The organism is Faecalibacterium sp. 9 (genome assembly GCF_048320955.1).
Classification (GTDB): Bacteria; Bacillota; Clostridia; order Oscillospirales; family Ruminococcaceae; genus Faecalibacterium; species Faecalibacterium wellingii.
In genome coordinates this window covers 281,600-339,270 of record NZ_JBLWGB010000001.1, presented here as the reverse complement: position 1 = coordinate 339,270, position 57,671 = coordinate 281,600, and the positions used below count along the sequence as shown (strand labels likewise).

Genomic DNA, 57,671 nt, shown 5'->3' with positions numbered 1-57,671 from the left:
GACTCGTGTCCCTTACAGGCAGAGCCTGCCTGTTTTTATATAAGATAGAACCGTAGATAGAAAAGCTTGCAGCCTGTTCGTGCGGCATTTGCCGTGCGTGTGGTCTTGTTGCCACTTTTTGCATTGAAAGCTCACTTATAAAAAATGTTTGCAGCCTACACCTGCCCTACAGCGTCTCCTGCTTATGATTCAGAATTTTGAATTTTAACAAAGGAGAGTGAAATGCGATGTCCACGATCATCTGGATCGTGATCTTGATCGTCGCGCTTGCTGCGGGCATCGGTGCAGGCTATTTTATTGGTTACAACAACCGTAAAAAGACCGCCGAAGCCCAGATCGGCAGCGCGGAAGCCGAGGCCACCCGTCTGGTGAACGAAGCGATCAAGACCGCAGAACAGAAGCGCAAGGAAGCGGTTCTGGAAGCAAAGGACGAGGCCTTCAAACTGAAGGCCGAGGTGGATGCCCAGAAGGCAGAAGCCGATAAGGAAATCAAGCAGCGCCGTGCGGAGATCAGCCGTCAGGAGAACCGCATCGACCAGAAGGAGACCGCCCTCGACCGCAAGACCGAGGCGCTGGAACGCAAGGAAGAAGAGCTGAAAAAGCGTTCTGCTGAGGCCGAAGAGCGTCTGGCGGAGATCGACGCCCTGCGTGCCAAGGAGATGGAGCGGCTGGAAACGCTGGCCGGTCTGAGCCAGGAGGATGCCCGCGAAGTGCTGCTGCACAAGGTGGACGAGGAACTGACCCACGAAAAGGCAGTGCGCGTTGCCGCCTATGAGACCGACCTGAAGGAGAACTGCGACAACATTGCACGCAATCTGATCGGTCAGGCCGTCAGCCGCTGCGCTGCCGACCACTGCAGCGAGACCACCGTCAGCGTGGTGCCGCTGCCCAGCGACGAAATGAAGGGCCGCATCATCGGCCGCGAGGGCCGCAACATCCGTGCGCTGGAAACGGCTACCGGTGTGGACCTGATCATCGACGATACCCCGGAGGCCATCACCCTGTCCTCCTTCGACCAGACCCGCCGCGAGGTCGCCCGCATGACGCTGGAACGACTGATCGGCGATGGCCGCATCCACCCCGCCCGCATCGAGGAGACGGTGGAAAAGTGCCGCCACGATCTGGAGCTGCAGATGAAGCGCGAGGGCGAGCGTGCCGTGATGGAGTTGGGCATCCATGGCCTGCACCCCGACCTTATCAAGCTGATCGGCCGACTGAAGTACCGCACCAGCTTTGGCCAGAACGCCCTGACCCACAGCATGGAGGTGGCATGGGTGGCCGGTCTGCTGGCAGGCGAAATGGGCGTGAACGTGACCATGGCACGCCGTGCCGGTCTGCTGCATGATATCGGCAAGGCACTGGACCACGAGATCGAGGGCAGCCATGTGCAGATCGGTGTGGATATCTGCCGCAAGTACAAGGAAAATACCCAGATCATCCATGCCATTGAGGCCCACCACGGCGACGTGGAGCCCAAGACCCCGCTGGCCTTCATCATTCAGGCTGCCGACGCCATCAGCGCTGCACGCCCGGGTGCCCGCCGCGAGAATGTGGAAAGCTACGTCAAGCGTCTGGAAAATCTGGAGGAGATCTCGTCCAGCTTTGAGGGCGTGGAGCAGGCCTTTGCCGTGCAGGCAGGCCGCGAAGTGCGCATCATGGTAAAGCCTGACGTCATCAGCGACGATCAGGTGATCCTGCTGGCACGCTCCATTGCCAAGAAGATCGAGGATACGCTGGATTACCCCGGCCAGATCAAGGTCAACGTCATCCGCGAGAGCCGCGCTGTGGAATACGCAAAATAAAGATTTGGGATCAGAGGGCCGCTGTACGATTGGGTGCAGCGGCCCTTTTTGCTGCCATGGAAATCAACTTTTGCAGCTTGACCCGGAGCGAAAGCCTTCACCCCTTGGGGACAGATTTCCCCCGCGCCGGGGGAAAATGTCGCGCAGCGACAAAAGGGGGAACAGGTGGTGCGTAGCGCCGGATGAGGGGTATTTGGGGTAAAATGTTGCTGTCCTGCGCCCTCATCAGTCACCTGCGGTGACAGCTTCCCCCGACCGGGGGAAGCCTTCATGCGGAAAATTGATTTCCATGTTTTGCTGCGGAAAGCACTTGCGATCCGGCTGCAAAAAGGGTATCATGGAGAAAAACAGCTCGAAAGGGGAGACCACCGCATGAAACACACAAGGATGATCCTGACGGCACTTATGGCGGCGGCACTGGCGCTGGCTGTGCTGGCCGGGTGCAGCAGCGTGCTGGCCGGTACGGTGCACGAGGATACGGAGCAGGCTGCGGCCCTGATGAAGGAGATCGACACCGGTCTGGCCTACAGCACAGAGCTGGAAGCTGCGGCCAGCCGTCTGGCAGAATGGCTGGTGGAAGAACCCGGACAGCTGGGCACCCAGTCCGGGCTGCTTGCCCGCAAGGTGGAACTGACAGCGGACTCCGGCAACATGACGGATAAGAACCTGAATGAGTTTATCGATCATTCCAGCATATCCTCCAATATCTGGGTCAATATCCCCATCAGCGTGACCATCGGCCTTGTGCTGGATAACCAGAGCCGGGCCTTTACCGGCTACCTGTATGCACCGGCTGCCGGTCAGGCTGCCCGGAGCCTGAGCCGCTGCGCGGCAGGCTGCAGCCGGATGGGCGCCGTGTTCATCCAGTACGGCGGCGAGACCTATGTGGTGGCGCTGTTTGAGTAAAGAATAAAAGCTGCTTTCCCTGCCGGAACCATGGGCCCCGGCAGGGATTTTTTGTGCTCTATATGCGGACAGGAAAAACCGCAGAAGGCTGTTTTGTGCTCAGAAAACACGAATAAACAGATGAAAATTCTTCATTTGTTTGTCTGAAAAACACAAAAAACTCATGTTTTCATGAAACTGTATTTTCTGGGAATACACCACATCTTCAAATCTGCACAAAAATAAAAACATATTTTTCACTGACCATTGGTCAAAGCACAGAAAAACAGCCGGAAGCCTTTCTTTTTTAGGCGGAACAGCGTATAATGCGGATATCGCACAAAGGTGTGCAAGGCTCCGGAGGAGGAGTATAAAAACCTTTGTGCATTTTTTAGAACTTACTGCTTTACCACAATAAAGCAATGAGGCATGAGAGAGAGGGAAAAGATATGAAATTCGATCGTCGTATTTCCCGCCGCAGCTTCCTGGCTGCTGCAGGCGTATCGGCTGCTGCACTGGCTCTGACTGCCTGCGGCGGCTCTTCCAGCACCGCTGCTTCCGGCTCCACCGCTGCTTCCGGTGCAGCCGCCTCTGCTGAGGGCGGTGTGCTGAACGTCATGCTGGAGACCGAAGTCCAGTCTCTGGACCCCCAGCTGGCTACCGACGGCACCTCCTTTGAGGTCATCGCCAACTACACCGACGGCCTGATGCAGATGGATGCGAACGGTGCAGCCGTGGAGGCTCTGGCAGAGAGCTATGAGCTGAGCGAGGACGGCAAGACCTACACCTTCCACCTGAAGGATGCAAAGTGGTCCAATGGCGATGCCGTTACCGCAGCAGACTTCGTGTTTGGCTGGCAGCGTGCTGTTGACCCCGCAAACGCATCCGAGTATGCCTACATGCTGAGCGATATCGGTCAGGTGGTCAACGCCGCCGACATCATTGCAGGCAGCAAGCCCGTCACCGATCTGGGCATCACCGCTGTGGATGACAAGACCCTGAAGGTGGAGCTGAACGTTCCGGTCAGCTACTTCCTGAGCCTGATGTACTTCCCCACCTTCTACCCCATGAACCAGAAGTTCTTTGAGAGCTGCGGCGATACCTACGGCACCAGCGCAGACACCGTGCTGTCCAATGGTGCATTCGTGCTGACCAGCTATGAGCCGGCCGCCACCGCTTTTGAGCTGGTGAAGAACGCCGACTACTACGATGCTGACCGCATTGCTCTGGACGGCCTGAACTATCAGGTCATCAAGGACAGCCAGCAGGCTCTGATGAGCTATCAGAACGGCGATCTGGATATCACCCTGCTGAACGGCGAGCAGGTCGAGCAGGTCAAGGACGACCCCGAGTTCACCAGCGTGGGCGCCGGCTACCTGTGGTACATCAGCCCCAACATGGACGCTGTGCCGGAGCTGGCAAACCTGAACCTGCGCCGTGCCATCACCTTTGCACTGGATCGTGATTCCATCACCAATGACGTGCTGAAGGACGGCTCTTCTCCCGCCTACACCGCAGTGCCCGCACAGTTCGCCACCGGCCCGGACGGCAGCGATTTCAGTGCCGACCAGACCAAGTTTGCAGAGTTCTGCGCATACGATCCCGACAAGGCTGCAGAGTACTACGAGCAGGCCAAGGCTGAGCTGGGCAAGGATTCCTTCTCCTTCACCATGGTCGTCGATGCCGACGATGCTCCCCAGAAGGTCGCTCAGGTCGTTCAGGAGCAGCTGCAGACCACTCTGCCCGGCTTCACTCTGGAGCTGAAGGTAGAGCCCAAGAAGCAGCGCGTGCAGGATCTGCAGGACGGCAACTTTGAGATCGGCCTGACCCGCTGGGGTCCCGACTACGCCGATCCCATGACTTATCTGGGCATGTGGGTCACCGGCAACTCCAACAACTACGGTCTGTGGAGCGACGCTGACTACGATGCCATCATCGCAGAGTGCACCACCGGTGATCTGTGCACCGATCCCGAGGGCCGCTGGGAAGCCATGTATGAAGCTGAGTCCATCGTGCTGGAGCAGGCCGCCATCTTCCCGCTGTATGGTCAGTGCAACGCCGAGATGATCTCTTCTGCCGTGACCGGCGTGGACTTCCACCCGGTTGCTCTGAACCGCGTCTACAAGGACGCAAAGAAGAGCGTCTGATCCTGATCGAGAACTGAAATGCCGCACAGTGGCAGCGAAAATGCCGCTGTGCGACTTTTTGGCTTTTGCACTGTCCGCGTGCGGTGCACGGCTGACCGCGGCAGGCGGGAGCCGTTCTGCCCCGTGCGGGGCGGAGAAGAAACTTTAAGGGGGTCTACCCAACGTGAAAAAATACACGCTCAAGCGTATCATCACTTCGTTGTTTACGCTGCTGGCCATCCTGCTGGTGTTGTTCATCCTCATGCAGCTGATGCCCGGTTCGCCCTTCAACGATGAAAAGCTGACACCGGAAATGCGCGCATCCCTGTACGCAAAGTACGGTCTGGATCAGCCCATCTATGTACAGTTCTTCCGCTATGTGACCAACATGCTGCGCGGTGACTTCGGCGTCAGCTACAATATCTCCAAGAACACGCCCATCTCCCAGCTGATCCAGTCCCGTCTGCCCATTTCCATCCGTGTGGGCGGCATGGCTGTTACACTGGGTGCCATCGTGGGCCTTGTGCTCGGCATCATTGCAGCCCTCAAGCGGGACACCATCTTCGACACTCTGGCCACCATCATCTCGGTCATCGGCGTGTCGGTGCCGTCTTACGTGATCGCACTGGCCCTGAGCTATACCTTTGGCTTCAAGCTCAAGTGGTTCCCCATGCTGTTCTCCGCAAAGGATGTGTTCGGCTCCAGTGTGCTGCCCAGCATCTCGCTGTCCATGTTCACCATGGCTTCCATTGCCCGCTTTACCCGCAGTGAAATGATCGAAGTTCTGGACTCCGATTATATGCTGCTGGCCGAGAGCAAGGGCATTTCCGGCCCGGCGCTGATCTTCCGCCACGCGCTGCGTAACGCGCTGATCCCCATTATCACCGTGCTGGCCCCGCTGATCGTGGACCTGATGACCGGCTCGCTGGTGGTGGAGAAGATCTTCGCCATTCCCGGTGTGGGCAGCCTGCTGGTGACGGCCATCCAGTCCAACGACTACAATGTGGTCATCAGCCTGAGCTTCATCTACAGTGCCATGTACATTGGCATCATGCTGGTCGTTGACCTGCTGTACGGCATCATCGACCCGCGCATCCGCTTGGCAAAGGGGGACGACTGATATGGCAGAAAAAGCGATTCACCTGGGCGGCGAAGCCACGGCTGATGCCATCGTCAGCGCAGTGGATACCATGTATTCCGAGCACACCTTCAACGAGAAGGACTTTGCGCTCAAGCATAACGACGCAGAGATCGCAATGGACTCGAACTTTGCCGCACAGAGCTTCTGGAAGGATGTGCGGGTGCGCTTCTTCCGCAAAAAGAGCGCGGTGCTCGGCCTGATCCTCGTTGTCTTTATCGTGCTGCTGGCGGCATTTGGCCCCGGCATGAACGAGTATACCTACTCCGGTCAGGAGCTGAGCCAGAAAAACTTTGCGCCCCGCGTGCAGGTGCTGGAGAACTTCGGCATCTTCAACGGTGACGAGAAAATGAGCACCACCACCGGTTCCAAGACAGTGAATGCCTATGTGGAAAAGGGCAAGGAGGATGTCTACTACTGGTTCGGCAGCGACACCTATGGCCGCGATATCTGGACCCGTACCTGGGAGGGTGCCCGCGTGTCCCTGATCATCGCGGTTGCCGCCGCCATCATCGATATGGTCATCGGCATGAGCTACGGCCTGATCTCCGGCTACTTTGGCGGCAAGGTGGATATGATGATGCAGCGTTTCCTGGAAGTTGCCAACGGCATCCCCCGTCTGGTGATCGTCACGCTGCTTCTGCTGGTGCTCAAGCCCGGCATGATCACCATTATCTTTGCCCTGATGCTCACCGAGTGGGTGGGCATGAGCCGCATTGCCCGCGCTGAGATGCTCAAGCTGAAGGATCAGGAGTTCGTGCTGGCCTCCCGCACGCTGGGCGCAGGCAGCTTCTTCATCATCTTCAAGGAAGTGCTGCCCAACATCATCGGACCCATCATCACGCAGGTCATGTTCAGCATCCCCACCGCAATTTTCACCGAGGCATTCCTGTCCTTTGTGGGTCTGGGCATCCCGGTGCCGCAGTGCTCGCTGGGTTCTCTGATCAGCGAGCTGTACAACAGCTTCACCACCCATCCTTATCAGATCATCCCGCCGATGGTGGTCATGAGCCTGCTGATGATGAGCTTCAACCTCGTGGCCGACGGCCTGCGCGAGGCTCTGGACCCCAAGATGAAGAGTATGTAAGGAGGAACACCCCATGCCTGAAAACAAAAAAGAACAGGTCTTGTCGGTGCGAGACCTTGATATCACCTTTAAGACCACCGCAGGCCCGGTGCACGCCATCCGCGGCGTGAACATCGACCTGTACAAGGGCGAAACGGTGGCGCTGGTGGGCGAATCCGGCTCCGGCAAGTCCGTTACCATGAAGGCCGCCATGGGCATTCTGGCACAGAACGCCATTGTGAACAGCGGCTCCATCCAGTTCAGCTACCATCACGCCGACGGCAGCCCCGAGACGGTGGACCTGCTGCAGAAGGACAAAAAGTGGATCCGCCGCCACATCAACGGCAAGCGCATCGCCATGGTGTTTCAGGACCCCATGACCAGCCTTGACCCCACCATGCCCATCGGCAAGCAGATCATGGAGGGCATGCTGTGGCACTACAAGATGCCCAAGGATGCCGCCTACAAAAAGGCTGTGCAGCTGCTGGAAGAGGTGGGCATCACCGATGCCGAAAAGCGCATGAAGAGCTACCCGCACCAGCTGTCCGGCGGTATGCGCCAGCGCGTGGTCATTGCCATTGCACTGGCCTGCGACCCCGACCTGCTGATCTGTGACGAGCCCACCACGGCACTGGATGTGACCATTCAGGCCAAGATCCTGGAGCTGATCCGCAGCATCCAGCGTGAGCGCGGCATCTCTGTCATTTACATCACCCACGATCTGGGCGTTGTGGCAAAGGTGGCCGATTATGTGGACGTGATGTACGCAGGCAAGATCGTGGAGACCGGCACCATCGATGAGATCTTCTACGAGCCGCGCCACCCCTACACATGGGGCCTGCTTTCCGCCATGCCCGATCTGGACACCGCAGACGACCGTCTGTACACCATTCCGGGTTCGCCGCCGAACCTGCTGCATGAGAAGCAGGGCGATGCCTTTGCGCCGCGCAACCATTTTGCCCTGAACATCGACGACGAAGTGGACCCGCCCATGTTCAAGATCAGCGACACCCACTATGCAGCTACATGGCTGCTGGACCCCCGCGCACCCAAGGTGGACATGCCGCCTGAGCTTGCTCAGCGCATTGCCCGCATGCGTGCCGAGGCAGAAAAGATCAAGGAGGCGGAATAAATGGCAGGACAGAATGCTGCTCCGCTGCTGAAGGTCGAGGGCCTGAAGCAGTATTTCCGCGTGAGCAAGAGCTATACCGTCAAGGCTGTGGACAATGTCAGCTTTGAGATCTATCCCGGCGAGACCTATGGTCTGGTGGGCGAGTCCGGTTCCGGCAAGTCCACCATCGGCCGCAGCGTCATCCGCCTGTATGACCCCACTGCCGGCAAGATCACCTTTGAGGGGCAGGATATCAGCGGCAGGCTGAACCACAGCCAGAACAACACCCTGCGCACCCAGATGCAGATGATCTTTCAGGACCCCATGGCGTCCCTGAACCCCCGCAAAAAGGTGGAGGATATCATCGGCGAGGGTCTGGACATCCACCACATGTACAAGACCCGCGAAGAGCGCCGCGAAAAGGTGGAGAAAATTCTGGCCAAGGTGGGCCTTGCGCCTGAACATGCCGAGCGCTATCCCCACCAGTTCTCCGGCGGCCAGCGCCAGCGCGTGGGCATTGCCCGCGCCCTCATCATGAACCCCAAGCTCATCATCGCAGATGAGTGTATTTCGGCGCTGGACGTGTCCATTCAGGCACAGGTGGTCAACCTGATGAAGGATATCCAGCAGGAGACCGGCACGGCCTACCTGTTCATTGCGCATGACCTTTCCATGGTCAAGTACATTTCGGACCGCATCGGCGTGCTGCATCTGGGCCACCTGCTGGAGACGGGTACCACCGAAGAAATCTTCGAGAACCCCATCCATCCCTACACCCGCAGCCTGCTGTCGGCCATCCCGCTGCCGAATCCGGTGGTGGAAAAACGCCGTGTGGCTGAGACCTACGACTACGCATCTTCCGGCATCGACTACAATAAGGGCACCGATCACCTTGTGAGCGGCAGCCATTATGTCAAGTGCACCGACGAAGAGTTTGCAAAGTGGTGCAGATAAGAACAAAATGAGAAAGGCATCTGCAGCACTGTTTCGTTGACCGAAACCGCTGCAGATGCCTTTTGTTTGTCATGAACGGCATCCGACACTTTTTGACATTCCTATGCGCTGGAAGCCGCGACCAAGCGGTTATGAGAACGTCGCTAATTTTGAAATCCCATTTTTCTTGCGGGATCTTGTGACTATCTCATAATTCCGAGGAAGTGAATGGGTTTCATCTCTAGGTGCCCACCGATTCATCTTGTTTGGCGTTTTGCATCCACCGCACCAGCGCTTCGGCGTCCTGTTTGCCTTTGGCGTACATTTTTTCAAGGCCGGCGCGGTTCTTGGTCAGGGTGGACATTCCCTCGGTGCTGTCCGGGGCGATGATGCAGACAAGGCCCTGTCGCTCCAGCTCCCGCGCCCGCTGGACAGCCGTGTTGTACCGCCATGCCCGGCGGCGCAGCCCCTCGGCTGCAGCGGGGTAATGCGACTGCAGCAGGTGTGCCAGATGCTCGTCCCGGGCATTACTACTCACCAGCCCGATGGGCTTGGTCAGGATGAGAGCCACCCGGTCGCAGCCGTGGGCAAAGGCCCATTCCAGCGGGACGGGGTCGGCCAGGCCGCCATCAAAATAAGGCACGCCGTCGATGACGCAGGGCTGGTCGATGACCGGGATGCAGCAGGACGCCATGAGGATGCGGTAGTCGTCCGGGTGGAGGTCTGCCTTGGTGAAATACTGCGCCTCGCCGTTCTGTGCATTAGCGGCCACCACGCAGAGCTCTGCCGGGCTGCGGGCAAGCGCCGCGTAATCCAGCGGATTCTCGCCGCCTGCATTGCTGAGGGTGCCGTAGACATAGCCCAGATCGAGATAGGAATGCTTGCGGATGAGGTTGTGCACGCTCATGTACTCCCTGCGGAAGGAGTATTCATCGTAAAAGGGCTTGTTCCGCCCATGCTGGCCTGCCAGATAGGACGTCATATTGGCGCTGCCCGCCGAAACGCCGATGCAGAGATCGAAGCGGAGGTCCTCCTCCAGGCAGCGGTCCAGCACGCCAGCGCCGTAAATGCCCCGCAGGCCGCCACCCACATCGATGACACCGTATTTCATGGTCTGTTCCTCCATCGTTTAATTCCATTTCCCTCCCAGTATAACGGGACGGCGGGAAATACTCATTGAGCAAACGGCGGGATCTGATGCAATTTGCGGCAGAAAGCAGGATCTGCCGCAATGGGGGCAAACAAAAACGGCCAGCGTATCATGTGCTCTGTGATATGTACCCCTAATCGAGAAAATCCATCCGCATATATTCTGGCACACCTTCGTGAGCATCCTGCTGTCCAATCCCAATATCGGTGTGGCAACGGTGGCCGCAGAAGCCGGACACGCACAGCCCAGTACGACCCTTGCAATTTACACGCAGGTTTATGACACGCGGCGCAAAGAGATTCGCAAACAGATGAGCAAAGAATTGTACAAGTAAAGCGCCTATTCATGCAAAAAGAAAAGCACGAGAGCAAAATCTCGTGCTTTTTTGTTATGGGCCAGCCAGGACTTGAACCCGGGACCAAGCGGTTATGAGCCGCCAGCTCTGACCAACTGAGCTACTAGCCCGCATATTCTGCGCTGCGGCATATACCAGTATACCAAATTCAGCGCAAAATGAAAAGCGTTTTGCCGCAAAAGTTTATTTTGTGCGGTGGGCTGCCAGCTTTTGCTGCATGAATTTGTCCAGCATTTCCTGCGGGAACAGCGGTTCCTTGTAGCCAAAGGCCTCGCGGATGAAGATCAGGGTCACAACAGTCTGACGGCCCGGGTCCAGCCGCAGGGAGTACAGGGTGTCCAGCGGCTGCTGGGTGGGCTGGTGCAATGTCAGGTGCAAAAGGAACCCGCCGTCCTTTTCCCGGCGGCACTCATACAAAAACTCGTCCGTGTCCGGATGCTCGTCCAGACGGTCAAAGCATTCGTCAAGGGGCAGGTCAGTGCGGAACTCCGACAGACCGGAGGGCCCATACTGGCTGCGGCGGCCGTTCTCGCGCCGGGAGAGCAGAAAAACGATCACGCCCAGCACGGCGGCAAGCAGGACGATGGAAACAGCAGTGTTCATGAAGATCCTCCCAAAGAGTTTTTCTTATTGTAACACAACCCGCATCCATTTGTGCTATAATATTTTTAATTCTTTGAAAATTTTGTCAGGAGCCTGCACTCTGCTGCGGGCGGGAGGAACGCAATGAAGCTCAAATTCACACGCAAGACCTGGTACTTTTTCCTGCTGGCGGCAGCGGCAGTGTCCATGCTGGGCGGCTTTGCCGTGCTGAGCGGTATGGATTTTTCGGGGCTGGAACTGATCGTGTTCTGCATCACCGGTATCGCAGTACTGTTTCTGGCGGCGCAGAAGGGAGCACCGGCCAAGGATAAGCGCAATTACACGCTGGTGTTCGTGCTGCTGATGCTCAGCAAGCTGGCGGCAGGCGGCTGGGCGGGCGACCTGTGCTCGGCGCTGGTGTGGCCCGGCCTCCTTGCCATTGAGTACAGCCACGGAAAGCCCATCCAGCGCCCGCTGCAGCTGGTATGCATTTCGGAGGCGCTGCGGCTTTTGTTCTGGCTGCTGACCCGCTATGCGGGCATGAGCGGCCTTGCCTTCTGGACGAACATCATGTTCGTGCTGCTGGCCTGTGCCCGGGGCTGGGCGGCGCTGACCCTGTATAAGACTCAGGAGGAGACCCTGTGACCCAGCGGCGCAGGTCGAAAAAAACGGAAGTGGAGCCGCGCCGCTTTGGCCGACGCAGCTTTTTGCTGGGGGCCGGTGCCGCCGCCTGCGTGGGCGCGGGGCTGTGGCTGCGCCGCAAAGAGCTTTCCGGACGGGATAAAACAGGGAAACAACAACAAAACGTTGACAACCCGGCCCTGCCTGCAGGCGAGTGGCGGGCTGTGTGGATCAGCTATCTGGAATGGGCGCTGCTGGATTTTTCCACGGCAGACACCTTCCGCGCCGGGTGCGCACAGATGCTGGACGATTGTGCGGGTCTTGGGCTGAACACGGTGCTGGCGCAGGTGCGGCCCTTCGGGGACGCGCTGTACCGCAGCAGCCTGTTCCCATGGAGCCACCTGTGCACCGGGGTGCAGGGGGCAGACCCCGGCTTTGACCCGCTGGACATCCTCCTGCAGGAGGCCCACGGGCGGGGACTCTCGGTGGAAGCGTGGCTGAACCCCTACCGGCTGCGGTCCTCTGCCGCCATGCCGCCCAGCCTTGCGGAGAATAACCTTGCCAACACCCATCCGGAGTGGGTGTGTGCGGTGGGCGATGGGCTGTACCTGAACCCGGCAGAGCCTGCCGCTGCGGATTATGTGGTGCAGGGCGTGGCAGAGCTTTTGCAGAACTATGCGGTGGATGGCATCCACTTTGACGATTACTTTTACCCCACCACCGAGGAAAGCATCGACGCGGTGCAGTTTGCGGCCAGCGGTGCGGTGGACCTTGCCGCGTGGCGGCAGCAGAATGTGACCGCACTGGTAAAGGCGGTGCACGACACGGTAAAAGCCGCAGACCCGACTTTGCGGTTCGGCATCAGTCCGCAGGGGAATCCGGACAACGATCTCAACAGCCAGTACAGCGCTGTGACCGCGTGGCTGGCCGCAGGCGGCGAAGAGCAGGTGGTAGACTACCTCTGTCCGCAGGTCTACTGGGGCTATGGCTACACGCTGCAGAGCGGCAGCACCCGCTTTGCCTTTGAGAACATCGTACCCGCGTGGCTGGCGTACCCGCGTGCAGAGGGCGTGGCGCTCTATTTTGGCTTGGGCGCGTACCGCATCGGCGTAGGTGACGGCGGCGCGAACCCGGACAGCGTGAGCGGCTGGAGCACCGGCGATGCGCTGGCCCGGCAGGTGCAGGACCTGCGCGGTCAGAACGCGGGCGGCTGGGCGCTGTACCGGTATGGCAGTCTGTTTGGTGCGGGCGCACCGGAGCAGGCTGCTGCCGAATGCGCTGCGCTGCGGGCGCTGACCGGCAAAGAAGGGTAAAATCGGGCGGCAAACCGCACAAAACAAAGCCGTCTGTCTTGTGCAGTGCGGCGAAATGCGGTATACTATAATTGTATCTGCCCGAAAAATGGGCAGAAGGATGAATAGCAAAGAGAAGCGCGTTGCTTCGTGAGGAAACGTATGAAGATGAAAAAAAGGATCATTGCGCTGCTGCTGGCGGTCCTGCTGGCAGTGGGGCTGACCAGCTGCAAGGATGTCCTGAAGGGCATCGTGCACAAGGTGACGGGCACCTCGGACGAGGTGCAGGAGGAGGACACCACCCGCTGGGCAGATGCGACCGCCGACCCGCTGATCATTCAGGGGATCGCAGACTCCTCTGCCAAGTTTGCCACGGCCACGGCAGACGGCTGCCTGTACGCCGTGTTCAACGGCATCTGGAGCCGCAGCACCGGCTATTTCACTGCGCCCACCGGCAGCCTGAATATCATGGCCTGCGGCACCGCCGAGGGTACCCAGAAATTCAAGGTGGCACTGTGGAAAAAAGTGGATGGCGGCGCAGAGTATGTGCCGGACAGCACCTATTATATCCATACCGACGGCACCAACTACCGCTGCACCGTTTCCGGGCTGGACCCGGCGGCACAGTACCGTGTGACCATCTCCTATGATTCCAGCCGCTACTACCTGTACGGCCTGCTGAAGGTGGAGGGCGTCGGCTGATGAATACACAGACTAAAAACTCTCTGCTCCTGCTGCTGTGCTCCCTTATCTGGGGCACGGCCTTTGTAGCCCAGAGCGCAGGCTCCGGGATGGGCGCCTACAGTTTTCTGGCGGGGCGCAGCTGGCTGGCTGTGCTGGTGCTGATCCCCACGGTGCTGGTATTTGACGCCATCCGCCGCAAAAACGGCACGGATGCAAAGCCAAAGACCGCCGCCGAAAAGAAAAAGCTGCTGGCGGCAGGCTTTGTGTGCGGCACCCTTCTGTTTGCTGCATCCGCTGCACAGCAGATTGGCATTACCATCAATCCGTCCACGGCAAAGGCTGGCTTCCTGACCGCCATGTATGTGGTGCTGGTGCCGGTGTTCGGCCTGTTTCTGGGCCGGAAGGGCAGTGCGCAGCTGTGGATCAGCATGGTGGTGGCCGTGCTGGGCCTGTATCTGCTGTGCATGAAAAACGGCTTTGGCAGCATCGAATCCAGCGACTGGCTCCTGCTGAGCTGTGCAGTGCTGTTCAGCTTTCAGATCATTGCGGTGGACCACTTTTCCCCGCAGGTGGACGGCGTGCGGCTGAGCCTTGCCGAATTTCTGGTGGTGTCGGTGGAAAGCACCGCTGCGGCTCTGCTGTTCGAGACACCTTCCGCGGCGCAGTTCGCGGAGAATGCGCTGCCGATCCTCTACTGCGGCATCATGTCCAGCGGCGTGGCCTACACCCTGCAGATCCTGGGTCAGCGGGACCTGAACCCCGCCATTGCCAGCCTGATCATGTGTCTGGAAAGCGTGTTCAGTGCGCTGGGCGGCTGGATGCTGCTGCACCAGAACCTTTCTGCCCGGGAAGTCTTTGGCTGCGTGCTGATCTTTGCTGCCGTGGTGCTGGCCCAGCTGCCGCTGGAAATGCTGCACCGGGTCAAAAAGGCGTCCTGACCCATGGCAGAAAAACAGCCGGGGCCGCAGCTGCGCACGGCAGGCGGCATCCGGTACGAGCTGACCCGCAAAAAGGTGAAGAACCTGAACATCCGTGTGCGGGAGGACGGCACCGTGGCGGTGAGCGTGCCGCTGCGCACGAGCGCGGAAGCGGCAGACCGCTTTGTGGCCGAGCGTGCCCAATGGGTGCAGGAGGCCCGGGAACGTGCCCGGCGGCGTGCCGCCCGGGACGCACAGCCCCTGCCGGACAGGGAGACCGCGCTGGCGTACTTTACGGCTATGAGCGATAAGGTCTACCCGGCCTTTGCCGAAGTGCTGGGCGGGCACAAGCCCGTCATCAAGGTGCGCAGCATGACCAGCCGGTGGGGCGTGTGCTTTATGGCAAAGCGGCAGATCACCTTTGCTTTGCAGCTGTATCATATGCCCCCGGCGGCGCAGATCTATGTGGTAGTGCATGAGTACTGCCACTTTTTGCAGCCCAACCACAGCCCGGCCTTCTGGGCCGAGGTGGCAAAGCTGCTGCCGGACTGGAAAGCCCGGCGGGCGCTTTTAAAGTGACAAAATAGTGGGAAAGCAGATGCGGGCGGTCACAGACCGGCCCGCATCCGAATTGTAAAACAGGAGGGGAGTACCCTTGGAAAACGAAAAAAAGTCCGGCGATAAATATTCAAAGCTTGCCGGCAACACATTGATCTTTGCCATTTCCAGCTTTTCGTCAAAGCTGCTCACCCTGATCGTTCAGCCGTTCCTGACCTATGCAATGGCGGAAATTTCCGATCTGGGCCTTTCCAAGATCCTGAGCCAGTACGCGAACCTGCTCATCCCGTTCGTGTCCATGGGCATGTCCAACGCCATCATCCGCTTTGGTCTGGACAAGGGCAACAGCGAAAAACAGGTGTTCACCAACGGCCTGCTGACCATTCTGGGCGGCTTTGGCCTTCTGGTGCTGTGCTGGCCCATTGCGCAGTTTCTGCCCGATATGGCACAGTACGGCCTGCTCATCTACATCTACGTGCTCATGAGCTGCCTGCGCACCCTGTGCACCCAGTTCGTGCGCAGCCGCCAGTGGAACAAGCTGGTGGCCGTGGACGGCGTGCTGTGCACCGTGGCCACCATGGCTTTCTACGTGCTGTATCTGGTGGGCTTCAAGTGGGGTGCCAACGGCTACCTGCTGGCCATCATCAGCGGCGACCTTGTCAGCGTGCTGTTCCTCTCCGTTACCGGAAAGCTGTGGAACTATGTGGAGCTGAAGGGCGTCAACAAAAACCTCTGGAAGCAGATGCTGCGCTTCTCGCTGCCCATGATCCCGGCACAGATCAGCTTCTGGATCATCAACGCATCCGACCTGTTCTTTGTGCGCGAAATGTGCAGCGGTCTGGACGGCCACAGCGGCGACGCATGGAGCGGCCTGCTTTCCACCGGCTACTTCCTGCCCACCATCCTGACCACGCTGGGCCTGATCTTCTACGATGCATGGCAGCTTTCCGCTGTGACCGAGGAGGAGGGGCGCGCAAAGTTCTTTACCCAGATCTTCCGCACCTATTCCAGCGTGCTGTTCTGCTGTGCCGCCGGTATCATCTGGCTGTGCCGTCCGGTGATGCACGTGATGAAGGCCAACTACTACTATGCATGGCACTTTGTGCCCTTTCTTGTCATGGCGTCCACCTGCAGCTGCTTCAACCAGTTCATGAACAGCGTGTACGTGGTGAATAAAAAATCCACCCGCAGCATGATCACCATGATGGCGGGCGCTGTGAGCAACTGCATCATGAACTACTTCTTCATCAAGTGGTGGGGCCCGGTGGGTGCGACCTATGCCTCCTTCCTTGGCCTTGCGCTGGTGTTCACCCTGCGTGCCATCGATGCCCACAGGATGATCGGGATGCAGGTGCATCCGGGCCGCGTGCTGGTAAATGCGGCCGCACTGGTGGCAGAAGCCTTTGTGCTGCTGGCTGAGACGCCGCTCTACGGCCTGTGGACCGGCCTGATCACGGCGGCTGTTATTCTGTACAACTTTGCAGGCGTGTGGGCCATGGCCCGCATCCTGCTGCCCCGCCTGCTGGGCCGCCGCGGCAAGGCGCTGGTGTCGGCTGTGGATGGCTGGCTGAAACGGTAAAATGTGCAAACGAAAGGCCCCGGGACGCAATGTCCCGGGGCCTTTCGCCTTTTATAAATGTGCGATACGGATGAAGCGGATAGCGGTATCACAAGGAGCCGAAGGCTCAGTGTCTGCTATTCTTGCCCAGCAGGCTTGCCCATGCACCGGCGAGCGTCAGTGCAAAGCCGCTGAGAGCCATTGCCAGCGCAGCAAACAGGCTGGTGCCGGTCTGCGGCAGGGCGTGAGCGTCCTGCACAGCGGGGTTAGTGGAGCTCGCGGGCAGAACAGGGGAGTCCGGCGTATCGGCCCGTGCGTCCTGTACAGGAGGCAGCTGCGGGTCTTCCGGGGTGATGGAGGTATCCGGGCCGGGCTTCGGTTCCGGCTTCGGGTTGGGGTTCGGGGTGGGAGTGTCGGGACCATCCGGGTCGGGTTTCGGCTCCGGCGGCGCGTCATGGGCGGCCTTGAGGGCAAGAGCATTGCTGCCGATGGTGATGATATAGCAGCCGTCTTCGCCCTTTTCGATCTCGTAGTCCGTGCCTTCCAGCAGGGCGTCCAGATTGGTGACGAACTTCTTTTGGCTGTCCGCATCCCAGCGGGCATCCTTGCCGTCAAGGTACCAGCCATCAATGGGGTGGCCGCAGTCGTCCAGGATCCAGTCATCGCCGACCGGGCGCAGGATCAGGGTCGTGTTGGTTTTTTCCTTCAGGTAGATGTCGTCACCGGCAGTGCCTGCGTGGTTATTGTACAGGGCACCGGCAATGAGCTCGATGGTGGACTTTACGCCACCATAAATGCCGCCGCCTTCCAATTCGGCCTTGTTGCAGGACACCAGCGTTCCGCTGCCAAGCACCAGTTTGCCTTTGGAATCCCACAGGAAAATACCGCCGCCGCGTTTAGCAGCCGTGTTGCCCTGAATCTTCACATCGTTCAGGGTGACCGTCTTGCCATAGATGGCGTGGTAAATACCGCCGCCGTTCCGGGCATTGTTCGTGGAGACCGAGCCGCCGTTCATGGTCAGGTCGGCACTTGCAAAGTAGATGCCACCACCGTAGACGCCGCCATCGTTGTTTTCGATGATGTCGCCGTCCAGCGTGACATGCTGATTTCGGTTGGCAAAGGCCAGACCGCCGCCGTTGCTGACTGCGGTGTTGTTGGTGATGGTGTTGCCTTTCAGCGCAATGGTATTGCTGCCGATGTTGTTGGTATCACCGTAGGTGTACATACCGCCGCCGACACCGGAGACCTTGTTGTTGTCAATGGTGTTGCGGGTAAGTTCGGCGTTGGTGGAATCCAGATACAGGCCGCCGCCAGTCTGACTGCTGTTGTTGTTGATGGTATTGTCTCTGGCGGTCAGCGTGCTTGTGGTCAGGTAGAAGCCGCCGCCTTGAGTTTTAGCGGTGTTGTCGCTGATGTCGCTGCCGGTTGCAGTCACAGTGCCGCCCTCAGCATAGATGCCGCCGCCGTTTCCGTTTGTGGCGGTATTGCCGATTACCTTGCCGCCATCGATAGTGACCTTGCCGCCCTTAGTCTTAACGCTCTTAGTATATACGCCGCCGCCATTTTTGGCGGTGTTGCCGCTGATGGTTACACCCTTGCCCAGTTTGAGGGTGCCGATGTTGTAGATGCCGCCGCCATTTTCGGCACCGATGCCCTTCTCATTCACAGAGCCGGAGCCGTTGTTGGTGATGGTGGCGGAGCCAATGGTCAGGTCACAGACCGTTTGTCCTGTATAGATACCGGAACCGGCGTTGTCCTTGATGGTAACTTTAGCGCCCTCTTCAATGGTGCTCTTGATTTTGCCGTTGCCCTGGAAGTAGATACCGGGGTTGTTGGTGTTACTGGTGGCTTTTTTGCCGTTGCTCTCAACATCCAGTGTGCAGGTCTTGTCCACATTGAGCACACGGGTCCAGATGCCGCCATAGCCGTTATTGGTAGCTGTCAGGGTAGAGTCACCGCTCATGTCGATGCGCCATGCCGAAATGCCCCAAGTACCGTTGTTGTCAAACAGGACATCAGACCCATTTTTGATCGTGAAGTAAGAGCCGTTAGAGCCGTTGCCGCGGTTGTTGGTCACGTTCAGGGTACTGTTGTCGTCCACGGTGACCTGGAAATTGCCTGCAATGCCGGAACGGTTGCTGTCCAAATTAACGGTAGAATCCTCAATGTTGAGGTTGTAACCGCTGCCGCCGTCCCATGTCAAAGCGTTCTGCCAATAGTTTTTAATGGTCAGGGTGGAGCCTTCTTTGACGTTCAGCTGGTTCTCGCCGGTAAAGTAGATGGCGTACTGTCCATTAAATGTTTTGTCTGGATGGTTTTTGTCTGGATGGGCGGTTTTATCGTTACGATTGTCCATGATCAGATCCGTATTGTCCAACTCAAGGACGGAGTTGTTATTGGCGCCAATGGTCATCCAGTCCCATTCAGCGGTATACGGTGTGCTGTTGATACCATCCATCTCAACCTGCATATCCTTGAAGGTCAGTTTTGTGCCCCACAGAGCGATGCCCTCCTTTTTAAAGGTGAGCTTGGGCTTGACGGTGGTCTCTTCTACAGTGCCGTCATCGTTTTTTTGGGTGGCCTTTTTGGCACCCTGAATGGTCAGTTTTTTATTCTCTATGAACATTCCAGTGGTCTCGGCATCTTCGACCACTTCAATGATGTCGTTGTCCTGGGCTGCTTCGACGGCTTTATCAAAGCTCGTATACTCGAAGGTAGTGCCGTTCTTGGTAATAGTGGCAACCGTGACTTCCTCCGCAGGAGCAGTGGGAGCAGTGGGTGCAGCCGGAGCTGCTGCCAGCGAGGTAGTCATCAGAGCCGGGGCCTTTGCTACAGGAGCCGCTGCGGCAGGGTTGTTGTTCTCAACGGCAGCATCCTGCTTAGCCTTGTCAGTAGCTTCCTGCTTGGTCTCGTCAGCGGAATCCGGCTTGGTCTCTTCGCTGGTAGAACCCGGCTTGGTCTCTTCGCTGGTAGAACCCGGCTTGGTCTCTTCGCTGGTAGAACCCGGCTTGGTCTCTCCGCTGGTAGAACCCGGCTTGGTCTCTTCGCTGGTAGACCCCGGCTTGGTCTCTTCGCTGGTAGAACCCGGCTTGGTCTCTTCGCTGGTAGACCCCGGCTTGGTCTCTTCGCTGGTAGAACCCGGCTTGGTCTCTTCGCTGGTAGAACCCGGCTTGGTCTCTTCGCTGGTAGACCCCGGCTTGGTCTCTTCGCTGGTAGAACCCGGCTTGGTCTCTTCGCTGGTAGACCCCGGCTTGGTCTCTTCGCTGGTAGACCCCGGTTTGGTCTCTTCGCTGGTAGAACCCGGCTTGGTCTCTTCGCTGGTAGAACCCGGCTTGGTCTCTTCGCTGGTAGAACCCGGCTTGGTCTCTTCGCTGGTAGAACCCGGCTTGGTCTCTTCGCTGGTAGAACCCGGTTTGGTCTCTTCGCTGGTAGACCCCGGCTTGGTCTCTTCGCTGGTAGAACCCGGTTTGGTCTCGTTGGTGGTAGGAGTGTTCTCACCGGGAACCTCAGCCGTAGGGGCAGGAGTTTCCACCGCAGGAGCAGGGCTCTTTGCCTCAGTGCCCGCAGATTCTGCATTTGCTGCCAGAGGGCTTGCCGCAACACAGGCGGTCAAAGCCAGAGACATTGCCGCAAGCTTGAATTTTTTGTTGGTCATGATCACTCTCTCCTTCCAGATCTTCACATGTTATAAAAGGGACATAAACCGTACCGACCCCCATTGGCCGATCCCGGAGTTTATGCTTGTGATTTGGGTATATCACACTTTTGGAAGCCTGTCAACAAGAGGGAGAGCGCTTGAAAAAACGCTGAAAATTAGACGGAATGCCTAAAAGCTACAGGTATAATCCTAACAAATAGCACAAAAAGACAGGAAGATGGTAGAATATGGAAATTTGAGCGGAGCGGTTTGAAACGCTTTTGAAACGGTAATGAAACAGTGCTGAGACGGTACTGTGATGCTGCTGTGACGGCTTGAGATGGTGTTGTTGCAGAACCGCCGGAAGAACAAAATGTGAAAAATTTGTGAAAGACGCAGCGCGCCCGGAAACCGGCGAAAAAAGAAACCGCCGCACAAAATGCTGTGCAGCGGTTTCGGGATGCGGTTCAGGTCAGCTGCCGGTCCAGCCAGTTACCGATGTCCGCAAACACTTCCTGCTTGTTCGTTTCCACCAGCAGCTCGTGCCGGGCACCGGGGTACAGCTTGCATTCAATGTTCTGCACACCGGCGTCTTTCAGGCTCTGGATGGCACGGCGCACGCCCTTGCCCTGTTCGCCCACCGGGTCGGCGTCACCGGCAAGGAAGAGCAGCGGCAGGTCTTTGGGCATCTTTGCAAGGAAGGCCGGGTCGTGCAGGCGCAGGATGCCGCTGAACATGCTGTAGTAGGCGTTCAGCGTGAAGGTAAAGGTGCAGCGCTCGTCCGCCAGATATTTGTCCACCTCGGCGTGGTCGCGGTTGAGCCAGTCGTGGGTGGTGCGGCCCTCCAGCCCCTTATTGTAGCCCAGAAATGAGGTGTGCGCCACAAAATTGCTGCGGTAGTGCCAGCCATGAAAGACCGCCAGCACCCGGCAGAGGGTCTTGGCAAACTGCACCAGCGCTTTGGGCTGGAAGCCGGTGCCCATGATGATGGCTCCATCCAGCTCATGGCCGTATTCGCACAAATACTGCCGGGCATAAAAGGAACCCATGCTGTGGCCCAGCAGGAAATAGGGCACTCCCGGGTAAAGTTCTTTGGTGCGCACCGTCATGGCGTGCAGGTCGGCCAGCACCGCGCGGTTGCCGTCCGGCTCGGCAAAATAGCCGTAATCGTCCCGGGTGCGGATGGAGCCGCCATGACCCAGATGGTCGTGGCCGGTGACCAGAATGCCCCGCCCGGCAAGATATTCTGCCAGCGGCTTATACCGGTCGATGAACTCCACCATGCCGTGGGACAGCTGCAGAATGGCTTTCACCTCGCCGTCCGGCACGCAGCGGAAGGCGTGCAGCGACCGCCCCGGCACGGTGGACGGGACGGTGAAATCGATCATCTGGCTCATGGCAGAGCCTCCTTTTTGCGTTTTTTACAGTGCGCTGATCTTGCGGCGGCAGGCCGGGCAGATGCAGTAGCCTGCAAACTGCACCGAGGCTTCGTCCACCTCGCCGCAGAAGTCGCAGCTGCCGGCGGGACGGTGCTTTTTGAGCACGATGGAATCACCATCCACAAAGATCTCGAGCTTGGTGTCGGTGTCCAGATGCATACTGGTGCGCAGCTCCTTGGGCAGAACGATGCGGCCCAGCGCATCGATGCCGCGGACAATTCCGGTACTTTTCATAGTATTCTGTTCTCCTTTATCCTTTTCCTTTTCCTGTGATAGCCAATCTGTGACACAATAGGAAAATTGTTCCAGTGGCGCTATGCTCAGTATACAAAAAAGAACAGCGTTCGTCAATGATTCCGTGCTATTTCGACAAAAAGAAACTTTTTACGCGGAAAAGTAGAGAAAATAAGGCCGGGCAGACAAAAAGAAACTCCTTCCGTCATCGCTGCGCGATGCCACTGCTCCCCTTTTTGTCACTTGCGTGACATCTTCCCCCGGCCGGGGGAAGTCTTTCTCATGGAGGGAGGCTCTGGCGAGAAGGAGAAGTGTTCCATTCTGCCAAAGGCTCCCTCTTTGAGGGAGCTGGCACGGCGTAAGCCGTGACTGAAGGAGTAAATTTCAAAGAATCAGTTGAATTTGAAGATCTTGCGCAGCTGGCGGTAGACGCCCAGCGTGAGCTTGTCGCCGCCGGGGAACTTCAGGTCGGTCAGACCGCCCAGATTGTAGCGCACGGCGCGGTAAACGCCGGTGCTTACGTGGTCCTTGAGGTACTGCCACAGCCCGGTGCGCTTGGCCTTTGCCTCGTCGCTGCCGTCCAGCAGCAGGAAGATGTCGCTCACGGCCATCATCACGGACAGATAGTGTACCATGTAGGCATGCAGACGTCTCTGATCCTTCAGTTCATCCAGATCCTGACAGTCGATCATATGCTTGGTGACCCGCAGCTGCTGATCCACCCGCTTGACCATGATGCTCTCGTTCACGCTCTGGTCGGCACGGCCGATGAAGTAGCGGTACAGATCCAGATCCATGTAGTACATGCTCTTGACATAGGGCAGGGGCTGGTAGACAAAGATGTTGTCCACATAGAAGGTGTGCTTGGGCAGCACCATGCCGCACTTGCGCAGCACCTCGGTGCGGTACATCACCGAGTGCATCAGGATGTTCTGGTCCGGGCGGAAGTGGCCCACATGGGTCCAGTTGAACAGGCGGTTCTGGGGGAACACATTGGTGTAGCGCACGGTCAGGGTGGTGTTGTCCTCCACATGCTCGTACACGTAGTTGCAGATCATCATGTCCGGCGCGGTGCCGCGGGCCACCAGAGTGGTCAGGCGGGCCAGAACCTTTTTCAGGGCGTCGGTGTCCAGCCAGTCGTCGCTGTCCACTACCTTATAGTACAGGCCGGTGGCGTTGCGGATGCCCTGATTGACGCCCTCACCGTGGCCGCCATTTTCCTGATGGATGGCCTTGACGATGGTGGGATATTTGGCGGCGTACTCGTCGCAGATGGCGGGAGTATCGTCCTTCACGGAACCGTCGTCCACAAGGATGATCTCGGCCTGCTCTCCGGCAGAAAGCAGGGTCTCGATGCAATGGCGCATATATGCCGCCGAGTTGTAGCACGGAACGGCAAAGGTGATGAGTTTCTGCTGCATAAGATGATTGCTCCTTTTTCTATCAACAGTCGGCGCACAAAAAACCGCCGGACATGGAGTTATGTGCTCCTATTATATCATTTTCGCGCCTGAAAAGCTATCATTTGCAAAAAAATTACTTTTGACATTTCGTGCTTTTTGCCGAAAAACAGGCTCTGTGCCCGCGCAAAAGCCCGGCTTTTATGGTATACTGATAGGGCTTTGAGGACACGGCGCAGAGAACTGCCCATCAGATACAACGGAGGAACCCATGGAAAACCCGCACAGCATCCTGAAAAAAGTTTTTGGCTACGACAGCTTCCGCCCCGGGCAGGAGGAGATCGTCAGCCGCCTGCTTGCCGGGCAGGATGTACTGGCGGTGATGCCCACCGGTGCGGGCAAATCCATCTGCTATCAGGTGCCGGCGTTGCTTTTGCCGGGCATCACCATCGTGGTGTCGCCGCTGGTCAGCCTGATGAAGGATCAGGTGGGGGCACTGGTGCAGGCGGGCGTGGCGGCGGCGTTTCTGAACAACAGCCTCACCGACAACCAGAAGGCCCTGATGCTACACCGCGCCCGGGAGGGCTGGTACAAGATCATCTATGTGGCACCGGAGCGGCTGGAAATGCCGGGTTTCCAGCGGTTTGCGCAGGAACGGCCCATCAGTATGGTGACGGTGGACGAGGCCCATTGCATCAGCCAGTGGGGACAGGACTTCCGGCCCAGCTACCTGCGCATCAAGGCCTTTGTGGACAGCCTGCCCAGCCGTCCGGTGGTGGGCGCGTTCACAGCCACGGCTACTGCCCATGTGCGGGACGACATCCGGGAACAGCTGGCCTTGCAGAAACCCTATGAGGTGACCACCAGCTTTGACCGTCCGAACCTCTATTTTGAGACCCGGCGGGCCCTGCCCAGCCAGAAGCCGAAGGAGCTGCTGGATCTTGTGCTGAAAGAGGGCAGCAACGCGGGCATCGTCTACTGCAGCACCACCCGGCAGGTGGATGGGACCGCTCGCCTTCTGCAGAGCAGGGGCATCCGGGCTGCGGCCTACCACGCCAAGCTGGACGCGGATACCAGGCGGCAGAATCAGGACGATTTCCTCTACGACCGGGTGCAGGTCATGGTGGCGACCAATGCCTTCGGTATGGGCATCGACAAGCCCAACGTGCGGTTTGTGATCCACTATAATATGCCCAAGGATCTGGAAAGCTATTATCAGGAGGCAGGCCGTGCAGGCCGCGATGGACAGCCCGCCCGGTGCACGCTGCTCTATTCCGGCACCGATGTGCGCACCATCCGGTTCTTCATCGAGAAGGAGATGGAGGCAGACAACGGCCTGCCCGCCGATGTAAAAGCCGAAGCGGCCCGCAAGGCGGAAGAGCGGCTCAAGTATATGACCTTCTATTCCACCACGCAGGACTGCCTGCGTGGCTTTCTGCTGCACTATTTCGGCGAAGCGGCACCCAAAAAATGTGGCAACTGCTCCTGCTGTCTGGCTGCAGAGCAGGAAGCCCAGCTGCAGGTGGAGTATTCCCGCCGCCGTGCGGCAGACAATGCAAGACGGCTGAGCGAGAAGCCGCGCCGCACAAAGGCGGTGGCAGGCGAGCTGAGCGAGTTCGACCAGAAGCTATTGAACGCCCTCTATGCTCAGCGCAAGCGGCTGGCCGGAAAGCAGAATATCCCGGCCTTTATGGTGTTCAGCGATGCCACCCTGCGGGAAATGGTGGAGAAGAAGCCGCTGAGCACCGATGAACTGCTGAATATCAGCGGTGTGGGCGAGAAGAAAGCCGCCCGCTACGGCAATGCCTTCCTGCGCATCATCGAGGATGCCGTGGGCAGCAGAGAGTAAAACAAAAAAGAAAGCGTCCAGTTTTCCACACGTTCCGTTCAGGAAGTGGAAAACCGGACGCTCTTTTCTGTTGTGTTTATTTTTCCATGGTATGGGTGGCGAATACCTTTTCGTCCTCCCACCACACGGGCTGACCGGCGGTTAGGGTCTTTTTCACATCCAGAAGACGCTGGTTGCTGCTGCCGCGGAACCGCAGGGAGATATCGTGCTTTGCCTGCACGAACTCGCCGTCCACCAGCACATCCAGCAGGCTCAGCAGCTCGTCGGTGGCTTCACACCGGGCAAGACTTGGCTCTTTGCCGGTCAGCTGTTCCCAGGTGTAGCCGGAATAGCACCATACCGTTTTGTTCGGGTACAAGGCCTTGAAGTTGCGCACGAAGGGCAGCAGCTCCCGCTGATTTTCCGGTTCCATGGGTTCGCCGCCCAGCAGCGATAGGCCCGCGATATAGTCCGGCTGGCAGGATGCAAACACTTCGTTGCGGGTGGCTTTATCGAAGGGCTGGCCGTAATGGAAATCCCACGCCACGGCGTTGAAGCACCCCGGGCAGTGGTGGCGGCATCCGGACACGAATACGCTGGTGCGCACCCCCGGGCCGTTGGCAATGTCATAGTATTTGATGGTTGCGTAGTTCATAATATGATTCCTGTACTTTACAAAGAAATGGAAGCCTGCCGCTGTGGCCCTTCCGGTGAAAATACGTTTGGAGCGGCCCGCAGGCCGCTCCAAACGTGAAATAGAAAAAATTTTCCGCTGTTATGCCCAGAGCGAAGCGGAGGGCATTTGAATCGTAATTACAGATGCAGCACGCGGTCCTTGATCTCCTGCGTGCGGCCCTGATTCCAGAACTGGGTGCCGATATAGCCACAGGTGCGGCGGGCAACGTTCAGCTTGTTCTGGTCGCGGTTGCCGCACTTGGGGCACTCCCACACCAGCTTGCCGTCATCCTCCACGATCTTGATCTCGCCGTCATAGCCGCACACCTGACAGTAATCCGACTTAGTGTTCAACTCCGCATACATGATGTTGTCGTAGATGAACTGCAGCACGCTCATGACGGCTTCCAGATTGTCCTGCATGTTGGGCACTTCCACATAGCTGATGGCACCGCCCGGGGACAGGCGCTGGAAGTCGGATTCAAACTTCAGCTTGGTGAAGGCATCGATCTGTTCCGACACATGCACATGGTAGCTGTTGGTGATATAGTTCTTGTCGGTAATGCCAGGCACGATGCCAAAGCGCTTCTGCAGGCACTTGGCGAACTTGTAGGTGGTGGATTCCAGCGGGGTGCCATAGAGGGAGTAGTCGATGTTCTCGGCCTTTTTCCAGGCGTTGCACTTGTCGTTCATGTGCTGCATCACGCTCAGAGCAAAGGGCTTTGCACCGGCATCGGTGTGGCTCTTGCCGGTCATATACTTCACGCACTCATACAGACCGGCATAGCCCAGACTGATGGTGGAGTAGCCGCCGAACAGCAGCTTGTCGATCTTTTCGCCCTTCTTCAGTCGGGCCAGTGCGCCGTACTGCCACAGGATGGGTGCGGCATCGCTGGGGGTGCCCAGCAGCCGCTTGTGCCGTGCCTGCAGTGCGCGGTGGCACAGGGCCAGACGCTCGTCGAAGATCTTCCAGAACTTCTCAAAGTTGCCCTTGGAGGAGAGTGCCACATCCACCAGATTGATGGTGACAACGCCCTGATTGAACCGACCGTAGTATTTGGGCTTGCCGGTCTCGGGGTCCACATAGGGGGTCAGGAAGCTGCGGCAACCCATGCAGGTGTAGCAGTGGCCTTCGCCGTTTTTGTCCACCTTGAGCTCCAGCATCTTCTTCTCGGAGATATAGTCGGGCACCATGCGCTTTGCAGTGCACTTTGCGGCCAGCTCGGTCAGATAATAGTAGGGAGTGCCGGGGCGGATGTTGTCCTCTTCCAGCACATAGATCAGCTTGGGGAAGGCGGGGGTGATCCACACACCGGCCTCGTTCTTCACGCCCTGATAGCGCTGGCGGATGGTCTCCTCAATGATGATGGCAAGGTCTGCCTTCTCCTGCGGATTGCGCGCCTCGCCCAGATACATGAACACGGTGATAAAGGGGGCCTGACCATTGGTGGTCATCAGCGTGACCACCTGATACTGGATGGTCTGCACACCGCGGTTGATCTCGCTGCGCAGGCGGCGCTCTACGATCTCCTTCTTGCGCTCGGCAGAAACGTCCAGACCGGCCATTTCCACTTCTACCTCAGCGGCGATCTTCTTGCGGGAGACATCCACAAAGGGGGCGAGGTGGGTCAGGCTGATGCTCTGACCGCCGTACTGGTTGGATGCCACCTGTGCAATGATCTGGGTGGCGATGTTGCAGGCGGTGGAGAAGCTGTGAGGCTTTTCAATATAGGTGCCGGAAATGACGGTGCCGTTCTGCAGCATGTCCTCCAGATTCACCAGATCGCAGTTGTGCATGTGCTGGGCAAAGTAGTCGGAATCGTGGAAGTGGATCAGACCCTCCTGATGGGCCTTGACGATCTCCGGGTCCAGCAGCAGACGGGCGGTCAGATCTTTGGAGATCTCACCGGCCATATAGTCGCGCTGTACGCTGTTCACGGTGGGGTTCTTGTTGGCGTTCTCCTGCTTGACCTCTTCGTTCTGGCACTCGATCAGGCTCAGGATGCGCTCATCGGTGGTGTTGGTCTGGCGCTTCAGGCTCTGCACATAGCGGTAGGTGATGTAGTGCCGGGCCACATCATGTGCCTTGATGTCCATGAGCTGGTTCTCCACCATATCCTGCACTTCTTCCACGCTGACGGCGCGGTTCAGCGCCTGACACTGGTCGGTAACAGCAGCGGCGATCTGGGTGATCTGGTCCTTTGTCAGACGGCTCTGGCCGCTCACAGAATCGCTGGCCTTAGTAACAGCGGTGATGATCTTGGTGATATCAAAGGGGACCTCTGCACCGTTGCGTTTGATGATCTTCATCGGCTCTCCTCCTTAACAAATAAAGCACAGTGTGAACGGGTATCTCTTACAATAAGAGATACCCGTTTTGCGCACACGATATCCAACAAACTGAATGTAGCTCTATTCTATCACTATCTAGTGGCAAGTCAAGAAAAATACCACTACATTTTGCGTTTTGGAGTTTTAGCCAAAATTCATGGATAATTTTCAGGATAAAATCTGAGCCAAGACCTCTTGACAACGCACACCCGTTTCCGAGGTGTAATATCGCAAAATATTATACGGCGAAAGCTTTATAATACATTATATAAGCAAAGAGAAAAGGCATTTGTGCCAAGCTGCACCAAAGCAGCTGCGGCGCATATACCTCACGGTCAGATGCCGTTTTCGGTCGTGCGCAAAAAAGAATGGAAAAAATCTGTCAAAAAGTGTTGACAAGAAGGCGGGGGTATGGTATTATACTTGAGCGCCAAGCGCTGAGGCAAAAGAATGACTTCCGAAGCCACAGCAGGAAGCCTTTGAAAAGAACCAATAGACGTCAAGAAGGACTGGTTTGTTCCGAGAAACTTCAAGACATCCAAGTTCAGAAAGTTCAAAAGCTTCTAAAAAATAAGGCTTGACAAAAAACCACTTCGGTGGTAAAATAAACAGGTCGTCAGCCGAAAGGCTGAGGCGCTACAGGACCTTGAAAATTGAACAATATCGAAAAACTTGTAAGGAACCTTTAAGTGTTTGGAAAAACACTAAAAACAATTCCAAAAGTAATTCACACAGGACGCAAGCGATTGCGTGCTGAGCGAACAAGATTTAACACTTTTAAGTGATAAATATCATTTATAAAGAGTTTGATCCTGGCTCAGGACGAACGCTGGCGGCGCGCCTAACACATGCAAGTCGAACGAGCGAGAGAGAGCTTGCTTTCTCGAGCGAGTGGCGAACGGGTGAGTAACGCGTGAGGAACCTGCCTCAAAGAGGGGGACAACAGTTGGAAACGACTGCTAATACCGCATAAGCCCACGGGTCGGCATCGACCAGGGGGAAAAGGAGCAATCCGCTTTGAGATGGCCTCGCGTCCGATTAGCTAGTTGGTGAGGTAACGGCCCACCAAGGCAACGATCGGTAGCCGGACTGAGAGGTTGAACGGCCACATTGGGACTGAGACACGGCCCAGACTCCTACGGGAGGCAGCAGTGGGGAATATTGCACAATGGGGGAAACCCTGATGCAGCGACGCCGCGTGGAGGAAGAAGGTCTTCGGATTGTAAACTCCTGTTGTTGGGGAAGATAATGACGGTACCCAACAAGGAAGTGACGGCTAACTACGTGCCAGCAGCCGCGGTAAAACGTAGGTCACAAGCGTTGTCCGGAATTACTGGGTGTAAAGGGAGCGCAGGCGGGAAGACAAGTTGGAAGTGAAATCTATGGGCTCAACCCATAAACTGCTTTCAAAACTGTTTTTCTTGAGTAGTGCAGAGGTAGGCGGAATTCCCGGTGTAGCGGTGGAATGCGTAGATATCGGGAGGAACACCAGTGGCGAAGGCGGCCTACTGGGCACCAACTGACGCTGAGGCTCGAAAGTGTGGGTAGCAAACAGGATTAGATACCCTGGTAGTCCACACCGTAAACGATGATTACTAGGTGTTGGAGGATTGACCCCTTCAGTGCCGCAGTTAACACAATAAGTAATCCACCTGGGGAGTACGACCGCAAGGTTGAAACTCAAAGGAATTGACGGGGGCCCGCACAAGCAGTGGAGTATGTGGTTTAATTCGACGCAACGCGAAGAACCTTACCAAGTCTTGACATCCCTTGACAGACATAGAAATATGTATTCTCTTCGGAGCAAGGAGACAGGTGGTGCATGGTTGTCGTCAGCTCGTGTCGTGAGATGTTGGGTTAAGTCCCGCAACGAGCGCAACCCTTATGGTCAGTTACTACGCAAGAGGACTCTGGCCAGACTGCCGTTGACAAAACGGAGGAAGGTGGGGATGACGTCAAATCATCATGCCCTTTATGACTTGGGCTACACACGTACTACAATGGCGTTAAACAAAGAGAAGCAAGACCGCGAGGTGGAGCAAAACTCAGAAACAACGTCCCAGTTCGGACTGCAGGCTGCAACTCGCCTGCACGAAGTCGGAATTGCTAGTAATCGTGGATCAGCATGCCACGGTGAATACGTTCCCGGGCCTTGTACACACCGCCCGTCACACCATGAGAGCCGGGGGGACCCGAAGTCGGTAGTCTAACCGCAAGGAGGACGCCGCCGAAGGTAAAACTGGTGATTGGGGTGAAGTCGTAACAAGGTAGCCGTAGGAGAACCTGCGGCTGGATCACCTCCTTTCTAAGGAGTCAGGCAAGGACAGGACATCAAAAGATGGACAGTCCTTGGACAGGTAACAAACAGGCAGAGTAGATATTGTTCGATTTTGAGGGCCCTGAAGAGCGAAAGCTTGGAAGAACCTTCAAAGACGTACCTTGAAAACTGAATAATAACTGCGAAACAAAGATTATAGTAAGTTCTTTTTTAAGAAATATTACAATTTCAAAAGGAAGGGTAACAATAATCTTCGTTGGCAAGAGAGAATCAAGAGGATACCAAATGTTCCAAGAGAACGTTTGAAAGGTCAAGCGAACAAGGGCGCAGGGCGAATGCCTTGGCACTGGGAGCCGATGAAAGACGTGATAAGCTGCGATAAGCTTCGGGGAGCTGCAAATAAGCATTGATCCGGAGATCTCTGAATGAGGAAACTCACCTGGGTTCATACTCAGGTACGTTATACTGAACTTCAAAATAGGTATATCGAGGGAACCGCCTGAACTGAAACATCTAAGTAGGGCGAGGAAGAGACATCAAACGAGATTCCGTAAGTAGTGGCGAGCGAACGCGGAAGAGGGCAAACCGAGAGTAGAAATACTTTCGGGGTACGGACTGCTTTTAGGACTTAATCTGTTAACCGAACGGCATGGGAAGGCCGGTCAGAGAGTGTGAGAACCACGTAGGTGAAAACGGAGAGAGCTGCGCAGGATCCAGAGTACGGCCAGACACGTGAAACCTGGTCGGAATACGGGGGGACCACCCTCCAACCCTAAATACTACCCAGTGACCGATAGCGTATAGTACTGTGAAGGAAAGGTGAAAAGCACCCCGGGAGGGGAGTGAAAAAGAACCTGAAACCCTGTGCCTACAAGCACCTAGAGCACGTCAATGTGTGATAGGGTACTTTTTGTAGAACGGTCCGGCGAGCGATTGTATGCAGCAAGGTTAAGGACTTAAGGTCTGGAGCCGAAGCGAAAGCGAGTTTGAAAAGGGCGTTAAGTTGCATATAATGGGCCCGAAACCGGGTGACCTACCCATGGTCAGGTTGAAGTGGAAGTAAAATTCCATGGAGGACCGAACCGACCTCCGTTGAAAAGGCGGCGGATGAACTGTGGGTAGCGGAGAAATTCCAATCGAACCCGGAGATAGCTGGTTCTCCCCGAAATAGTTTTAGGACTAGCCTCAAGTTAGATACCTGGAGGTAAAGCACTGAATAGCCTAGCGGCCGAGAGGTTAGCGAAGCTTATCAAACTCAGAATGCCAGAGTATTGATGCTTGGGAGTCAGACAGTGTCAGATAAATGTCATTGTCAAAAGGGAAACAGCCCAGATCTACAGCTAAGGTCCCAAAGTCAGGTTAAGTGGAAAACGATGTGAAGATACGCAGACAACCAGGATGTTGGCTCAGAAGCAGCCACTCATTCAAAGAGTGCGTAATAGCTCACTGGTCGAGCGTCTTTGCGCGGAGAATTTAACGGGGCTAAACCTGACACCGAAGCTTAGGCAATACAGCAATGTATTGGGTAGGGGAGCGTTGTATACGCGGTGAAACAGTAGCGCAAGCGGCTGTGGAGTGTATAGAAGTGAGAATGCCGGAATGAGTAGCGCGAATGCAGTGAGAATCTGCATGGCCGAAAGCCTCAGGTTTCTGGAGGAAGGTTCGTCCGCTCCAGGTCAGTCGGGAGCTAAGGTGAGGCCTAACGGCGTAGCCGATGCATAGACGGTAGAGATTCCGTCACCACCAAAAGAGTTAAACACAGGGACACATATGAAGTCTCGGAGCCGGGTGTTGGTTCCGGTAGCGATCGAGGGAAGTTAGTACCGAAGTCTGAGATGGAAGATGGCGAGAAAAGCTGTGTGGATTTCTGCGGTGCCCGTACCGCAAACCGACACAGGTAGGTAGGAAGAAGATTCTAAGGCCAACGGGAGAAGGGTTGTTAAGGAACTCGGCAAATTGACCCCGTAACTTCGGGAGAAGGGGTGCTGCAGCAATGCAGCCGCAGAGAATCGGCCCAAGCAACTGTTTACCAAAAACACAGGTTTGTGCTAAATCGAAAGATGACGTATACGAGCTGACGCCTGCCCGGTGCTGGAAGGTTAAGAGGAGATGTGCAAGCATTGAATCGAAGCCCCAGTGAACGGCGGCCGTAACTATAACGGTCCTAAGGTAGCGAAATTCCTTGTCAGGTAAGTTCTGACCCGCATGAAAGGCGTAATGATTTGGGCACTGTCTCAACAGCCCGCCCGGCGAAATTGTAGTACCGGTGAAGATGCCGGTTACCCGCGACAAGACGGAAAGACCCCATGGAGCTTTACTGTAGCCTAATATTGGGTTTCGATGTTGCATGCACAGGATAGATGGGACACTGGGAAGCAGGTGCTTTGGCGCTTGTGGAGTGGCCGTTGGGATACCATCCTTGCGATATTGGAATTCTAACCTGCGCCTTTGAATCAAGGCGGGGGACATTGTTAGGTGGGCAGTTTGACTGGGGCGGTCGCCTCCTAAAGAGTAACGGAGGCGTTCAAAGGTTCGCTCAGCTTGAACGGAAATCAAGCAAAAGAGTGCAAACGCAGAAGCGAGCCTAACTGCGAGACTGACGGGTCGAGCAGTAACGAAAGTTGGAGTTAGTGATCCGGTGGTATGTGAGTGGAAATGCCATCGCTCAACGGATAAAAGTTACCCTGGGGATAACAGGCTGATCTCCCCCAAGAGTCCACATCGACGGGGAGGTTTGGCACCTCGATGTCGGCTCATCGCATCCTGGGGCTGTATTCGGTCCCAAGGGTTTGGCTGTTCGCCAATTAAAGCGGTACGCGAGCTGGGTTCAGAACGTCGTGAGACAGTTCGGTCCCTATCTGTCGTGGGCGCAGGATATTTGATGGGAGCTGTTCCTAGTACGAGAGGACCGGAGCGGACGTACCTCTGGCGCACCAGTTGTTCTGCCAAGAGCATAGCTGGGCAACTATGTACGGATCGGATAAACGCTGAAAGCATCTAAGCGTGAAGCCGACCCAAAGATAAGATATCCCATTGTTTCAAACAAGTAAGACCCCTTGAAGACTACAAGGTTGATAGGCACGATGTGTAAGTGGAGCGATCCATTCAGCAAGCGTGTACTAATAGGTCGAGGGCTTGACCACAATTCGCTTGAGACTCTCAAGAGTCAACGAAAAAATGCTAGCAGTGATTATTCAGTTTTGAAGGCGCGTCCTTCTAAGAAACACTGGACAAAGTACAGCATGTATGTTATACTAGGCCAGTCAGATCGGTCGGTGTCGATGACGGTGAGGTTCCACCTGTTCCCATTCCGAACACAGAAGTTAAGCTCACTTGTGCCGAAGATAGTTCGCTGGAAACGGCGCGTGAAAATAGGTAGTCGCCGACTTAAATAAAAACGCTTCAGAAGAAATTCTGAGGCGTTTTTTGTTGTCTGAACGGCTGGTTTGAAAAATGTCGTAAACGATAGAAAATGAGAGCTGCAGAGGAAACCTTTGCACTGCAGTAAAAACAAATGAAACAAGCCCGCGTCCCGGTATGCGCAGTTGCATGACCGGAACGCGGGCCTTTGCTTTTATAGGATCAATCGTCGTCGCTGTCCAGCTTGAGCACAGCGGTGAAGGCCTCACTGGGCAGGGAAACGCTGCCCAGCTGACGCATCTTCTTTTTGCCTTCCTTCTGCTTTTCCAGCAGCTTCTTTTTGCGGGAGATATCGCCGCCGTAGCACTTGGCCAGCACGTCCTTGCGCATGGCCTTGACCGTCTCGCGGGCAATGATCTTGCCGCCGATGGCGGCCTGCACCGGGATCTCAAACAGGTTGCGGGGGACGTTGTCCCGCAGCTTCTCGCAGATGCGGCGGCCCTTGGCGTAGGCGTTATCGCGGAACACGATCATGGACAGCGCGTCCACAGGTTCGCCATTGAGCAGGAAGTCCAGCTTGACCAGATCGCTCTCACGGTACTCCTTGAACTCATAGTCGTAGCTGGCGTAGCCCCGGCTGCGGCTCTTGATGGCATCGAAGAAGTCGTACACGATCTCGCCCAGCGGCAGAGCATAGTGCAGGTCCACCCGCACATCGTCCAGATACTTCATGTCGATCAGCACGCCGCGCTTGTTCTGGCACAGATCCATCAGGCCGCCCACATAATCGTTGGGGGTGTACAGATGCACGTCCACGAAAGGCTCTTCCTGCTTGACGATGTTGGAGGGGTCCGGATAGCTGGAAGGATTGTCGATCATCTCCACGGTGCCGTCGGTCAGGGTCAGGCGGTAGCGCACGCTGGGGGTGGTGGTGATGATGTCCAGATCAAACTCCCGTTCCAGACGCTCGGTGATGATCTCCATATGCAGCAGGCCAAGGAAACCGCAGCGGAAGCCAAAGCCCAGCGCGGCACTGGTCTCCAGCTCAAAGGTGAGGGAGGCGTCATTCAGCTGCAGCTTTTCCAGCGCGTCCTTCAGGTCGGGATACTTGGCGCCGTCGGCGGGGTAGATGCCGCAGAACACCATGGGCTTGACCTGACGGTAGCCGGGCAGCGCCTCCGGAGTGGGGCGGTCGGCCAGCGTGACGGTGTCACCCACGCGGGTGTCCTGCACGGTCTTGATGCTGGCGGTCAGATAGCCCACCTCGCCGGCCTGCAGCTGTGTGCAGGGGGTCAGGTTGGTGGCGCCCATGTGGCCTACTTCCACCAGCGTGAACTCGGCACCGGTGGCCATCATGCGGATGGTGTCGCCGGGCTTGACCGTGCCTTCAAACACGCGGATATAGACGATGACGCCCTTGTAGCTGTCGTAGATGCTGTCAAAGATCAGGGCCTTCAGCGGAGCATCCGGGTCGCCGGTGGGGGCGGGAATGTCGGTAACGACACGCTCCAGCACCTGATCCACATTCAGACCGGTCTTGGCAGAAACGCGGGGCGCGTCCAGACAGGGCAGGCCGATCACGTCCTCCACCTCCTGTGCCACCTCGTCCGGGTGGGCGCTGGGCAGATCGATCTTGTTCAGGATGGGCACCAGCTCCAGATCATGCTCCAGCGCCATGTAGGTGTTGGCCAGCGTCTGAGCTTCCACGCCCTGCGTGGCGTCCACCACAAGGATGGCACCCTCACAGGCGGCCAGACTGCGGCTGACCTCGTAGGCAAAGTCCACGTGGCCCGGGGTATCGATGAGGTTGAACTCGTAGGTCTTGCCGTCCTTGGCGGTATAGTTCATGGTGACGGCACGGGCCTTGATGGTGATGCCGCGCTCGCGCTCGATGTCCATGTTGTCCAGAATCTGGTCTTCCATGGTGCGCTCGTCCACGCTCTTGGTCAGCTCCAGAATACGGTCCGACAGGGTGGATTTACCGTGGTCGATGTGTGCGATGATGCAGAAGTTGCGGATATTATCTCTTGCCATTCAGTTCCTCCGAAAAAGTTGAGAAGCTATGATAGAGCGGCCTGTGGTGCCGGTCATGCTTTCAGGATCCAGTCCTCGACATCCACGATCTTTCCGTGCTCAAGGTAAACGCGGGGTACGCGGCGGGACACGCCGCACAGCACCTCGTAGGAAATGGTGTCGGTCTTGCGGGCGATGGTTTCAGCCGTATCACTGACGCTGCCGCCCCACAGGATGGCCTCATCGCCCTCGCGAATGTCCGGGATGCCGGTCACATCCACCATCATCTGGTCCATGCACACGCGGCCCAGCACCGGGCAGGCCTTGCCGTGGATCTCCACGATGCCCTTGCCGCAGCTCAGCTGGCGGGGATAACCGTCAGCGTAGCCGGTGCACAGGGTGGCCACCAGCGTGGGCTTTTCGGCGGTGAAGCGGCGGCCATAGCTGGCGCTCTGGCCGGGCTGCATTTCCTTGACCATGCTCACCACGGTCTTGAGGGTCATCACCGGCCGGAACTGCCCAAAGCGCACCTCGTCGCTGGGGTCGTAGCCGTAGAGGATGATGCCGGGCCGTGCCATGCAGCGCTCCCGGGCCAATCCCTCGGGCCAGTCCGGGTGCAGCATCACGCCCGCAGAGTTGTCGCAATGAACGGTCTGCGGCTCATGGCCTGCCGCCTTGAGCGCATGGAACGCTCTGACGAACAGCGCGTGCTGCTCCGCGGTATAGGCAATGTTTTCTTCGGCGGTGTCGTCGGCCACCGAGAAGTGCTGGAACATGCCGGTCATTTCCAGCCCCGGTAGCGCACAGACCGCCAGCATTTCGCAGATGGCGGCGTCAAAATCGGTGCGCAGGGCAAAGCCGATACGGCCCATGCCGGTATCGGTCTTGAGGTGGATCTTTACCCTGCCGCCTGCCTTTACCGCAGCAGCGGAAAGGTTTTGCGCCTGCTCGGTGGAGTAGCACGCTACGGTGATATCCTCGTGGATGAGGGTCTGGGCGTACTCCGGCTGCACATGGCCCAAAATGAGGATGGGCAGAGTCTGCCCGTCCTGACGCAGCTGCACAGCCTCGGTCAGGCAGCTGACGGCCAGACAGACCGCGCCCTCCTCGGCAAAGATGCGGGCACACTGCACGGCACCGTGGCCGTAGCTGTCGGCCTTGACCACCGCACACAGCGGCAGGGCACCGGCCCGGGCCTTGACGGCCCGGAAGTTATGACGCAGGGCGTCCAGGTCGATCTCGGCCCAGACGTGTTTTTCAAAAGGTTGAGTCTGCATGATTCATTCTTCCTCGTTTGTAATTGCAAAGCTGCCGCGTCCGGTGTGGACGGGACGCCAGCCGTCGATGCCGCTCTCCTGCAGGGCGTGCAGGGTCTTTTGCCGGAAGGCGTGGTCGGTGCGGCAGCGCTCCTTGACGAACTCCTTGGTCTGTTCGCGCACGGTCACGCCGTCGGCAGGGCAGACGCTCTTGACGATGGGCAGCCCCTCGGCGTGCACTGCGGAAATGACCTCCTGCTCGGTGGCCAGCAGCATGGGCCGGATGAGGGTCAGGTCCCGGCGCGAAAGATAAGTGACCGGCGAGAAACAGCCGATGCGGCCCTCCCGCCAGAGATTCATGTAAAAGGTCTCCACGGCATCGTCCAGATGGTGGCCCAGCGCCACCTTGTTGCAGCCCAGTTCCTGCGCTGCCGTGTGCAGCGCGCCGCGCCGCAGTTTGGCGCACAGGGCGCAGGGGTTCTTCTCCTTGCGGTAGTCGAACACCACGGGGCCGATCTCGGTGCGGCGGATCTCATAGGGGATGTCGTACCGGGCAAACAGCTCCTGCAATACGGTGTAATCCATGGGCTTGCCGCCGAACTGCGGGTCCAGCGTGACGGCCTGCACCGTAAAATCAAAGCCGATGTACTTGCGCAGCTCCGCAAGGCCAATGGTCAGCGCTACGCTGTCCTTGCCGCCGGAAACGCCCACCATCACCTTGTCGCCGGGGGTGATCATTTCATAGTCCTGCACAGCCTTGCGCATCAGGCCGCACAGACGCTGCATCGCACGGGAACTGCTCATGACAGGGTCACACTTTCCACAAGATTCACAATGTCGTTGATGGAGGCCAGTTTGGTCAGGCCGGAAACATACACCACGTCACCGCTGGGGTAGGTAATGGTGGCCAGAACCGCATAATACGCCTGAATGTCGCAGCGCACGGCCTCCACCTCGGCACCGTCCACGGTCAGGTTCACCTTGCGGGGCTTGATAACGCCATAGGCCTGCTTGAGGTCTTTCTCGGACGCATCGATAAAGTCCGCATAGCTGTCGGCGGTGCCGCGCTGCAGCAGCACGGCCTGGTAGTCCTCGCCGTCGGCGCTGTCTGCCGTGGCAAGTTCCAGCACGGTGCCAAGGGTGCTGTCCTCGGTCATCTGGCACACCTTCCAGATGGAACTGTCGTAGTAAACGGAAACGCCGTTGGAGCCGGTATAGTGGGTGTCCGGGTTTGCGGGCACACTGCGGTTGACCAGCAGTGTTAATATAATGTAAGCGACGATGCCAAGGGCAACAAAGATGCCCATGGCGGCCAGCAGTTTGGAGGTGCGGCGCTGGGCAGAAGCATTGCGGTCGATCTCGTTTGACATGTAGAAAGCTCTCCTTATCCGTGTGCACAGCAAAAGCTGCCATATCCTTTATAGTATACCACACCAAGGGGCAAAATTGTAGCGGGCAGAGGCAGAAAATGTGCGGCGGCGGGCAGAAAATTTTACAGAAAATGCGTTTTTAGAAAACGAGAGGATTCGAGAGAAAACGAGAGCATTCGAGAGATTGAAAAAATTACAGCGAAAAAATCAAAAAATGCTGTTGACAGGTGCCTTTTTATGATGTATACTGACACTCGCGCCCCACAAAGGCGCCTGAAACGTTACAAAAAGCTTATCAGGAGGAAATAGATATGAGCACTACTCTCGTAAAGCCCGCTGAAGTCGAGCGCAAGTGGTACCTGCTCGACGCTGCCGGCAAGAGCCTGGGCCACGTCGCTGCTGAGGCCGCTGTTCTGCTGCGCGGCAAGCAGAAGGTCGATTACACCCCCAACGTGGACTGCGGCGATTTCGTTGTTGTCATCAACTGCGATCAGGCTGTTCTGACCGGCAAGAAGGCCGAGCAGAAGTTCCACATCACCCACAGCAAGTACATCGGCGGCCTGAAGAAGGTCCAGTACAGCAAGCTGATGGCTGAGCACAGCGATCTGGCCATGACCTACGCTGTCAAGGGCATGATCCCTTCCAACACCATCGGTGCTAAGGCTCTGACCCGCCTGCACTGCTACCAGGGTGCCGAGCACGCTCACGCAGCTCAGAAGCCCGAGAAGATCGAGTTCTAAGAAGGAGGCAATCGAACATGTACGAAACCAAACCTTATTTCTACGGCACTGGTCGTCGTAAGGATTCCGTTGCCCGCGTTCGCGTTTACACCGGCACTGGCAAGATCACCATCAACGATCGTGATATCGACAACTACTTTGGTCTGGAGACCCTGAAGCTGATCGTCCGTTCTCCGCTGGTCCTGCTGGGCCTGGAGGGCAAGTACGACGTCGTCGTCCGCGTTTCCGGCGGCGGTGTTTCCGGTCAGGCTGGCGCTATCCGCCACGGCCTGAGCCGCGCTCTGCTGCAGCAGAACGAGGAGAACCGTCCTGTCCTGAAGAAGGCTGGCTTCCTGACCCGCGATCCTCGTATGAAGGAACGTAAGAAGTACGGTCTGAAGGCTGCACGTCGTGCACCCCAGTTCAGCAAGCGCTGATTATATTTCAGATGCATTTTTACGGCTCTGCTTCGGCAGGGCCGTTTTTGTTATATCTGGCAAAATATATTTTGACGTAAAAATGAACTTTTTGCCGGAGACTTGACTTTTGCACGGAGTCGCGTATAATAGAAGTAGGCAATCACAAGGTTGATGAAGATTACCACAGGCACACAAAAGCGAACCCCCTCGGAGCTGCAACTCCGAGGGGGTTCTTCTGTGCTTACTGTCCTTTGCCGCGGCTGTCAAGCCACTTGCAAATGTAATAGGCAATCACATTTGCTCCGACAGCCACAAAAAGGTTGATAAAGATGTCGCCCACATGACACACCTCCTTCCTGTTGCCAGAATGGAGAGGGCAGCGAAATAAGTATAACACAGTCGATAACGGTACGCAAATCATCTGCGTGTTCCCAATAAATTTTCCAGCAATAAACAAAGCGCCCCCACTCCGGTTTTGGAGCGGGGGCGCTTTGTTTGTGAGGGTTTACAGCCGGAAGGCTGTATGCGGAATAGGAGATTGGGACATATCAGCCAGAGCGTTCCGGCTCAGTCTGTCCGGCGGTGCAAAGCAGGGAGACACAGGTTTGTGAAAGGGGGGAAGCGCGGCTCAGTGCTTTGCGTTTTTGCCGGTCAGGCTGGCGAACGCGCCAGTGATCATCAGGGTCATGCCGCTGAGGGCCAGACCGATGGCGGCCAGCCAGTTCACGCCGGTCTGCGGCAGGGCATGTGCGTCCTGCACAGCGGGCAGAGCGGGGTCAGCAGGCAGAACAGGGGCGTCCGGCTTTGCGTCCTGCACAGGCGGCAGCTCAGGAGTGCCGGGCAGTACGGGCGAGTCGGAATCCTTTTCATCAATGATCTCGTCGCCGCCGTCGTCACCGCCGCCGTCGGCAGGGGTCGTTACGGTTTTGACGTCCGTAATGGGATCAAGCTCCTGACGCTCCACGTAGGAGTAGTGGTACTTCACCGAGGAGTCGGTTTTCACACAGGACTTCTTGGAGGCTTCGGTCACTTCGGCATCCGAAGTGGAGGTGTAGTTGAACCCGAAAGCGCCGGTAAGCTTTTCAAACTTGCCATCCCACTCGGCGTTGGTGTCCTCCCAAGTCCGGTAGGTGGTGTATTCGGCAGTGCCTGCACCCGTGAAAGGCTTTTTGTAGTTGTGGGTTTCGCTGTGGTTCTGATCATACGAGCCAAACAGGCCGCTGCCGGTATCGGTATATGTGGTCTCAGTGGGTACGGTCTTGGTGCCGGGGATCACGTTCAACAGACTGTTTGCCAGAGGGTCAGAGGTCTGTTCCACGGTCTTATACTTGGTGATATCGGCATAGTAGTCGTAGTAGTTCTTGCCGTGTGCGGACGATTCGGTCTTGGTGACCTGTGTCAGGCCGCTGATGCGCAGGTCAAAGCCGCCAGCCCACGCACGCCCATATCCGGTATCGCCATACCCGGAGTTGACGCAGGTGTTGCTGTCTTTCGACATATAACCATACGCAGTCAGAGAGGACTCGTAGGTGTAGGCTTTATAAACTATAATCTCTCGGTCCCACTTGTCTTTTTTGCTCAGTGCCACAATGTTCGGCTTATAGTCTTTATCGTTCGGGTGATCTTTTACCCAATCAGCCAGAGCCTTGTTTGCATCGTTCCATGTGTCGTATTCTTTGCCGTCTTCCAGAGAATTGTAGGCGATGGTGCCGGTCAGGCGGTAGTAGGCACTTTCATGAGGGTAATTGTTAGAATCAGGAGCGATCCAAGAGCCTGTATCTTGGCGCTCATACTCGTAATGGCCCTTGGAACCATCGCCGCCGTTCTGCTTGCCATCATCGTAAGAAATGGAGTCTTGGAACTTTGCCCGCTTGTCCTTTATATCCTTATTGACAAGATCCTCAGCGCTCTCGTTCCACTCGAACTTGAACTTCTTGTCGCCCGTGTTCAGCAGGATCGCATCGGCGGTGGTGCCATCTTCCAGAAGCAGGTCGGAATCGGTAGCAAGGTCAAGGTGACCGATATAGTTCGGATTAGAACCCTTGGTAGAATGGCTGCCGTCCCAGTTATGCTTAACGCCTTTACCGGTATAGTATTTGCTCTCTCCCTCTGCAACAGCATCAGCTTTCTGCTTTTTGAGCATGGCAACGATCTCATCATCGCTCATGTTTTTGTAGTTGATGGCAGTCTTGAAGTAGGTGATGATCGTTTCAACTTCAGTGTGCTGATCGACGTGGTGGCCGTTCACTTCGATGTACTCACCCTCTTTGAGACCGGCCTGAAGCTCTGCGATTTTTGCTTTCAGTGCTGCCTCAGCTTCCTTCTGATTGGTGTCAGAAACGGAAATTGTGGAACTGGATTCCTTGACAACTTCTTTTGTCGTGACGGTGATGGACTCAACGGTGGTGTTATAGGTGACTTTGTAGGTCACATCACCAATTTTATAGCTGACGGTGCCGTCCGAATTGAAGTTGACCTCCGTATAGCCCTTGTCTTCCAGAGCTGCCCTGATCTCGTCAACGCCGAGCTCCGAGGTGGTGACTCTGATCGTGACAGTACCATCATCGTTGCTGTAGACGTTCTCATCGCCAGCAACCTTTTTCAGGCCGCTATAGGTTTTGCCGCCTTTCTTGGTTTCGGTAAAGGTGAAGGTGCCATTTTCTTCGGTTTTCTGGAAGTTCCGCTCGATCTCGATATGAGTGGGCTCACTGGTGTCCGGAGAGGTAATGGAATCTACCTTCTTTTCGGTCATCGTCCACGTAACCTTGGTAAAGTTGGGGTTGGAGATGTCCTTCAAATCTTCAGGAGCAGAACCCTTTTCATACCTAAACTCATAGGTCTTTCCGTCCTTGGTTTTGAAGCTCTTCAACGTGCCATCTTCGTTAAGTTCAGCCTCACCGTCAAGCTCAAAACCGCCCGGAACACTCCGGAAGTCGAAGTCCTTTCCAAAGGTGGAATCCGTCTTTTCATCGTTCTGAATGAAGGTCTGGTCTTTCTTGGTCCAGATCACGGTGGAGCCAGTCACTTCGGCGGAGCCGGTCTCAGTGTTCTTCTCGGCAGAAGAAGCGTCCGGCTTAACAGTGGTGGGGTCGCTGATCTTTTCAGGGCTGCTGCTGACGGTGCCCGTTTCCGTATAGATGAAGGTGTACGTTTTGCGGGTGGCGGTATCTGTCCACTCAAACTTGCCGTCTCGCACTTCGGGCAGGGTGATGTCAGCCTTCGTCAGGCTCTTGCCAGTCTCTTTGTTGATGGCTTGTGCCAGTGCATCCTTCAGGGCCTCGTCCTGTGCCGCCTTTTCGGCATCGGCCTTGGCCTGCTCCGGGGTCTTATTGCTGTTTTCCACCTTCTGGGTGTCGGACTCCTTGCCGTGGTGGTCGGTGATGGTGATACCCAATTTGAGCATGCTGCGCAGCAGAGTGTTCTGCTCGTTGGTCACGCGGCACACTTCGCCCTGATCGGTGGTATAGCACAGCTTACCCTCGGCGTCCACAGAGTATTTGCTGCCGGTGGTATTCTTGTTCAGCAGGTCGCGGAGCTCGGTGTCAGTAAGGCTGTCTAGATTCGTGTCGGTCTCGTTCTTTGTGATGGTATAGGTCAGGTTGTTTTCCTTGTCCTCATAGGTGAAGGTGCCATCCTTGTTTTCATGGGCCTTACCCAGAATATACGTCACATTAAAGGTGTGCTCCTTGCCCTTGTCGTCCTTCACAGTGATATCGGTGGAAGGATAGGGGTAATTCGTATCTTCCTTGGTGCCGAGCTCCTCGGTTTTCTCGTGCTCCTGGCTTGCCATCGTGACGGTCAGGGTGGTGCTGGTGGTCTTGGTGGCCTTGCTGGAATCCACCTTGACGGTGGTGGTATGCTTCTGGCCCTGAGAGTCGGTGTACTCTTTGGTCAGGGTGTAGGTGCCGTCGCCGTTATCCGTGTAACCGGCTTCGATCAGCTTGGAAATGTCAAGCCCGGTCATCTCGCCGGTTTCAATTTTGTCTTCTTTGGTCAGGGTGAAGGTCTTGCTGCCGTCTTCTTCCTCCACGGCATCAGTCACAGTGTAATCACCGAACTTGGTTTTGGGTTCGGTATCCCAGCTCAGGTCTTTGCCGTCCAGTTCCTCCTTCAGGCTTTCCTTCTTCACGTCCTCAGAAGAGTCTTCCTCCGTCTTGGCGCTGGCCTCACCCTCGACCTTGGTGGTGGTTTCAAGCGCGGCATCGGTGGTGGTGGTAGTCGTGGTCGTGGTAGAACCGTCCGGGTTGGTGGTGGTGGTAGTCGTGGTGGTCGGTTCGCCCAGCACAAGCTTCGTGTCCTTGGTCTCCGTCTCGGTCTTTTCAGCTTCGCCAATGGGCGTTTTCTCTGTCTCGCTGCCGCCGTCCTTGGAGCCTTCCTGCTCATTGTTCAGGTCGGTCTCGTGATTGCCGCCCTGCTGGCCGTCGCCGGAGGGCTGCTGTGCGCCGGGCTCGCTCTCTATGGGCACATTGCGGTTCACAGGGCCGGTGCTTTCGGTGGTGGTAGAAGAATCGTCCTTGGTGACCTTGTCTTGGTCGTGGTTATAATCCACGCTGATATCCGGGTCGCCGATCACATCCACAGCGCCCTTGTCCTGCTCATTGGTCACCGGATCGGACGACGCGCTGGCAACAGCAACGGGCGCAGAAGCCGTGCTTCCCCCTTCCGATTGGGGCGCGCTGTCGGGTGTGCCATTCGAGACGGCGTTCACATCATCTGCCGCATTCGCGATCAGGGGCTGGGCCGCAACACATGCGGTCAGTGCCATAGACATTGCAGCAACTTTAAACTTTTTATTCGTCATGATCCCAGGTCTCCTTTCCTGTCGCCATGTGTATAATAGTCCGATAAATCGGACAGCGGAAACTGTTTCCCCCAACTACTTACGTTATAGCATTTTCGGAAATTTTCGTCAAGAAAAACGATCCCGTAACGTTGAAATTCTGCGTTCTGTATAAATCAGAACCTCGCAGATTTGGTACTAATTCCAAGGGCTTGTTGCACGTTTGATGCGATTTGTTGCAGACGTGTGCGCTTATGTGACGTTTGTGTTGCGGATGCATGGAATTACCATAGAAATTCCTCCCTTTCGTTCCTGTCTGGATTATACATGATTTGGGCGCGAAAATCATCAAAACCTGCGTGAATCGCCCTCGAACCTGCGTGAATCGCTCAAACGGACAGCAAAAAAGCCCCGGGAAGGGCCGCTGCGCACCTCCCGGGACTGCTGTAAAAGATGACTAAAAAAGTAATACTTCCAATTTAAAAAGTATTACTTTTGCACCGTCCGAGTGCCGGTTCACTCGCCTTTCTGCTTCAAGCGGGCGTATTCGGCGTCTGCCTGAATGGCGGCGGCGGTGAAACTGTTGTTGTTCCACCAGCTCACCAGCGCGGCCACGGTGGTGATGCCGGCGGTGACCAGCTGCTCCACGGTCTGGCTCTCGATGGGCAGCACGGGCTTGCCGCAGGCGCTCAGCAGCTGATTGGTCAGGGCCAGCAGCAGGCAGGCGGTGCGGGCGATGGTTGCGGCGGAGATCTTATGGATGTTCATGTCAGTTCCTCACTTTCTCGTTGTGTTCAAGGTCTGCGATGCGGTGGTTGGCCACCTTCATCTGTTCTTCTAAGATGGGTACGCGGCGGGCAAAATTGTTATGCTCGCGCACCTCGCGGGTCAGTTCTTCCAGCTTGGTGTCGGTCACGGCCTGACTGCGGCTGTTGGCGATCAGCACACCGATCAGGGTCACGGCACCGGCGATCACGGCGGACAGGATGCTTTCCACTGGTCTCACCCCCTCAGCCTGTCCATCGGCTCTTGACGGGGCGCACGTCCACATGCACCCAGCCCGCTGCCCGGCCCGCCTTTACCGGGTAGCGGCCAATGCCGCCGGTGCCGGGCAGCAGAGTCTCTGCGTAGGCGGCAAGCTGCTCCACCGGAACACCGGCCACCCGGATGTCGGCGGCTCTGCCGTAGCAGTGCTGGCTGTAGGGGGCACCGCCCACGGCCCTGTTGTGGGCGGCGGTGCGGTAGCCGCTGGTAATGACCACCGGCGCACCGAAGTGATCCCGGATGTCCTGCAGCAGCTGTACCAGCGCGCTGTCCACGAAAAGCGGGTCGGAGCCGTCCCTGCAGGCAAATTCCCGCACCCGGAAGCTGCGGCTCAGCAGGGCATTGCCGTCCTTCCGGCGGGAATAGGCGTTAAGCATGGGCATCCCCCTGCAGCAGGGCTGCCACCGCGTCCCGCAGCCGGGCGGGGACATCGTCCGGCGTTTTGAGCCCCTTGCGGATCAGGGCCAAATAGATCTTTGCCATCAGGCATCACTCCTTTCGTACAGTTCACACAGGGCAAGCTGCAGGTCGGTCAGCTGCTGCATCAGGTCGGCTACCGTCTCCGGAAGCTTTTCCCGCTGCTGCTGCTTTTTGCGCGCTTCTTCCTGCGCGGCCAGCTCTTCGGCGGTGTAGCGGATGTACCTTTTAATGGGCAGCTGCTCGGTCCACGCGGGCCTTGCCGGTACGCCCGGCACATCCACCACCCGCTGCACGTCCCTGCCGCCGCCGGGATATTCGGCCACTGTCTCGTAGTGGGCCACCTCGGCCACAGCCTCCTGCGCCGGGTGCTCCAGCGGCTGGGTGTCGTCGGTCAGGTAGCCCAGTGTCAGGTCGGGGTTTCCCACGACCGCGCCGGTCTCGTCAAGAATTTTCATAAGTCAAAACCTCCTTTCTCAGGCCACGCGGTGCCAGATGTGCACATAGTAGGCGGCGGGCTGCACGGTGCTGCTGCGTCCGTAGATGGCATTGGACTTGGACGCGTCAAAAGATACGGTGCAATTACTGCCGTATGAACCGCCTTCGTAACCAGCCAAACCGCCATTGTTTGTGTTTATAGAAAGAGCGCCACTGTTAGATAAATTTGGGTATGCTGTGCTCGCCACACCAGAGAATGAGCCCTTGAGGTTCGGCAGACCGGCTTTCACCGTGGTGCCTGCTGCGTGGGTGCTGGACGCACCCATCAGAACCCGCTCGGAGGCAATCTCTTCCCAGCTGCCGCCGAACAGTGCGGCGGGGCTGGTGGGGTCGGTGCTCTGGTAGATGCTGCCCACGGGATACGCGCCGGAGCTGGGGGCCGAGAGCAGCGTGTCGATATCTTCCTTTGTATAATAGGAGGAAAGATCGGCACCGAGGGTGCGCAGGGCAGCGGCCTTCTCGTCCGCCGTCCATTCCCCGGCAGAGGCGGCAGCGGTCAGGGCCTTTTTCACGCCGTAGGGCAGCAGGGCGGGGGTCAGCGGCAGAACGGTGCTGTCCATGCTGTCCAGCTGGCTGCGGTCAGCGGGGGCCGTGGTCAGGGTGCCGTCACTGCGCACGTTGATGCCGCAGGCCGGGTCCACCCGCACCGCTCCGGGAACCGATGCGGTGGGTACGGTGCTGCTGCGCAGATAGGGGGACAGGTCCGGCATGGCGGCGGTGTCGGTGAGCACCGCTCCGGTGTTGGGGTCTACGCTCAGCACCCGCAGCAGCTGGCCGGACACCGGCTGCGCAGGGCAGGGCAGTGCGCCCACCTCCTGCGCGGTGAGCTTTACGATGCCGCTTTTGCCGTTGACGCTGACCACCTGTCCGTCCGTGGGCACAAGCTCTTCGGCGCGGGCGGCAGCGGCCTCTGCACGGGCAGCACACTGGGATGCGTTGGCGCTGTCGGTGCTGGTGCGCTGTGCGGCGGTCTGGGCCTGCGCTGCGTTGGCCGCGGTGGAAGCTGCACTGGCGGCGGCGCGCTGTGCCGCCGTGGAGGCGCTGCTGGAGCTTTCCAGCACGCGAGCCACGAACTGCTCGTACAGCGAGGGCGGCAGCTCCTCTGCGTCATCATCGATGGGCAGAATGGCGTAGCAGTCATAGCTGCCGGGCCGGGTGTAGGCGGTGTAGCCGTTTTCACCCATGGCGGCCAGCATCCACTGCCCGCCGGTGCTGCCGGTCAGGCGGCGGTCCACCGTGACACGGTGCTGGGTGTCCAGCGCCACCGGTGCCAGCAGGGTGCCGTCGCTGCGGCGCAGATACAGCGCAAGAGTGCACCCGGCCCATGCGTCCGGCAGCTGGAACAGCAGCTCGTCCACCCCGGCGGCGTTCTGCGCACCGAGATGCAGCCGGTGCGGCTGGGCAAGGAACTCGGTGCCGCCGCACTGCTTTTGAATGATCTGGATCTTCACTTGAAAACCTTCCTTTCTGTTTTTTGTTTGATTGTATCGCGGCCGGACAGCGGCGGCGAGAGTGTACTTTATTTCCACAAGTTTCTGTGCTTCGGCATTTTGCCGGAAGGCATTTTTCGGGGGAAATTCGCACAGATCCCGGTGGGGCAAAGGCGGGGCAGCGGAAGGAAATGCCGCTGTGCAAAACCAGCGATTCAGGGCCGCTTGCCGTGCTGCCGGAACGGCCCAAAAGTGCAGTTTCCGGTGCGAAAAATCCAAAATAAATGTTAAAAATTCATGAACAAAACATCCCACAAAACAAAAGGAAAATCGGAAGGAAATAACCGAAATAACAATAATTTGGAGAAAACAATGTATAAATTGCACAAAAAATATCGTCAAAAAACTAACGAAAAGCGGATCCCTGATTTGACAAACGGCCTTTGGACTGGTAAAATAAGACCCGCTCAACGGAGCCAACAAACGTTGCAGCGTCTAAAATTTATCTGGATGAAGTGAAAACCATCTCACACGTGGTGCGGCGCGGGCAGATGCGGCTCGGGCCGGGAGGGAAATGACACCTTCCGCAGCGGAGTCCAAATTGCATACGATGCTCGGTCTTATCATAAAGAGGGCATCGTATTTGATTGTGGGGCCAGAGTGCTTCTGCCCGCCCTGCAGTCCGGGCGGCCGGGGCATGGAACACCGTGTCTGCGGCCGCACCCAACTTTGAAAAGAGAGGAGTTGTCTCGTATCGCTTCCGTAAAAGTAAAGAAAGCTCTGACCGCCTGTAAGCAGGCTGTCTCTTCCCGTGTGCTGGCGTTCTGTGTCATGGTCGTGTGCCTTGTGGCTACACTCAGTGTGACCGCTGCGAATCTGCGGCTGACCTACGTCACAGACTCCAATGGTGCCCGGCAGGTGATCCTCACCTCCGAGACCGACCCTGCACAGGTCATGAACCTCTCCGGCATCCAGTCCGAAGAGGGGGATCGGGTCTATTACACGGCCTACAGCGGCAACCTTGCCGCCCTGAACATCGAGCGCGCATTCTCCGTCAGCATCACTGCCGACGGTCAGGAGTACCCTGTCAAGATGGTGTTCGGCACCGTCGCCGACGCTCTGAAGCGCGCAGGTATCACTCTGGAGGGTGACGACTACACCGAGCCTGCTCTGGACCAGCTGGTGAGCGCAGGTTCCACCATCACGGTGCACCGCGTGGACTACACCGACCGTGTGGAGACGCAGGCCATCCCCTATGATACCGAGTACGTCTACACCAGCCTGTATTTCCGCAACACCGGCCGCGCCACCACGGTGCGCCATGGTGCGGAAGGCCAGCAGACCATCACCACCCGCGACCGCTATGTGGACGGCGAACTGGAGAACAGCATCGTGGTGGATTCCACCACTACCGTGGAGCCCACCAACCATGTCATCAAGACCTATGGCGCGGGCGCACCGGTCTCTCCGCTGACCGGCCCGGATGGCACCACCAATGCACCGGCTTCCTACAGCAAGGTGCTCACCGGCAAGGCCACCGGCTACTACTCCAGGACCGGCAAGGGCTCCTCCGGCCTCGGCCTTGGCTATGGCACGGTGGCCGTGGACCCGGATGTGATCCCCTACGGCACCAAGCTGTATATCACTTCCACCGACGGCAAGTTCGTGTATGGCTACGCAGTGGCCACCGACACCGGCATTGCGGTGCAGAAGGGCGAAATCCTGGTAGACCTGTTCTATGAGACCTACGCCGAGAGCGTGATCAACGGTGCCATTCAAGTCAACGTCTACGTTGTGGGCTGAGAAACCTGAAAAAGCCCGGAACCGAAAATTTTTAACAGAAACAGAGAGCTTCTGTGCATCCTCCCCTTGGGGGAGGGCGCGCAGAGGCTCTTTTTGTTTGCGGATTGGTAGGATTCACCATAAAATTTGCAAAAATTTAGAGGGTGTGTATATAAGGGAGAAATATCACCGAAAAGATTATGGTAAATTTTGATGAAATCCCCTTGAAAAACAGTCCGAAATTCTTTAATATAAAAGAGTAAAAAGCTACAGGTGCGCTTTCCGGCGCATCTGTACGGGGAGGAGCAGTCTATGAAACCGACCGAGGAAAAGATCCAGAGCAATGCATCGGACCTTCCGGTGTATCTGTTTAAACAGGGCAATAACTGTGAGGCATACCGCTACTTCGGCGCACACATGGAAACGCGCGCCGGTGAAGCGGGCGTGGTGTTCCGCGTGTGGGCACCCCATGCTGTGGCGATCAGCGTGGTGGGCGACTTCAACAGCTGGAAGCCGGGCAGCCACCCGATGCGCAAGGTGGATGGCGATTCCGTATGGGAATTGTTCATCCCGGGCATGAAGGAATACGATGTTTACAAATATTGCGTGACCACCCGTGCAGGGGATCTGGTCTATAAGGCCGATCCCTATGCATTCCACGCCGAGACCCGCCCGTCCAACGGCAGCAAGGTCTACGATATCACCGGCTTTGTGTGGCACGATGACGCATGGCAGGCAGCACAGAAAAAGGCGGACGTGATCAACGGCCCCATGAACATCTACGAGATGCACGCCGGCAGCTGGAAGATGAAGGAGGGCGGCAAGCCCTATAACTATTCCGAGCTGGCAGACGAGCTGATCCCGTATATCACCGATATGGGCTATACCCATGTGGAGCTGCTGCCGGTCATGGAATACCCCTTTGATGGCAGCTGGGGCTATCAGGTCACAGGCTATTTTGCACCCACCAGCCGCTACGGCACCCCCAAGGACTTTATGGCCTTTGTGGACAAGCTGCACGCCGCCGGCATCGGCGTGATCATGGACTGGGTGCCTGCTCACTTCCCGAAGGACCAGTTCGGCCTGTACAACTTTGACGGCGAGGCCTGCTACGAGGACCCGAACCCGAAGCGCGGCGAACATAAGGAGTGGGGCACCATGGTGTTCGACTTCGGCCGCAGCGAGGTGCAGAGCTTCCTGATCTCCAGCGCACTGTACTGGCTGGAGCAGTACCATATCGACGGTCTGCGGGTGGATGCCGTGGCATCCATGCTGTATCTGGACTATAACCGCAAGCAGGGCGAATGGGAGCCCAACAAGGACGGCGGCAAGGAAAATCTGGAGGCCGTTGCCTTCCTGCGCAAGCTGAACGACACCGTGCTGGGCCGTCATCCGCACAAGTACATGATCGCAGAAGAGTCCACCGCATGGCCCATGGTCACAAAGCCTGCTTCGGACGGCGGCCTTGGCTTCAACTTCAAGTGGAACATGGGCTGGATGAACGATATGCTCAGCTACATGAAGACTGACCCGCTCTTCCGTGCCGGCAACCACAACAAGGTCACCTTCAGCTTCTTCTACGCCTTCAGCGAGAACTTTGTGCTGCCCATCAGCCACGATGAGGTGGTGCACGGCAAGGGCAGCCTGATCAACAAGATGCCCGGCGAGTACGACGCCAAGTTTGCAAATCTGCGCACTTTCTTCGGCTACATGATGGCCCACCCGGGCAAGAAGCTGCTGTTCATGGGTCAGGAGTTCGGCCAGTTCGCCGAGTGGAACGAGACAAAGCCGCTGGACTGGATGCTGCTGGGCTACGATAAGCACACCGAGCTGCAGACCTATGTCAGGACTCTGAACGCCTTCTACAAGGAGCACCCCGCCTTCTGGCAGGTGGACTACAGCTGGGAGGGCTTCCAGTGGATCGTGCCGGACGACTCGCAGCAGAGCGTGATCGCCTTCCTGCGCAAGGACACTTCCGGCAAGCAGATTCTGGTGGTCTGCAACTTCAACCCCGTCCTGCGGGAGGGCTATACTCTGGGCGCACCGGTGGCAGGCTCCTACAAGGAGATCCTGAACAGCGACGATGCAGAGTTCGGCGGTTCCGGCGCGGTCCACAACAAGGCTGTGCGCACCCACAAAAAGCCGCTGCACGGGTTTGAGCAGAGCATCACAATCACCCTGCCGCCTATGAGCACGCTGTACTTTGAGGTGCCCGCCAAGCGCACCCGCAAGGCTGCAGAGGACAAGACCGATAAGGCGGGAAAAAAGACCGCAGCCAAAAAGGCAAAGGCCGCCGCTGAACCGGAAAAGGCCATAAAAAAGACCACCCGCAAGGCCAAGACTGAGCCGGAGGCTGCCGCGGAGGCACCCAAAAAACGCGGCCGCAAGCCGAAGGCAGAAGCTGCCGCTGCAGAGGAAAAGCCGGTAAAAAAGACCGCCCGCAAGGCCAAGACTGAGCCGGAGGCTGCCGCAGAGGCACCCAAAAAGCGCGGCCGTAAGCCGAAGGCAGAGGCTGAGCCTGCAGCGGAAAAAGCACCCGCAAAGCGCACCCGCAAACCGAAGGAGCCCAAGGAATGACCCGGCACTTCGGCCGACCCATACCGCACACGTTGACGATCATTTCCGAACAACGGAAATGTTAATGTTAAAGGGGAGAATAAAGCTATGGCAAAAGAAATTGTGGCAATGATCCTTGCCGGTGGACGTGGCTCGCGCTTGTATGCGCTGACACAGAAAACGGCAAAACCCGCAGTGTCCTTCGGCGGCAAGTACCGCATCGTGGACTTCCCGCTGTCCAACTGCGTGAACTCCAACATCGACACCGTCGGCATCGCGACCCAGTATCAGCCCCAGAAGCTGAATGAGTACATCGGCAATGGCCAGCCCTGGGATCTGGACCGTCTGCACGGCGGCGTGCACACCCTGCCGCCCTACGAGCAGGCAAAGGGCACCGACTGGTACAAGGGCACTGCAAACGCCATCTACCAGAACATCGGCTTCATCGACAGCTACGATCCCGAGTATGTGATCATCCTGTCCGGCGATCAGATCTGCAAGCAGGACTATGCCGACTTCCTGCGCTTCCACAAGGAGAAGGGCGCAGAGTTCTCTGTGGCTGTTATGGAAGTGGACTGGAAGGAAGCCTCCCGCTTCGGCCTGATGGTGGCTGACGAGAACGACCGCATCACCGAGTTCCAGGAGAAGCCCCCGGTACCCAAGTCCAATCTGGCTTCCATGGGCATCTACATCTTCAACTGGGATGTTCTGAAGAAGTATCTGGAAGAGGACGAGGCAGACCCCAACTCCAAGAACGACTTTGGTATGAACATCATCCCGGCCCTGCTGCGGGACGGCCGCAAGATGTATGCTTACCGCTTTGCCGGCTACTGGCGTGACGTGGGCACCATCGACAGCCTGTGGGAAGCCAACATGGAGGTGCTGGACCCCGAAAACTCCGGCATCGATATCTTCGACGAGGAGTGGAAGATCTACAGCCGCAACCCGGTCCTGCCTCCGCAGAAGATCGGCCCCCGCGCTGTGGTGCAGGATTCCCTCGTCACCGAGGGCTGCAAGATCTACGGCAATGTGCATCACTCTGTGCTGAGCGCAGGCGTTATTGTGGAAGAGGGCGCTACCGTTGAGGACGCAGTCCTGATGGACGGCGTTGTGGTCAAGGCTGGTGCTGTTGTCAAGCGCTGCATCCTGGCGGAGGATGTTGTGATCGGTGCAGGCGCACGTGTGGGCGGCGATGGCCCCATTGCCCATGTGGGCACCGGCCTGACCGTCGGCGCAGGCGCAACCGTCAAGGAAGGTGCCAAAGTCTTTGAATCCGTCAAGGAGGGTATGGAAGTATGCTGAGCCAGAACACCAATGCGTTGGGTATTATTTTCCCCAACAGTTATGATAATACCGTCCCCGAGCTGGTGACCGAGCGCGCAATGGCTTCGATCCCCTTCGCGGGCCGCTACCGTATGGTGGACTTTGTTCTGTCCAGCATGGCAAACTGCGGTATCTCCAATGTTTCCATCGTGGTGCGCAAGAACTACCACTCCCTGATGGATCATCTGGGCACCGGTCGTGAGTGGGATATGGCCCGCCGTCACGGCGGCCTGAACATCGTGCCTCCTTTCGCCGAGAAGGGCGTGCGCATCTATTCCGGCCGTGTGGAAGCTCTGGGCTCCATCATGAACTTCCTGGAGAACCAGAAGGAAAAGTACGTGGTCATGAGCGACGCCAATGTTGCCCTGAACTACGACTTCAACGCCCTGCTGGCCGCCCATCAGGCAAGCGGTGCCGATGTGACCGTCGCTTACCAGAAGACTGAGATCCCCGAGGGCCGCAAGAACGACAACTACACCCTGACCGTTGATGCCGACGGTCGTGTGACCGAGCTGCTGTTCAACGATTACCGCCCCGGCGTGCAGAACCTTGACCTGAACATCTATGTTCTGGAGCGCGAGACTCTGCTCAAGCTGGTCCGGGATGCGACCTCCCGCGGCCTGATCTACTTCGAGCGCGATATTCTGGCCCACAATGTCAACATCCTGAACATCCACGCTCTGGAGTACACCGGCTATGTGGCACATGTCTGTGACATGAAGAGCTACTTCGACGAGAACCTCAAGCTGACCGATGACGAGAATCTGGAAAAGCTGTTCCCCAAGAAGAGCCCGGTCTACACCAAGATCCGCGACGACAACCCCACCCGCTATGTGCCGGGCTGCAAGGTGACCGACTCCATTCTGGCCGACGGCTGCGTGATCGAAGGCACAGTGGAGAACTGCGTGCTGTTCCGCGGCGTCAAGGTCAAGAAGGGTGCCGTCGTCAAGAACTGCGTGCTGATGCAGGATACGGTGGTGGAAGTCAATGCCGAGCTGGACTGCGTTGTTACCGATAAGAACGTGAAGATCACTGCCGGCAAGAAGCTGTCCGGCACCGAGAGCTTCCCGGTGTACGTGCAGAAGAACCACACTGTCTGATCTGTTGCATTATCCATAGGGGCGGCTTCCTCCCCGGTAGCCCCTCTTGAGAGGGGCGGGGGCACCTGTGTGCCCCCGCCTGCTCTTTTGCAAAATGGTTCGTGCCGCTGAAAAATGCGGCGGGGAGCACGAAATGACCCAAACATATGAAAGGAGCGATCCTATGAGAATCCTGTATGCTGCTTCGGAAGCTGCACCCTTTGCAAAATCCGGTGGTCTGGCCGACGTTGCGGGCGCACTGCCCAAGGCTCTGGTCAAGGACGGCGTGGACGCCCGCGTCATCATGCCCCTGTACGGCGATTTGAAGTTCCGCGATACGCTGGAGTACGTGACCAATTATTCCGTCCCCGTGGGCTGGCGCAGCCAGTACTGCGGCCTGTTCAAGACCGAGCGGAACGGCGTGACCTACTACTTCCTGGACAACGAGTATTACTTCAAGCGCCGCGGCCTGTACGGCTTCTACGATGACGGCGAGCGTTTCGCCTTCTTCTCCCGCGCCGTTTTAGAGACCCTGTTCTACATCGATTTCACCCCCGATATCATCAACTGCAACGACTGGCAGACCGCACTGGTGCCGGTGTACCTGAACCTGTACTACCGTCATCTGGATAAGTTCAACCGCATCAAAACCATTTTCACCATCCACAACATCGCCTATCAGGGCAAGTACGGCACCGACATTCTGGAGGACACCTGCGGCATCGGCCGCCGCGACCAGCACATCGTGGAGTACGATGGCTGCGCAAACTTTATGAAGGGCGCCTTCGAGACTGCCGACAAGATCACCACCGTCAGCCCCACCTATGCCATGGAGATCCTCGACCCGTGGTTCAGCTATGGTCTGGACGCCCTGCTGCGGGAGAAGCAGTACAAGCTGTGCGGCATCCTGAACGGCATCGATACCGATTCCAACGATCCCGCTACGGATAAGAACATCCCCTTCAACTACGATATCAAGACCTTTGAGACCGGCAAGGCAAAGTGCAAGGAAGCCCTGCAGGATAAGTTCGGCCTGAACAAGGATGGCAGCCCCGTCTTTGCCATGGTCAGCCGCATGGTCGGCATGAAGGGCTTTGATCTGGTGCAGAGCATCGCCGATGGGCTGGTGGACCGCGGCATCGAGCTGGTCATTCTGGGCAGCGGCGAGAGCCAGTACGAGAACTTCTTCTCCGACCTGTGCGCACGCCACCCGGGCCGCGTAGGCACCTACATCGGCTTTGAGCCGGCCCTGTCGCAGGAGATCTACGCAGGTGCAGATGCCTTCATCATGCCTTCCAAGAGCGAGCCCTGCGGTCTGGCACAGATGGTGGCCTGCCGCTACGGCACGCCTCCCATCGTCCGCGAGACCGGCGGTCTGCGCGACTCCATCCACGACAGCACCATGGGCGAGGGCAACGGCTTCACCTTTGCGGGCTACAATGCCCATGAGCTGTATGTGGCCTGCTGCAACGCACAGAATGCTTACTATGACAAGGAGAACTGGAAGAACCTCGTGCATCACTGCATGGAGTGCGATTTCAGCTGGGATGTCTCCGCCAAGAGCTACGAGGGCCTGTACAACGAGACGGCAAACCTCTGGTAATGTTCTGAAAACTGCATAACAGCTGCCGCCCGGTTTCCAAAGAGCCGGGCGGCTTTTTTGTGTGACCCTTTCAGCTTCGCTTCGCTCAGCAGCTCCCCCGAAAGGGGGAGCTTTATTTGTGCTGCCCGAAAGATGCATAAAAGCTCGCCCTTTGGGAGAGCTGGCGCGTCAGCGCCTGAGAGGGTTCGCCCATTTTTTTGCATTCTGCACAACAGAACCATCAAACTTTTGGTATTGATGCGCCCGCAGACGCACAAACTCCATACAGGGCGTACAGTTACGGCATTAGTGTGAACAAACTATGAAATTTTACTAGAAAACAGTGGAAAATTGATTGAAAAAACGGCCGGTTTGAATTATACTATCGTTATAAGATTTTTGCTGATTGCAAATCTGTGGCATAAAATCCAGAATCTGGCTTTTGCACAGGAAGACCACACAGGGAGGAATTGCAGATTGAAGGGCTGGTATAAGGCGCTGGAGGATCTTGTCTGGCTGACCCAGCTGGGCCTGAATATGCTGCTGCCTCTGGTCATGTGTCTGGGCGGTGCATGGTGGGCGGTGAACAGCTGGAGCTGGCCGGAATGGGTGTTCCTTCCGGCGATCCTGCTGGGCCTTGCTGCCGGGGCACAGAACTTCTGGTATTTTGCCAAGGAACACATGGACCGCACCAAAAAGGAAAAACCAAAGCGGGTGGGGTTCAATTCGCATCAGTAAACTTAACAGGAGGTTTCCCTTTATGAAACTGCAGCCGGAATCCAAAAAGGAGCTGACCCGCATCGCCTGCGGCACGGCCATCTGTACCGCCGTCATGTGGGTGATCTTTGCAGCTCTGCACCTGGTTGGCTGGGTGAAATTTGATTACACTGTTGTTCTGGGCAGTCTCATCGGCGCGGCGGTGGCCATCGGCAACTTTGCGGGCATCTGCATCGTGTGCCAGAAGGTCATCGACGAGCAGGATGAGAAACGGCGCAAAGCGACATTGCAGGCTTCCTACAATGTCCGGATGCTTCTGCAGGCGGTGTGGATCATCGTGTCCATCGGGGCACCTTGCTTCCAGCCCTTTGCCAGTGTTCTGCCCCTGCTTTTCCCGCGCGTTACGATCTACTACCTGCAAATAACCGGAAAGTACAAGCCTCTTGCACCGGCCGGGCCTTCGGTGGACGTCTCTGTGGAGGACGACCCCGAACCCGCACCGGAGCCGGAAGCCGGACCCCGTGACGAAGGGGGTGAAACGTAACAAATGGAACTGAACGGCGCAAAGATCCTGTATACCATCCATACGGACATCCCCCTGCTGGGTGATTTCAAGATCACCCAGACCCTCGTCAGTACCTGGATCGTCATGGCGCTGCTTTCGGGTTTTGCCATCTGGCTGGGCAGTAATCTCAAGCTGGAAAATGTCTCAAAGCGGCAGGCCGC

The 57,671-nt window shown here is 57.2% G+C and carries 46 protein-coding genes, 1 tRNA gene and 3 rRNA genes (1 of these 50 cut by a window edge); 30 read left to right on the top strand and 20 right to left on the bottom strand.

The window, feature by feature from the left end; genetic code table 11:
* Positions 1–227: 227 nt before the first annotated feature.
* From rny to ACKXF9_RS01605, 7 genes are all read left to right on the top strand, one after another.
* Positions 228–1,802, top strand: coding sequence for a ribonuclease Y (rny, locus tag ACKXF9_RS01635; protein ID WP_249237536.1), 1,575 nt, complete (start codon positions 228–230; stop codon positions 1,800–1,802).
* Between the two features lie 372 nt (positions 1,803–2,174).
* Positions 2,175–2,708: a hypothetical protein gene (locus ACKXF9_RS01630; RefSeq protein ID WP_418265094.1), complete on the top strand. Its 534-nt coding sequence runs from the start codon at positions 2,175–2,177 to the stop codon at positions 2,706–2,708.
* Between the two features lie 428 nt (positions 2,709–3,136).
* On the top strand, positions 3,137–4,834 hold the full coding sequence (locus tag ACKXF9_RS01625; protein ID WP_418265093.1) for a peptide ABC transporter substrate-binding protein: 1,698 nt from the start codon (positions 3,137–3,139) through the stop codon (positions 4,832–4,834).
* A gap of 163 nt (positions 4,835–4,997) precedes the next feature.
* Positions 4,998–5,933 (top strand): ABC transporter permease, encoded by a 936-nt coding sequence (locus tag ACKXF9_RS01620; protein ID WP_005936865.1) that lies wholly within the window; start codon positions 4,998–5,000, stop codon positions 5,931–5,933.
* Between the two features lies 1 nt (position 5,934).
* Positions 5,935–7,038, top strand: coding sequence for an ABC transporter permease (locus tag ACKXF9_RS01615; protein WP_097780984.1), 1,104 nt, complete (start codon positions 5,935–5,937; stop codon positions 7,036–7,038).
* Between the two features lie 13 nt (positions 7,039–7,051).
* Positions 7,052–8,149, top strand: a complete 1,098-nt coding sequence (locus tag ACKXF9_RS01610) for an ABC transporter ATP-binding protein (RefSeq protein WP_097777037.1) — start codon at positions 7,052–7,054, stop codon at positions 8,147–8,149.
* Positions 8,150–9,082, top strand: a complete 933-nt coding sequence (locus ACKXF9_RS01605) for an ABC transporter ATP-binding protein (RefSeq protein WP_249237533.1) — start codon at positions 8,150–8,152, stop codon at positions 9,080–9,082. It abuts the gene before it with no gap.
* Between the two features lie 220 nt (positions 9,083–9,302).
* Here the strand turns inward: ACKXF9_RS01605 and ACKXF9_RS01600 are convergent, their stop codons facing one another.
* Complete coding sequence (locus ACKXF9_RS01600) at positions 9,303–10,187, bottom strand: patatin family protein (protein ID WP_418265092.1); 885 nt, start codon at positions 10,185–10,187, stop codon at positions 9,303–9,305.
* A 199-nt stretch (positions 10,188–10,386) separates the two neighbouring features.
* Here ACKXF9_RS01600 and ACKXF9_RS01595 point away from each other — a divergent pair, with 199 nt between their 5' ends.
* Positions 10,387–10,545, top strand: a complete 159-nt coding sequence (locus ACKXF9_RS01595; protein ID WP_418265091.1) for a hypothetical protein — start codon at positions 10,387–10,389, stop codon at positions 10,543–10,545.
* 57 nt (positions 10,546–10,602) lie between these two features.
* Here the strand turns inward: ACKXF9_RS01595 and ACKXF9_RS01590 are convergent.
* Positions 10,603–10,676 (bottom strand) — tRNA-Ile (locus ACKXF9_RS01590).
* 73 nt (positions 10,677–10,749) lie between these two features.
* Positions 10,750–11,169, bottom strand: coding sequence for a hypothetical protein (locus ACKXF9_RS01585; protein ID WP_249237530.1), 420 nt, complete (start codon positions 11,167–11,169; stop codon positions 10,750–10,752).
* Between the two features lie 123 nt (positions 11,170–11,292).
* Here ACKXF9_RS01585 and ACKXF9_RS01580 point away from each other — a divergent pair, with 123 nt between their 5' ends.
* The 6 genes from ACKXF9_RS01580 to ACKXF9_RS01555 all read left to right on the top strand — a co-directional run bounded on the left by ACKXF9_RS01580 (position 11,293) and on the right by ACKXF9_RS01555 (position 16,799).
* Positions 11,293–11,793 (top strand): conjugal transfer protein TraD, encoded by a 501-nt coding sequence (locus tag ACKXF9_RS01580; protein WP_249237529.1) that lies wholly within the window; start codon positions 11,293–11,295, stop codon positions 11,791–11,793.
* Positions 11,790–13,082: a glycoside hydrolase family 10 protein gene (locus ACKXF9_RS01575; RefSeq protein WP_418265090.1), complete on the top strand. Its 1,293-nt coding sequence runs from the start codon at positions 11,790–11,792 to the stop codon at positions 13,080–13,082. The genes ACKXF9_RS01580 and ACKXF9_RS01575 overlap by 4 nt, the downstream gene beginning before the upstream one ends.
* A 141-nt stretch (positions 13,083–13,223) precedes the next feature.
* On the top strand, positions 13,224–13,763 hold the full coding sequence (locus ACKXF9_RS01570; RefSeq protein WP_418265089.1) for a hypothetical protein: 540 nt from the start codon (positions 13,224–13,226) through the stop codon (positions 13,761–13,763).
* Positions 13,763–14,683, top strand: a complete 921-nt coding sequence (locus tag ACKXF9_RS01565; protein WP_418265088.1) for a DMT family transporter — start codon at positions 13,763–13,765, stop codon at positions 14,681–14,683. The genes ACKXF9_RS01570 and ACKXF9_RS01565 overlap by 1 nt, the downstream gene beginning before the upstream one ends.
* Before the next feature lie 3 nt (positions 14,684–14,686).
* Entirely contained in the window at positions 14,687–15,241 is a 555-nt protein-coding gene (locus tag ACKXF9_RS01560) for a M48 family metallopeptidase (protein WP_348584808.1), read from the top strand.
* 76 nt (positions 15,242–15,317) lie between these two features.
* Positions 15,318–16,799 (top strand): lipopolysaccharide biosynthesis protein, encoded by a 1,482-nt coding sequence (locus tag ACKXF9_RS01555; RefSeq protein WP_418265087.1) that lies wholly within the window; start codon positions 15,318–15,320, stop codon positions 16,797–16,799.
* A gap of 106 nt (positions 16,800–16,905) precedes the next feature.
* On the opposite strand, the gene ACKXF9_RS01550 is transcribed toward ACKXF9_RS01555, so the two are convergent.
* The 4 genes from ACKXF9_RS01550 to ACKXF9_RS01535 all read right to left on the bottom strand — a co-directional run bounded on the left by ACKXF9_RS01550 (position 16,906) and on the right by ACKXF9_RS01535 (position 23,509).
* The gene (locus ACKXF9_RS01550; RefSeq protein ID WP_418265086.1) at positions 16,906–20,433 is read right to left on the bottom strand and encodes a right-handed parallel beta-helix repeat-containing protein; all 3,528 of its coding nucleotides are present in this window, start codon (positions 20,431–20,433) and stop codon (positions 16,906–16,908) included.
* A gap of 449 nt (positions 20,434–20,882) precedes the next feature.
* The gene (locus tag ACKXF9_RS01545) at positions 20,883–21,812 is read right to left on the bottom strand and encodes an alpha/beta fold hydrolase (protein ID WP_418265085.1); all 930 of its coding nucleotides are present in this window, start codon (positions 21,810–21,812) and stop codon (positions 20,883–20,885) included.
* A gap of 24 nt (positions 21,813–21,836) precedes the next feature.
* A complete protein-coding gene (locus ACKXF9_RS01540) occupies positions 21,837–22,088 on the bottom strand; it encodes an AbrB/MazE/SpoVT family DNA-binding domain-containing protein (protein WP_249237520.1) in 252 nt (83 codons plus the stop codon).
* 392 nt (positions 22,089–22,480) lie between these two features.
* Positions 22,481–23,509, bottom strand: coding sequence for a glycosyltransferase family 2 protein (locus ACKXF9_RS01535; protein WP_418265084.1), 1,029 nt, complete (start codon positions 23,507–23,509; stop codon positions 22,481–22,483).
* 250 nt (positions 23,510–23,759) lie between these two features.
* Here ACKXF9_RS01535 and ACKXF9_RS01530 point away from each other — a divergent pair, with 250 nt between their 5' ends.
* The gene (locus ACKXF9_RS01530; RefSeq protein WP_418265083.1) at positions 23,760–25,337 is read left to right on the top strand and encodes a RecQ family ATP-dependent DNA helicase; all 1,578 of its coding nucleotides are present in this window, start codon (positions 23,760–23,762) and stop codon (positions 25,335–25,337) included.
* A 76-nt stretch (positions 25,338–25,413) separates the two neighbouring features.
* On the opposite strand, the gene nrdG is transcribed toward ACKXF9_RS01530, so the two are convergent.
* Both nrdG and nrdD read right to left on the bottom strand, forming a co-directional pair.
* On the bottom strand, positions 25,414–25,971 hold the full coding sequence (gene nrdG, locus ACKXF9_RS01525; RefSeq protein ID WP_418265082.1) for an anaerobic ribonucleoside-triphosphate reductase activating protein: 558 nt from the start codon (positions 25,969–25,971) through the stop codon (positions 25,414–25,416).
* Between the two features lie 158 nt (positions 25,972–26,129).
* Positions 26,130–28,301 (bottom strand): anaerobic ribonucleoside-triphosphate reductase, encoded by a 2,172-nt coding sequence (gene nrdD / locus ACKXF9_RS01520; protein WP_118528344.1) that lies wholly within the window; start codon positions 28,299–28,301, stop codon positions 26,130–26,132.
* Between the two features lie 815 nt (positions 28,302–29,116).
* Here nrdD and ACKXF9_RS01515 point away from each other — a divergent pair.
* The 3 genes from ACKXF9_RS01515 to rrf all read left to right on the top strand — a co-directional run bounded on the left by ACKXF9_RS01515 (position 29,117) and on the right by rrf (position 33,988).
* Positions 29,117–30,627 (top strand): 16S ribosomal RNA (locus tag ACKXF9_RS01515).
* A 281-nt stretch (positions 30,628–30,908) separates the two neighbouring features.
* Positions 30,909–33,743: ribosomal RNA gene (locus ACKXF9_RS01510) — 23S ribosomal RNA — on the top strand.
* Positions 33,744–33,871: 128 nt separating this feature from the next.
* Positions 33,872–33,988, top strand: a 5S ribosomal RNA gene (gene rrf / locus ACKXF9_RS01505).
* Together the 16S, 23S and 5S rRNA genes form the textbook arrangement of a ribosomal RNA operon.
* Before the next feature lie 194 nt (positions 33,989–34,182).
* Here rrf and lepA read toward each other — a convergent pair.
* Genes lepA through ACKXF9_RS01485 form a run of 4 tightly spaced genes read right to left on the bottom strand, consistent with a single transcriptional unit; the run spans position 34,183 to position 38,599 of the window.
* Positions 34,183–35,994, bottom strand: a complete 1,812-nt coding sequence (gene lepA, locus ACKXF9_RS01500) for a translation elongation factor 4 (protein WP_418265081.1) — start codon at positions 35,992–35,994, stop codon at positions 34,183–34,185.
* 53 nt (positions 35,995–36,047) lie between these two features.
* Positions 36,048–37,250 carry an alanine racemase gene (gene alr / locus ACKXF9_RS01495; protein WP_418265080.1) on the bottom strand — a complete coding sequence of 401 codons (1,203 nt, stop codon included), beginning with the start codon at positions 37,248–37,250 and terminating at the stop codon, positions 36,048–36,050.
* 3 nt (positions 37,251–37,253) lie between these two features.
* Positions 37,254–38,033: a tRNA 2-thiocytidine biosynthesis TtcA family protein gene (locus ACKXF9_RS01490; protein ID WP_418265079.1), complete on the bottom strand. Its 780-nt coding sequence runs from the start codon at positions 38,031–38,033 to the stop codon at positions 37,254–37,256.
* On the bottom strand, positions 38,030–38,599 hold the full coding sequence (locus ACKXF9_RS01485) for a hypothetical protein (protein ID WP_348584818.1): 570 nt from the start codon (positions 38,597–38,599) through the stop codon (positions 38,030–38,032). Before ACKXF9_RS01485 ends, ACKXF9_RS01490 begins: the two co-directional genes overlap by 4 nt.
* A 311-nt stretch (positions 38,600–38,910) precedes the next feature.
* On the opposite strand from ACKXF9_RS01485, the gene rplM reads away from it, so the two are divergent.
* Positions 38,911–39,339 carry a 50S ribosomal protein L13 gene (rplM, locus tag ACKXF9_RS01480; protein ID WP_005938158.1) on the top strand — a complete coding sequence of 143 codons (429 nt, stop codon included), beginning with the start codon at positions 38,911–38,913 and terminating at the stop codon, positions 39,337–39,339.
* A gap of 17 nt (positions 39,340–39,356) precedes the next feature.
* On the top strand, positions 39,357–39,755 hold the full coding sequence (gene rpsI, locus ACKXF9_RS01475) for a 30S ribosomal protein S9 (RefSeq protein ID WP_249237512.1): 399 nt from the start codon (positions 39,357–39,359) through the stop codon (positions 39,753–39,755).
* A 610-nt stretch (positions 39,756–40,365) separates the two neighbouring features.
* Here rpsI and ACKXF9_RS01470 read toward each other — a convergent pair.
* The 7 genes from ACKXF9_RS01470 to ACKXF9_RS01440 all read right to left on the bottom strand — a co-directional run bounded on the left by ACKXF9_RS01470 (position 40,366) and on the right by ACKXF9_RS01440 (position 47,927).
* Complete coding sequence (locus ACKXF9_RS01470) at positions 40,366–44,538, bottom strand: hypothetical protein (RefSeq protein ID WP_418265078.1); 4,173 nt, start codon at positions 44,536–44,538, stop codon at positions 40,366–40,368.
* A gap of 495 nt (positions 44,539–45,033) precedes the next feature.
* Positions 45,034–45,285: a phage holin gene (locus ACKXF9_RS01465; RefSeq protein WP_249237510.1), complete on the bottom strand. Its 252-nt coding sequence runs from the start codon at positions 45,283–45,285 to the stop codon at positions 45,034–45,036.
* A gap of 1 nt (position 45,286) precedes the next feature.
* Entirely contained in the window at positions 45,287–45,514 is a 228-nt protein-coding gene (locus tag ACKXF9_RS01460; protein WP_249237509.1) for a hypothetical protein, read from the bottom strand.
* A gap of 13 nt (positions 45,515–45,527) precedes the next feature.
* Positions 45,528–45,938: a YcbK family protein gene (locus ACKXF9_RS01455; protein ID WP_418265077.1), complete on the bottom strand. Its 411-nt coding sequence runs from the start codon at positions 45,936–45,938 to the stop codon at positions 45,528–45,530.
* On the bottom strand, positions 45,931–46,044 hold the full coding sequence (locus tag ACKXF9_RS01450; RefSeq protein WP_418265076.1) for a CD1375 family protein: 114 nt from the start codon (positions 46,042–46,044) through the stop codon (positions 45,931–45,933). Before ACKXF9_RS01450 ends, ACKXF9_RS01455 begins: the two co-directional genes overlap by 8 nt.
* Complete coding sequence (locus ACKXF9_RS01445; RefSeq protein ID WP_418265075.1) at positions 46,044–46,436, bottom strand: hypothetical protein; 393 nt, start codon at positions 46,434–46,436, stop codon at positions 46,044–46,046. Before ACKXF9_RS01445 ends, ACKXF9_RS01450 begins: the two co-directional genes overlap by 1 nt.
* Positions 46,437–46,454: 18 nt before the next feature.
* Positions 46,455–47,927, bottom strand: coding sequence for a phage baseplate protein (locus ACKXF9_RS01440; RefSeq protein WP_418265074.1), 1,473 nt, complete (start codon positions 47,925–47,927; stop codon positions 46,455–46,457).
* Here ACKXF9_RS01440 and ACKXF9_RS01435 point away from each other — a divergent pair.
* The 10 genes from ACKXF9_RS01435 to ACKXF9_RS01390 all read left to right on the top strand — a co-directional run.
* Entirely contained in the window at positions 47,907–48,197 is a 291-nt protein-coding gene (locus ACKXF9_RS01435) for a hypothetical protein (protein WP_339394947.1), read from the top strand. The two genes, ACKXF9_RS01440 and ACKXF9_RS01435, sit on opposite strands and share 21 nt — an antisense overlap.
* Positions 48,198–48,203: 6 nt before the next feature.
* Positions 48,204–48,425, top strand: coding sequence for a hypothetical protein (locus ACKXF9_RS01430; RefSeq protein ID WP_418265073.1), 222 nt, complete (start codon positions 48,204–48,206; stop codon positions 48,423–48,425).
* A 225-nt stretch (positions 48,426–48,650) separates the two neighbouring features.
* Positions 48,651–49,709, top strand: coding sequence for a 3D domain-containing protein (locus tag ACKXF9_RS01425; RefSeq protein WP_249237505.1), 1,059 nt, complete (start codon positions 48,651–48,653; stop codon positions 49,707–49,709).
* A 291-nt stretch (positions 49,710–50,000) separates the two neighbouring features.
* Positions 50,001–52,265 (top strand): 1,4-alpha-glucan branching protein GlgB, encoded by a 2,265-nt coding sequence (gene glgB / locus ACKXF9_RS01420; RefSeq protein ID WP_418265072.1) that lies wholly within the window; start codon positions 50,001–50,003, stop codon positions 52,263–52,265.
* Positions 52,266–52,352: 87 nt separating this feature from the next.
* On the top strand, positions 52,353–53,546 hold the full coding sequence (locus tag ACKXF9_RS01415; protein WP_249237503.1) for a glucose-1-phosphate adenylyltransferase: 1,194 nt from the start codon (positions 52,353–52,355) through the stop codon (positions 53,544–53,546).
* Complete coding sequence (gene glgD, locus ACKXF9_RS01410) at positions 53,540–54,667, top strand: glucose-1-phosphate adenylyltransferase subunit GlgD (RefSeq protein WP_339394949.1); 1,128 nt, start codon at positions 53,540–53,542, stop codon at positions 54,665–54,667. Before ACKXF9_RS01415 ends, glgD begins: the two co-directional genes overlap by 7 nt.
* Positions 54,668–54,830: 163 nt before the next feature.
* A complete protein-coding gene (locus ACKXF9_RS01405) occupies positions 54,831–56,249 on the top strand; it encodes a glycogen synthase (RefSeq protein WP_418265071.1) in 1,419 nt (472 codons plus the stop codon).
* A 456-nt stretch (positions 56,250–56,705) separates the two neighbouring features.
* Entirely contained in the window at positions 56,706–56,966 is a 261-nt protein-coding gene (locus ACKXF9_RS01400; RefSeq protein ID WP_249237502.1) for an AtpZ/AtpI family protein, read from the top strand.
* Between the two features lie 22 nt (positions 56,967–56,988).
* Positions 56,989–57,489 carry an ATP synthase subunit I gene (locus ACKXF9_RS01395; protein WP_249237501.1) on the top strand — a complete coding sequence of 167 codons (501 nt, stop codon included), beginning with the start codon at positions 56,989–56,991 and terminating at the stop codon, positions 57,487–57,489.
* Positions 57,490–57,492: 3 nt separating this feature from the next.
* Positions 57,493–57,671, top strand: partial view of a F0F1 ATP synthase subunit A gene (locus ACKXF9_RS01390; protein ID WP_120020850.1) — the beginning only. 565 nt of this gene lie beyond the right edge of the window; the window shows 179 of its 744 coding nt (coding positions 1–179); it begins with the start codon at positions 57,493–57,495; its stop codon lies off the right edge, out of view.

Coding starts and splice junctions, on each gene's coding strand:
- rny (WP_249237536.1), top strand. CDS start 228: ATGTCCACGATCATCTGGATCGTGATCTTGATCGTCGCGCTTGCTGCG.
- ACKXF9_RS01630 (WP_418265094.1), top strand. CDS start 2,175: ATGAAACACACAAGGATGATCCTGACGGCACTTATGGCGGCGGCACTG.
- ACKXF9_RS01625 (WP_418265093.1), top strand. CDS start 3,137: ATGAAATTCGATCGTCGTATTTCCCGCCGCAGCTTCCTGGCTGCTGCA.
- ACKXF9_RS01615 (WP_097780984.1), top strand. CDS start 5,935: ATGGCAGAAAAAGCGATTCACCTGGGCGGCGAAGCCACGGCTGATGCC.
- ACKXF9_RS01610 (WP_097777037.1), top strand. CDS start 7,052: ATGCCTGAAAACAAAAAAGAACAGGTCTTGTCGGTGCGAGACCTTGAT.
- ACKXF9_RS01605 (WP_249237533.1), top strand. CDS start 8,150: ATGGCAGGACAGAATGCTGCTCCGCTGCTGAAGGTCGAGGGCCTGAAG.
- ACKXF9_RS01600 (WP_418265092.1), bottom strand. CDS start 10,187: ATGGAGGAACAGACCATGAAATACGGTGTCATCGATGTGGGTGGCGGC.
- ACKXF9_RS01585 (WP_249237530.1), bottom strand. CDS start 11,169: ATGAACACTGCTGTTTCCATCGTCCTGCTTGCCGCCGTGCTGGGCGTG.
- ACKXF9_RS01580 (WP_249237529.1), top strand. CDS start 11,293: ATGAAGCTCAAATTCACACGCAAGACCTGGTACTTTTTCCTGCTGGCG.
- ACKXF9_RS01570 (WP_418265089.1), top strand. CDS start 13,224: ATGAAGATGAAAAAAAGGATCATTGCGCTGCTGCTGGCGGTCCTGCTG.
- ACKXF9_RS01565 (WP_418265088.1), top strand. CDS start 13,763: ATGAATACACAGACTAAAAACTCTCTGCTCCTGCTGCTGTGCTCCCTT.
- ACKXF9_RS01560 (WP_348584808.1), top strand. CDS start 14,687: ATGGCAGAAAAACAGCCGGGGCCGCAGCTGCGCACGGCAGGCGGCATC.
- ACKXF9_RS01550 (WP_418265086.1), bottom strand. CDS start 20,433: ATGACCAACAAAAAATTCAAGCTTGCGGCAATGTCTCTGGCTTTGACC.
- ACKXF9_RS01545 (WP_418265085.1), bottom strand. CDS start 21,812: ATGAGCCAGATGATCGATTTCACCGTCCCGTCCACCGTGCCGGGGCGG.
- ACKXF9_RS01540 (WP_249237520.1), bottom strand. CDS start 22,088: ATGAAAAGTACCGGAATTGTCCGCGGCATCGATGCGCTGGGCCGCATC.
- ACKXF9_RS01535 (WP_418265084.1), bottom strand. CDS start 23,509: ATGCAGCAGAAACTCATCACCTTTGCCGTTCCGTGCTACAACTCGGCG.
- ACKXF9_RS01530 (WP_418265083.1), top strand. CDS start 23,760: ATGGAAAACCCGCACAGCATCCTGAAAAAAGTTTTTGGCTACGACAGC.
- nrdG (WP_418265082.1), bottom strand. CDS start 25,971: ATGAACTACGCAACCATCAAATACTATGACATTGCCAACGGCCCGGGG.
- nrdD (WP_118528344.1), bottom strand. CDS start 28,301: ATGAAGATCATCAAACGCAACGGTGCAGAGGTCCCCTTTGATATCACC.
- lepA (WP_418265081.1), bottom strand. CDS start 35,994: ATGGCAAGAGATAATATCCGCAACTTCTGCATCATCGCACACATCGAC.
- alr (WP_418265080.1), bottom strand. CDS start 37,250: ATGCAGACTCAACCTTTTGAAAAACACGTCTGGGCCGAGATCGACCTG.
- ACKXF9_RS01490 (WP_418265079.1), bottom strand. CDS start 38,033: ATGAGCAGTTCCCGTGCGATGCAGCGTCTGTGCGGCCTGATGCGCAAG.
- ACKXF9_RS01485 (WP_348584818.1), bottom strand. CDS start 38,599: ATGTCAAACGAGATCGACCGCAATGCTTCTGCCCAGCGCCGCACCTCC.
- rplM (WP_005938158.1), top strand. CDS start 38,911: ATGAGCACTACTCTCGTAAAGCCCGCTGAAGTCGAGCGCAAGTGGTAC.
- rpsI (WP_249237512.1), top strand. CDS start 39,357: ATGTACGAAACCAAACCTTATTTCTACGGCACTGGTCGTCGTAAGGAT.
- ACKXF9_RS01470 (WP_418265078.1), bottom strand. CDS start 44,538: ATGACGAATAAAAAGTTTAAAGTTGCTGCAATGTCTATGGCACTGACC.
- ACKXF9_RS01465 (WP_249237510.1), bottom strand. CDS start 45,285: ATGAACATCCATAAGATCTCCGCCGCAACCATCGCCCGCACCGCCTGC.
- ACKXF9_RS01455 (WP_418265077.1), bottom strand. CDS start 45,938: ATGCTTAACGCCTATTCCCGCCGGAAGGACGGCAATGCCCTGCTGAGC.
- ACKXF9_RS01450 (WP_418265076.1), bottom strand. CDS start 46,044: ATGGCAAAGATCTATTTGGCCCTGATCCGCAAGGGGCTCAAAACGCCG.
- ACKXF9_RS01445 (WP_418265075.1), bottom strand. CDS start 46,436: ATGAAAATTCTTGACGAGACCGGCGCGGTCGTGGGAAACCCCGACCTG.
- ACKXF9_RS01430 (WP_418265073.1), top strand. CDS start 48,204: ATGAACAAAACATCCCACAAAACAAAAGGAAAATCGGAAGGAAATAAC.
- glgB (WP_418265072.1), top strand. CDS start 50,001: ATGAAACCGACCGAGGAAAAGATCCAGAGCAATGCATCGGACCTTCCG.
- ACKXF9_RS01415 (WP_249237503.1), top strand. CDS start 52,353: ATGGCAAAAGAAATTGTGGCAATGATCCTTGCCGGTGGACGTGGCTCG.
- glgD (WP_339394949.1), top strand. CDS start 53,540: ATGCTGAGCCAGAACACCAATGCGTTGGGTATTATTTTCCCCAACAGT.
- ACKXF9_RS01405 (WP_418265071.1), top strand. CDS start 54,831: ATGAGAATCCTGTATGCTGCTTCGGAAGCTGCACCCTTTGCAAAATCC.
- ACKXF9_RS01395 (WP_249237501.1), top strand. CDS start 56,989: ATGAAACTGCAGCCGGAATCCAAAAAGGAGCTGACCCGCATCGCCTGC.